Source organism: Vibrio sp. SCSIO 43009 (genome assembly GCF_023716525.1).
In the GTDB taxonomy this organism is placed as follows: domain Bacteria; phylum Pseudomonadota; class Gammaproteobacteria; order Enterobacterales; family Vibrionaceae; genus Vibrio; species Vibrio alginolyticus.
Window position 1 is genome coordinate 1,556,372 of sequence record NZ_CP071843.1, and the last position, 56,060, is coordinate 1,612,431.

The following is a 56,060-nucleotide window of genomic DNA, read 5'->3' on the forward strand; positions in this document are numbered from 1 at the left end:
GCTATGTTCGCTAAGTTTTTTAGCATACCGTCAGTATCAGAATAAATAGCAATGTATGGTGCTTTTACAAAGTGGTTTGCCACCCGCTCACCATCATTAGGAATAGCATAAATCATAAGTTTGACTCCTCATTCGGAAAAACTAATGCATGACCTTCAACTAAACTTTTTGCGACTTTCAACCTTGCACTTTTTACTGTGTTACCAAAAGTTTGTCTAGAAACGCCCATCTGCTCCGCAGCTTGCTGCTGGCTAAGCCCCTCTAAGTCGGCTAAACGTAGCGCTTCTAACTCTTCTGGTAATATGGCGACTTGCTCCAACTGATTAAATGGAATGCCATTGGGCTTAAAGCAATGGTGAGCCGCACGTCCGCATATTCGTCTTTCTATCTTTGGTCTTGCCATCATTGTCCCTCAAAAACACAGAGTCAAATTACGCCTTAAACTGGCATATGCCAATAACATTTTTAGCATATGCCAATAAACTAAGTTTGCAAAAATCAACACGACAAATACGTAATACATCAGCATTAATTAGACATCTAATAATTTAGGAATTTTGATGACAAACGAACAAAAAGATCAATTCTAATTAACCGGATAATAAAAACGTTAGTTTGCGCAGATTTTTCATACAAATACACGCTAATGTGTTCATTTTATTGAAGAAGAAAAACTATAATCCAAGCAAATCATTAGTTTGAACACTAATGATTGTTTTATTTAAAGGATGTATATCTAAGGAACGAAAAAGAGAAGTTTGACGACATTGGCCTGAGCTTAAAGGGTAATACTTTCGATACAGAACCTGTCGAACGACCATTACTTGGCCTAGATGCCCTACTCTTCTTGCCAAATTAAGTTTCTTGAAAGCGCTTAGGTATATCAGAAAAAGGAAGTACATATGTCTGACTCAAATTGGCTCAGCGAATTCCCGGAAATGGATGCCTCTGATCTCAGGGCGATTCGCAAAACACTCGACGGCGCCTACAGAGATTTCTCTCGCGAGTATGGTGAACTCATTGAGTCTCTGTTTGATCCGCTCCTGGCGTTTCTTGTCTGGTTTGAAAAGCTTCTGATTTCTACACCTTGGTTCATTATTTTAGGTGTCTGCACCACTCTCGTTTATGCCGCTAGCCGCTCTTGGAAACTGGCCGCTGCATGTTTTGGTTCGCTGATTCTGATTGGCTATTTTGGAATGTGGGAAGACACTATGCGCACGCTCAGTATCATCACTGTATGTACTATGCTTGCCATCGCAATTGGTATCCCTATCGGCATTGCTATGGCGCGCTCTAATCGCATTCAGTCGGTGGTAACACCATTACTCGACGTCATGCAGACCATGCCAGCATTTGTGTATCTCATTCCAGTTGTGATGTTATTGGGCATCGGGAAAATTCCTGGCCTTATCGCAGTAGTGATCTACGCGATTCCACCGGTTATTCGTTTAACCAATTTGGGCATTCGTCTAGTTGATAAAGAAGTATTGGAAGCCGCAACCGCATTTGGTGCCAGCACTCGGCAACGGCTTTTTGGAGTTCAGCTTCCGCTTGCAATGCCAACCATCATGGCGGGAATTAACCAAACGATCATGATGGCACTGTCAATGGTGGTCATCGCATCAATGATTGGGGTAAAAGGTTTAGGTCAGCCTGTTCTAAAGTCTATTACCAATCAATATTTCACTCTTGGTCTTCTCAATGGTTTAGCAATTGTCGCCCTAGCAATCCTTTTTGATCGTGCTTCACAAGCGTATGCGAAACGCACTCAAGCTCATTTAAGAGATTCAAAACATGACTAGTCCACTTATCGAAATCAGCGGTCTTTATAAAATCTTCGGTACCAGACCCAATAGCGTGATTGAGCGCGTTAAGTTGGGACATAGTAAAGAGCAGGTTTTAGCGGAAACGGGCCACACGGTCGGACTAAAAGACATCAACCTGCAAATTCAAAAGGGTGAAATTTTTGTCATTATGGGATTATCCGGTTCTGGAAAATCCACCATGATTCGCCACTTCAATAGATTAATCGATCCAACCATGGGGCAGATCTTGGTAGAAGGGGTGGATGTCATGCAACTTTCTAACAAAGAACTTGAACAGTTTCGCCGTCACAAGATGTCTATGGTGTTCCAACGCTTTGGCTTGCTGCCTCATCGCACTGTTATCGACAACATCGCATATGGTTTGGAAGTTCAGGGAATGAGTAAAGAGGCGCGCTTAGAAAAAGCAAATGAATGGTTAGAAACCGTTGGACTGACGGGTTATGAGCACCAGTATCCTGCTCAACTATCGGGTGGACAGCAACAGCGTGTGGGCCTTGCACGGGCACTGGCTACCGACGCCGAAATACTGTTGATGGACGAGGCTTTCTCAGCATTGGACCCTCTGATTCGGAGCGAAATGCAAGATCAGTTGGTAGAGCTGCAACAGAAGCTGCACAAAACCATTATTTTCATTACTCATGATTTAGATGAAGCGCTTCGACTTGGCGATCGCATCGCGATTCTTAAAGACGGTGAACTTGTCCAACAAGGTTCACCAGACGAAATTTTACTGCATCCTGCCGATGAGTACGTTGAAGCCTTTGTAAAAGACGTCAATAGAGCGCGAGCACTGACGGTCGAAACGCTGATGCAGCCACCTTCGTACTGTGTTCGCGCTGAAACCATTGAAGATGCGCTGAGTGAAATGAAACGTGTTAAACGTGATTATGCCTACCATGAGACCAATGCAGGCTATCAAGGCGTGATAACACAGCAAGGATTGCTAAACGCAGCGAAGTTAACTCACCTATCAGATTGGCGTGATGATATCTATGAAGAGGTGCCTATCATCTCTCCACATTTAGCCATTGAGCAAGTGCTGACTGAAGTCATGTCGTGTGAACATTCACTGCCCGTCATCGATGAGCACGGCCATTTGAAAGGCGAATTAAATCGTCAGGTTATTGCGGAGCTGTTTTCTGATCAACGAAGCACAAAACGAGGCACTTCACACTCAAGCTTCAATAACGTTTCTTAGATGATGTTGATAATACAGCTCACAACAATGTGAGCTGTTATCAATTAACTCGCTCACAATCCCCTTTTAGATATTTGTCTGTGGGCTCAAGCTTGATACCCAAAGCAACATTTACATTGTTCTGATTTTCCTGACAATTTCATGCTCATATCCGGTTTTATTGACATAGTTAGATCATTCTATTGCTTTTTGATGACGCAAATCCTCGATAAATGTCTACTATTACTCTCATACAAAATCTTGATTTAAAGAGGGATAAAATGAAAAAGACAATGTTGGCACTAACAGGCGCGGTAATCATTCTTGCAGGCTGTCAAGATGAGAAACCTGCCGAAACAAGCGCAGTTGAAGTACCTCAGGCAACGGAAACTGAAGTCACCACCAGTGCAGACGTTACGACTGAGACAATTGACACGTTACCAGTAGAAGAAGAACAGGTAATTACTGAAGAGACATTTGTAGACTCTGAACACAACGCACAAAGTGCTCTGGACTGGAACGGCACCTACAAAGGAACACTACCTTGCGCGGATTGTGCTGGTATCGATATGACCATCACACTAAATCAAGATGGCACTTACGTACTTGAAGAAAGCTACCAAGACAAAGAAGACGGTCAAACAAAATCTGAAGGTCAATTCACTTGGGACGCAAATGGCAGCATCGTAACGTTGACAAATGAAGATGCACCAAACCAATACTTTGTTGGTGAAAACGTACTTATGAAGCTAGACATGAATGGCGAAAAAGTAACGGGTGACCTAGCACCACTATACAACTTAACGAAACAGTAAGAAGTTAGTATCAATACCTGATAAATACCCCAAATCCGAGCCACCCCAGCTCGGATTTTTCGTTATTTTAACGAACGCTATTCCAACAACCTTTCTATTCTGAAGCAACATTCCGCTTCTTACCCTGATTGTTCATTACATTTCCATACGCTTTGCCGATAGATGCTTACAACATCATTTTGTACAGTGTTCAAAACAAAACAGAACAACTCGGAAAAATGATGAAAAAAACATTAATTGCACTACTTACTTTGACAGCTGCTGGCTCAGCTTTTGCTGGCGATACTTACATTCGTAACGGTAATATCTACAACAACGAAGGCGGTTGGAACGTAGAAGCTGGTGTGGCTCAAGGCAGCGATCTTTTCAAAGATCAAAAGCATAATACAGCACCAATTCTCAACGGTGGTTACCATGGTGACGACTTTAATGCCGACCTAAGTGGCATTAACTACCGCTTCTTCGGTAACACCAATGAGTTAATCAACATGAGTGCCTACCTTGTAGGTAGCGGTGTAATGCGCGACGGTGATACAGCGAAAAGCCTGAAAGGCACAGATAAACGCCGCTTCGCCGTCGATCTAGGTTTAAACGCAGACTTTACACTGGATCAAAACAACGTCATTTCTACGTACCTTCAGCACGATATCAGTGGTGCTTACAAAGGTTACTTAGCGGGCGCGACTTACTTCCACATCATGAAATTCGGTAGTGTTGATTTTGTTCCTTTTGCTAACCTAACTTATCAAAGTGAAGACTACGTAGATTACTACTTTGGTGTAAAACAACGCGAAGCAAACGCAAACCGCAAAGCATACAAAGGTGATTCAACGGTAAGCTATGGTGTGGGCTACAAACTTGTTATGCCCATCAACGGCAACTGGCAAGTAAGCCAAATGACACAATACACGCGCCTAGGCAGCGGTATCAGCGACTCATCTATCGTTGATAGTGCAAACCAATGGGTTGTTGGCGCAAGTGTGTCGTACAACTTCTAATCCGATACGCCCTTATAAAGCCATCATTTCGATGGCTTTATGCGTTGGACATTTGCATAATCTTGAACACAGACTCTAGTGTGAATGAGCAATCCATAACCTATGTAAATCGCTATAGCCTGTATTCTTCACCTGCACACCTCGCACTTGCTGTGTTCTTGTCACTTCTTCGTAGCCAACAAACAAAGGCAAATATAGGTACTGATCGCGCAGCGCTTTCTCTAGGTTTAATAAAGACTGTAGCGAGTGATCATCAGCCATCGCTCTGCGAACCTTTTCTCTATGGCTTAACATCTGGCTTTGATCAAAACTAAAACGCAGTCCAGTTGCTATCGACAGCCATTCGAAGATGCCATATTCAAATGGTGCTTCCATGACTTCCTCAATGAAGAGCAAGTCTGCTTGGTGAGACACTACCTCAGGAAAACTAATGTCATCAATAACGACGATCTCCAACTCCAATCCCGTTGCACGAATCACACTGTGCAACCATTCGGAATGACGAATTAGACTCGGTATCGTCCAGACAGGTTCAGCTAATACCACTTTACCTTTCAGTTTAGGTATCACACCACCATCTGTTACTGATAAATCTTGCTCGTGAGTCTCTAACTGAATGCTGTCAACGGCACTTGGCGCATCATAAATTCGCTTTTGCACATGGATGTAATCAGCGAGTTGATACCAAGTTTCTTTTGTGAGTTGGGATTCCGCGCGTTCGCGGTAGGTCAGATATGAAAATGCGCTAATTTTTTCCACTTCAACGTGATCGGAGCTTTGGTTAAAGCTCAACATATTTAAGGTTTTAACATCACCATGAGACAGCGTTATTTGATCTAACAATGCTCGTGCTGAAAAATACTCTTTGTGCGCTTCAAGAGTCATACTCTCCTGGTTCCAGCCGCTAATTTTAAATGGCCCAGTCCCGATGTGGTAGGAATAACTAGAACCGAAAGAGACGACATCTCGACACAGAATAGACGCATGAGGAGTTGCTAGCATGTATGGAAACAACTTGTTCGGATGCTTCAATATAATTTTTAAGCAGTTAGATGTTTCTGCAACCACACTATCAATGCATTGCCAGAGCTCGTGAACTGGTCCTTTTATCTCCCTGAGTCTTTCTATACTCCAAACCACATCCTGTATGTTAAGGGGCTCGCCATCATGGCGATATATGCCTGGCCGCAACCATAACGTCATTACCTTGCCTTCCATTTTCCATTCGTGTGCTAACGATGGCTCGATACCACCATTGGAATTTTGGGTCAGCAATACGTCATAAACGCTTTTCGCGACGTGTAATTCAGTGTGACGGTAAGTATTCGCAGGGTCGATTTTGGATACCCAAGGGTAAGAAGAAATCAAAATAGCGTTATTTGATTCATTCAATCGATTCACTTTTTCAGAAGCGATGGTTAGTGCTCTAACCGCGGTTTGACCGAACCAATCAATAAGTTTCGTTATTGAGTTCATTCTTCCTCTGCCAAGCTCCTCAACCAAAAACTCGGTCATCGCTTGTTGGAGGGAAATATTAATACTGAGACGGCTAGCGTTACTTCGGCCAATCGCAGGTTGCCAATCGACCCAATCGTAAGTGGCAAGCTTTTTCATCACAATAGAAACATTGCGCCTCGACGTGCAAATCACCGCTTCTAGCTCAGAAAGCGTAACAAGGTGATACTGGTGAGGTTCAAAGTGCTTTAACAGTAGATCCAGATACCTAAGATTGACATCGTTCACAAAGATTCCTAAGAGTTATTCCAAAGCAAAAAAATAGCACAGGACGCTTAGCAACTAAACTTCCTGTGCTATATCTAAACAAATTCAAAGCTTGGACTCAGCTCGACCAACAGAAGTCAAAAACGTTTACTAAGCCAAGAGGTAACTTGAATAAGTATTCTTAGAAACGGTAGCTCATACCTACAGAGAATACATTGATGTCTGCATCAACCGTTACTTTTTCATTGCCAAATTTCGCAATGTCTAGCTCAGGCATCATGTATTCCCATTCAACTTGTAGAGCAAAGTTTTCAGTAATAGCGAACTCTGCGCCTAAACCGTACATGCCTGTTACAGTGCTGTCAGAAATGGTGGTATGGCCTGCGCTACCGTCAATCACAGAGTTGCTAATTTTGAATTCAGCATTGAAGTAAGAAAGACCAGCTTTAGCAAAAAGGTTGAAACGATCGCCAATCGGTAGAGTCGCTTTTGGCTGAATCGATAGATACTTCATGTCACCAACAGTAACAACTTTGCCGTCTAAAGCATCGTAGCCACCAATGGCTGCTTCTAGAGAAATGTATTCGTTGAATTTGTAACCACCGAATACTTTGCCTGAAAGGCTTGAGTCATCTTCAAGTTTAAGTTTAGTGCTAGCGTTAGTACCACCACCATTGATAGAGCCATTAACATCACCAAACGATGCTTGACCTACAGATGCACCAACGTAAGGAGCTGCGTTTGCAACAGAACATGTTGCTAGAAGGGCTGTCATTAGCCATGTTTTTTTAAACATTGTATTTCACTGCCTGTTAATTATTGAGGTTGTGTTTTGCCCATCCTTAAGCATGCCATGCTGTCCATTTCACTTGGTTTCAAAACCAAGTGGATGTTAATGAATAAAAACTCAATAAAACATGAAATATTTAGACACAACTTTGCCACTTTCTTTCTTAATTTTGACAATTTAGTCATTTCACAAGCATTGCTGCTTCAACCAGTTAGTGAGCTTGATGATTTCCGCTTGCTTGGCTCGACTCTTTTTATGAATAAAATAAAAGCTGTCTCCGGTTTCCAATCCATGAGAAGGGATGTACACCAAATCGTGCGCTTTATCTCTTTCATTGAGCATAAAATCATTCGCAAATGCGATGCCTTGGTCATAACGCGCCGCCTCTATTGCCAACAACATATGACTAAAATGTTGAACATCGACATCTTTCGGCAAGGTGTAACCGCCCGCTCTGCACCACTCAGCCCAGTCTTTTCCTCTCTCACGATAAATTGAGTCTGTCGACAAAATAGGGTATCGCCAAAGCGCTTCTGGAATCGGTTGATCTTGCAACTCTTTCCAAATTTTATGGCTGCAGACCGGATACAGCGTCTCCGCGTATAACTTTACCGACATGTAGTTTCGCTTTGGCTTTTCTACCGTGATGAAACAATCGCCAACGCTGTCTGTCTGTTCAGGATCACCAACGACCATATTGAGTGTCAGATCGATTTCTGGATGTAAGCGCTTAAAATCAGACAAACGCGGAATAAGCCACTTTACGGCAAGCGAGCTATAAATCGCCAACCGTATGCTGCCTTTGTCCCCTTCTCGCACCTTTTGGCTGGCCATCGCAATTGAGCTAATTGCTGGGCTAATATCCTCTAAATAGCGGGTGCCCGTATCGGACAAAGAGAGCTTTCTGCCTTGACGGATAAATAATGATTCACCCAAATAATCTTCTAATAATCGTATCTGGTGGCTAACGGCACTTTGCGTCACATTGAGTTCTTCAGCAGCAAGCGAAAAGCTAGAGTTTCTGGCAACAGATTCAAAACAGTGAACAGCTCTGAGTGGTGGCAATTTCATTATCTAAAAATCTCATACTTAAACTAATAAATATCACTTCACTTCATCCTATGACATCACCTACTCTTTGGCAAAGAAAGAGGAGAGGAAAAAGTGAAAGTTACATCGGTCGGAGCAGCGATGCTGCTATTAATTGTTGGAAATCTCATTGCGGTGCTTTCGGACTCTTTAATTAAAAGTGTCGGAAATGAAGTGCCTATTTTTCAATTTGTCTTTTTCCGACAAATATCAGCGGTGCTTTTCCTGCTGCCAGTCTACCTGCTAACAAAAAATGCGCCTTTTCTTGAAGGGTTTAAGTGGCATGCTGTTCGCGCTCACGTATGGTTACTTGGTGCAATATTCATGGTTTTGGCGATCTCATCTTTACCGCTCGCAACTGCGAACGCGATCTTTTACGCCGCGCCATTGATCATGTTGCCACTTGCAGCAATCTTTTTTGGAGAACAGTTGTCTAAGCAATCGGTCGCTGCAGCGATAATGGGCTTTGCCGGTGTATTGGTCATCATTCGTCCAGACCAAATCGATTGGGCAGCCATTTCAGCTTTAGTTGTTGCAATTACTTTAGCAATCAATAACTTGCTCATTCGAAAACTGCCAAAAAATCAGTCTGTGATGCAAACGTTATTGATGACAAACTTGGCAGGTATTCCAGTAGCCTTCTTGCTTGTTCTGATCGAAGCAGAACCTTGGGACTGGAGTGCTTTCCCTGTTGCTGCTGGCTCAAGTTTGTTCATCATGATTTATGCAGCAACATGTGTCATCGCTTACCGCTCGATCGATAGCAACAAAATTGCTAGCGCTGAATACAGTGGCTTAATTGGTGCCGTGTTTGTGGGATTGATTTGGTTTGGAGAAGTGCCAGACATATTTATGGCAATAGGAACCATTATGATTGTTGTGCCTCTGGTTTGGCTTTCTAAACGAGAGCGTCGCAAGAAAAAGTTGCAAGAGCAACAAGAAGCGCACGTTACTTAAAGTTGTGCTCTAACCCAAAGACTAAAAAACCGAGCCGTAAGTGCTCGGTTTTTTTATGTGGCTCTAATCGGTTTTTACGTAAGCGACTACGTGAGATAAAAACTGCCTTGCAAAGCGATCATTAAACCGGATGCGATATTCATGCTCGGCTTCCGACACTAGACGCCAGCCTTCAGCAAAGTATTCTTTGATATCATCAACCGCCTCTTCTTTATTTTTGATGTGTTTCGCGTTCCACTGATAAGTGCAAGAGACAACGATCAGCCCACCCACCTTGGTGGTTTTTTTTAGAGCATTGATCACGCTAAGTGGCGACTCACATTGATCAATCACATTTAAACATACGACTAAATCAAAGCGAGATTGGAGAGTATCGAGCTCAAAAGGCTGGTTAATTAGCGTCAAATCAACATGAGCACATTTCTGTACGATATCTCTATTCTCAACCTCTAAAGTGTTTAAGGTGTTCACATCGTGAAGGTAAGTAAGCTCGACGCGTTGTTCTTCTATTAACAGTTGCTTCAAGCCATCCATTAACCTATTTGAAGGCTCCACAAGCGTCGCTTCTTTAAGGTTAGGTAAGCGTTGCACTAGCTCATAATAATTTCTTCCCAGCGCCGCCCCAACCTCAAGTAGGGAATACGGCTGAACGCTGCTTTCGATTACCACTTGCGCAATAAAATCAGCAACTTGGGAGCAGTGAGGTGATGACAAAAAAGAAAGTGGGACTTGTTTTGAGCGACTGGTTATCATCTCAATCTGTTGCTCCTCAATGAACTTGTCGAACCATTGCGCCTCGAAATAACCAGCCAAACCGTGCTCGGTCAGGTAAAAATCTTCCATGTTTTTTCCGTTCGTACTTTAAGAAAAGTGATTGTATCGAACGCGGAAATTAACGGGTATTTCTGGCCGCACATTCCAATGGGAAAACAGATGAAAACGCCGCTTATGTGAAAAAGCCCTTTCATCTCAAAGATAAAAGGGCTTGTTAATCGCTTCGGTTAAGTCGCTAACTATTGTGGTAGAACAACGTTACCATCTTGAATTGGGAACGTTTTTGTCGCTGGCTTGCTCGCCAAACGAACCGTCGTTGGTGCACCTGAAACTTCGTAAGTGACGTCGTAACCCACTACTTTATCAGATGTCGTATATTCTGTATGACACTGTTTTTTCGTCGTTGTTACTACATCACCTTTTTGCACATTTTCCTGGATCTTACGACCTGTCAGTGCACCAGCAATCGTACCAGCTGCAGTTGCAATCACTTTACCTGAGCCACCACCGATTTGGTTGCCCAGCGCTGCTCCAGCTGCTGCGCCACCAACCGTACCAATAATTTTATTGTCATCCGCAGGGGCAACTTGCTCGGTTACTACCACGTCTTTACATACTTGGTGCGGCTTTTTCACCGTTTCAGTCACCGCTTCAACCAAAGTAATGTTTGCTTGAGTTGGAGCTGGTGGCGTTTTGTCTTTACAGCCTGCTAGTACAGCAACAACTGCCGTTGCAATTGCGATAGATTTCATATTCATGATTTACATCCCAGTATGGTTTGCTTTGATGAGCGTTATGGTAAATCGCAAAAGGGAAATCACATCAGACGAAAACAAACCCTCTGTCATTAACAAGTAAAGAAACACTGTTTTATAAAAGATACGTCAAGAAACACTCAGCAACGTGTCAACAGAGCTAAAACTGTATCACTACTGATTATGATTGGGCTGAACTAGTCTATGAGATTTATTTTTAAGCCAAGCTCAAAAATAGTTCGTCATCCGTTAAATACTTATGACGGTGGCTTAGATTACGCACGTGCATAAACATAAAATCAGGGAAACCAGGCGCTATAATGTTATTTGGTTCCCAGCATACACCGCCAACAAACACATATCGCCCCTGCTTGTCATCTTCGTGAAGGGGGTTATTAAGAGGAGAAGAAAACTCTGCTCGGCAACCTTCAACCACACAAACAATTTGTCCTTTAAAAAGGCCGATCACGCGCTTAACAAGATTTGCCTTGATGCCACATTTCCATGCTTGACGAGTGGCCATCTCATAGCCATATTTTCGGATCGCTTTCTTTTGCAAATGTACTACTAGGTTCATTTTGACTCCTGATTCAAGCAACTACGTGAAGCCCAAAGCCATAAAAGCAGATAGACGTCTATACCCGAGTGAGCTCATGGTACGTGGGAATAAACTACGTGATTAGACTGAGTTTAGTGTCGGATGAGATACACCGTCCACGATGCTGTAACGTATCGATTTACACCAATCAAAGGCAGATAACACATCAACTTTTGAGTGCTTTCCTGCGCTGTATCTGGTTACTTCTGTATATTACTATAACGAAATCACCCTCCACGTTTACCTATATAAATTTGTCGTAACGATAGAGGGTGCTTATCAAGGAGAGAGGATAACGCCTACACGTCGATGAGATAATTTTGACCTTCAGTTTCTAAACGATCAATCATTTTACGACACTCATTTAAATCAAGAGGTTGTTCAAAGCGGCGCTTGAGATTCATCAAAAAGAAGATATCTTCACACATGGCTTTCTCAGGTTCGTCACTGATTTTGGCGACCGGTGAACCATTGCACGTGACCATTTTTATCACGATAGAAAGTGGCTGGTAGGCGTCACCATCTTTATTGACATAATCACCCATATCATTGGCAAGAAAAGTACCGATACCAAAACTCACCTGAATACGTCCTTGGAAATACTCGCAAATATCTAACGCTTGTTCGAAGTTAAGTCCGTCGGTAAACACCAGTGTTTTTGTTAATGGGTCTATATTCAGCGACTGGTAGTGTGCAATCATTTTTTCACCCCAGCTATAAGGGCAACCACTATCGTGACGTACACCGAAGTACGCGTTACTTAGTTCTTCATCAAAGTCTTTAAGGAAAGCATCGATACCAATCGTATCGGTTAACGCAATACCTAGTGCACCATTAAACATTTTTTGCCAACGTTGCAACGCCACTTTTTGCGAATCTCGCACATTCACCAGAGCTTGGTGTCCCATAAACCATTCATGAGCAACCGTGCCGATAGGCGTCAAGTTTAGCTCTTTTGCTAAGTGATAGTTGCTTGTTCCTGTCAAACATTCCGGCACTTCCTGGCACAAATATTCCAGCATAGTGCGCTGAGCTTGAAAGGAAAAACGTCGACGCGTCGACATGTCAGAAAATTTAAAGTTAGTAATGTTACGACGTTTTAGTTCCGACTTTAGGTGTCGAACTTTCTCTTCTAAAACAGTGGTAAATTGCGCAACAGGGATATCTGACCAACGCTGACGGCTACGAACTTCAGACACGATGCTCATGATGATCGTTTCGTACAAGATGGTGTCTCGCCACAAACCGTTAATGGTAATTCTTAACTGGCTTGAGCCATCAGCCATGGCTTTGTTATGGAAAGAGACATCGCTTTGTGGGTTGAAACGGAAATGGCGCAATGCATCAACAAAGTCAGGATTCAGGTAAGGCGCGACACGCTTAATATATTCAATTTCTTCTTGCGTAAATTGAATATCTTGCAGTTTAAGGACTTCGGCTTTTACCTCGGGCAAAAGCTCAGAGAGGTCTTCCTCACTGCGCACGATAAACTTATATGACACCATCGCATCAGGGTAAAGCGCTGTTACAGCGCTCATCATATTGACTTTGTAGACATCGAAATCCAAAGCACTTTGAATGATGCGGGAAGAAAATAGTTTGGTGGTCATTAGGTGCCCTTCTACATGCCCTTCCTGGGTATATAACTTTTTGTTACTAACTAATTTGCGTAAACAATAAACACCCATCTATAGTTTGTCAACTTTTGTTACTAACCACTCATTTTTATAAGGTTTTTTTGTCTAGAATTCGAGCAAGCATTGTGAATAAGTCAGAGTCATCCGTAAATTTATGCTCAAACCGTATTACGAACACTACCAAAAACGTTTCTAACAACTCGTTACTTACCCATTGATTGACCACTTGTTATGCGCTAGATTACTTACAAATCAATATTAGGACCCAACCATGATCGTATCTGTCGACATTATTCCATTCAGGCTATCTGGCTGTGCCGATAAGGGATTGGAAGTGTTGTTGATTAAACGTTCAAATCCAAATCGGCCATACCATGGAGTCTGGGCACTACCGGGCGGATTTGTCTTTGATAAAGACTTAACCAGTGAAGGCGGACGCCCGGCCGATGAAAACTTTGAAGCGGCGCGTCGCCGAATTTGCCGTGAGAAAATCCATACCTACCCTCGCCATTTTAGCGAAGCGTTTATCGACGGTGATCCAAAACGCGATCCAGAAGACTGGAGCTTAAACATTACGCACTACGCCTTAGTTGATCGTAACAATGTAGAGCAAATAAATAATGCAGGTGTACCGGAATGCCAACTTAAATGGTTTTCGCTACAGGCTATTCTCAATGGAGAAGAAACCCTCGCATTTGATCATCAAAAAACCATTGAAAAAGCGTGGCAAAAGCTTCGTGCATCCATTGAATACACATCGGTTCTTTTGTTTGCATTAGACAAAGAGTTTTTGGTTGCGGACATCATTTCTGCTTATCAAGAGTTTGGTATTGATATCAGCCGAATGACGATTAAGCGCCGCTTGATAGATTCAGGCGTACTAAAACCCACTAATAAAGTCGCTTCAACCAACAAAGGCAAAGGTGGAAAACCCGCAATGGTATATACGCTGACTAGCGACGAAGTAACCTTTTTTCAAAACTGTTTGCGTGGATAAACGCAGACAATCTGACAGACAAGGAGTCTGCCATGACTGTTCGAGTAAACTATCAAACTACAGCAGTGATCGACGTTGATCCAGAGAAAGGCTTTAGTGAGTTATGTCCAAATGAACTGCCCGTTGCAGGTGCGTTGGAAATCGTACCGGAGCTTCTGAGTAATCATGCCAAAGGCCGATTAAAACTGGTCAGTCGTGACTTACACCCACCGAAAGCAAAATGGGATGCAGAATCGCCATCCAATATGCTTGAGCCCGTTGGTTTACCGAATGTGGATATAAAGTGGAACCGTCACTGTGTGCTTGGCACAACAGGTTCTGAGCTGCTAGATGGTTTACCACCCGTGTTGGACTACGATTTTCAAGTTAATAAAGGCATGGATCCTGATGCGCACCCTTACGGTATTTTTTTCCATGATATTGCCGACACCAAAACGACAGGTGCGCATGAATTTCTAAAGTTCAACGGGATTGATACCTTAGTTATCGGTGGCCTTGCCTTGGACTTTTGCGTGAAAAAATCCGTCATGCAAGCGCTGGAACTTGGCTACAATGTGGTAGTTAATCTTGCTTCAACTCGAGCGGTGCTGCCTGATAATGTAGAGAATGTGCTGACAGAGCTCAGAGATAATGGCGCATTATTTGTCGAGAAAGCGGACGACATCATCGTAGAAAAGTTCGCCTAGAAACGATAGTAACCGAGAAGGATTTCACCATGCATCAACATGAAAAATTGAATTACGTTGAATTTGGTTCCACTAATGTCAGTGCGACCAAACAATTTTTTGAGCGTGCTTTTGACTGGAGCTTTACCGATTATGGTCCAGAATATTCTGCATTTTCAGGACAAGGGTTGGATGGCGGATTCTTCAAATCTGAGTTTATAAACCAAACCGCAAATGGTGGCGCACTTTTAGTATTTTATAGCTCAGACATTCAGGCCACTCAGACAAAAGTAGAGCAGCATGGTGGAAAAATTATCCGCCCTATTTTCGAATTCCCCGGCGGCTGTCGATTCCACTTCACTGAACCGAGTGGAAATGAATTCGCAGTATGGTCAGAGAGCCATTAAGTGATCACAAATCAACAACACACCATCAACGTGAGCCCAAGCTAGCCAGATCCGGAACTGGCATTACATTTCTGGTTGACCTCATCCTTGGTTTAATTCACTGTTAGCGCAACAATTAATCGATGAGGCGCTAGACCTCGACCAAGGATGTCAAATGACTGCCGTCAGTTTTTTTCGCTTACTCTGCCTCGCTGCTATTTGGGGTGGCTCGTTTCTGTTTATGCGAGTCGCCGCCAACACATTCGGGCCAGCTTACTTAATCGAATTTCGAGTTACATTTGCCGCCGTCGCTTTGTTATTGATCGCCGTATATTTGAAGAAGAAACTCACGTTAACTGCGCATACTAAACACTTCTTTATTATTGGCTTATTCAATAGCGCAGTTCCATTTTTACTCTTTGCGTACGCAGCCCAGACACTGAATGCATCAACTTTAGCAATATTGAACTCAACCGCCCCAATATGGGGAGCACTAGTTGGCTTTGTTTGGTACCGCAGCCCACTCACAGCGAAATCTGTTCTCGGTATGCTAATAGGCATTGGAGGCGTTGCAGTCTTGGTCGGCTTAGATACTTCAACCATAGGTGAAGAAGCCATGCTCCCTATTGCCGCCAGTTTGATGGCTTCTTTCAGCTATGGCATTGCTACCAACTACACTAAAAATGCGCCACAAGTACCAGCTTTTGACAATGCTCACGGCAGTATGTGGGCGGCGGTTATTTGGGTACTGCCGCTGCTACCATTCTTACCAATGCGTGCAGAACCAAGTCATTTCGAATGGAGCTCTGTTGTCACGCTCGGCGTTGTATGCACAGGGTTCGCTTATTTGCTCTATTTCCGCTTAGTTTCTGATATCGGCCCAGCGTCAGCACTGACTGTCACTTTTCTTGTTCCTGTTTTTGGTATCTTATGGGGCTACTTGGTTCTAGATGAGCCCGTCGGCTCTAACACCATCATAGGAACAATTCTAGTGCTTAGCGGCACTATGCTAGTCACCGGTTTCTCCCCAACAGCAATGCTCGCGAAGCGAAAACGAAGCGTGGCTTAATCAGCCTAATATAACTTCCACACCTCGCTTTTTGATTTGTTCAAGGTCGCTTTTCGGAGCGGCTTTGTCAGTCAGCAGCACTGATATTTCGTCAGTTTTACCAATTGATGAGGGATAAATCTGCCCAAATTTACTAGAATCCGTTAGAACAATATTGCGCCTTTTTTTCGCAATGATGGTTTCTGCAATCTCAGCACGCATCATGTCGCGGCTAGTAAAGCCAGTGTCTTGATGGAAGCCGTCAATACCCAAAAAGGCTGTGCTGAAATGAATGTTCTCAATACACAACTTAGTCAGCGGTCCGACCAAACTCTCGCCTTGGTGCTGATATACGCCACCAAGCAAGATAATGTTGGCAGAAGTGTTACGGATGAGATGAGCGATATACGCCGATGGCGTAATGATGGTCACATCACCGCGCTCAGCCAATGTCCGAGCCAACAACGCATTGGCACTGCCTCCTTCAATCAGCACTGTCTCATTCGGTGCGACCAAATCCGCAGCTTGGTTTGCGAGCGATTGTTTAATATCGAAACGTACTTCTAGGCGGGCATCAATGTCATCACTTTGCAACGCGGTAGCTGCGCCGTGAACGCGCTTTAGGTAGCCCTGTTGCTCCAGAAAGTTCAAATCCTGTCTGATGGTCACACCCGACACGCCAATGATGTCAGAAAGCTCCGTGACTTGAACGCGTTTACGGTCGTTCACTAATTGCAGAATTTCATTTTGTCTTGGGTTCACAGATTCGCTCCTTATTGATGAGCTTACAGTATACTCACCTGATGTTTCATATGAAAAGAACTTGAAAGTAAAAAGGAAAAAGCACGTGGTCTGATTAGCCAAGCTGCACCTTGCGAATATCGCTCCCATCAACAGATAATAGGGCAACGAAAATGGGATGGAAGAAGAGGGGTTAGCTCCCTACATCCCAACAACGGTAAAGACTAGGATAAAAGTGATGGAAGAAATTTACTTCGCTGGCGGCTGCCTTTGGGGCGTGCAAGAATTTATGCGCCACCTTCCGGGCGTAATCAACACAGAAGCAGGGCGAGCAAATGGCACAACGGATAACACTCAATCCGAATACGATGGCTACGCAGAGTGCGTGAAAACCCAGTTCGACCCTGAGCAAGTTTCGGTTGAAACTTTAATGGGGTATTTGTTTGAGATAATCGACCCTTACAGCGTTAACAAGCAAGGTGAAGACGTAGGTAAGAAGTACCGTACTGGTGTTTATAGCCAAAACGAACAGCATCTCACCATCGCGAAAGCGTTTATCGCAGCGCGACCGGACGCCGACAAGATCGCCGTAGAAGTACTGCCACTTACAAATTATGTGCCAAGTGATGATGAGCACCAAGACAGACTCACAAACTTTCCGAATGATTACTGCCACATCCCATTAGATTTACTACATAAATACAGGGATAACTCGTAACCATTCAGTCAGCATCGCTTTAAAAGGCAAGATGCATATCAGTTTAAATCGATGCCTTCCACTAATGACAATGTCATTTCTGCCGCCGATATTTCCTTACAACCCGACGAGTTTTGTCCGCACCACAACGGTGTGAATTCATCTCGGTTTTGCTTTTCCATAAGCGCTCTTAGTTGAGCCATTTCAATGGAGGCGTATGGGAATTTCGGCGCAAACTCACTGATGTAGCCTAGCTCCGACATCGCGCGATTCACAATGCCTCTCGCTGGTCGGCCCGAGAAAACATTGGTCACAGCGGTATGTTGCGCGCGTTCACTGGCAATGGCATATCGATGTAAAGACGATGTTTTCGCCTCATCACACAACAAATAGGCGCTGCCAACTTGAACGGCACTCGCTCCTAATCTCAACGCGGCTTCCACCCCTCTTCTATCAGCGATTCCGCCTGCAGCAATAACAGGCAAATTCACCCGTTTGGCGATTTGTGGTAATAACGCAATCAAACTTAATTGAGTAGTTAAATCATCCGATAAAAACATACCTCGGTGTCCACCAGCCTCCAAGCCTTGGGCGATAATACCGTCAACGCCTTTTGCTTCTAGCCAAAGTGCTTCGTCCACCGTGGTCGCTGACGAAAGGATCTTCCCTCCCCACCCTCTAATTCGAGCTAACAGATCATCGTCTGGCAAACCAAAGTGGAAACTGATCACTGGCGGTGCAAATGGTTCAATCGCGTCAGCAATATCATGATTGAAAGGCATCCTTGTCGGAGCGTTTGGCTGAGCCTGAACGGTTGCATCAACCTCGGAAAAATACGGTTGCAGCGTTTTTTGCCACTTTTCGTGCTTGTTGCCGTCATACTCCGGCATTTCATGGCAAAAGAAATTGAGGTTAAACGGTCGGTTAGTTGCCTGCTTGATAAGTTGAAGTTCTTTTACGATGGCGTCTTTGTTCAGCATTCCACAAGGTAACGAGCCAAGCCCGCCAACATTACTGACGGCTATGGTCATTTGGCTGTCTTGCACACCGGCCATTGGTGCTTGAATAATCGGTAACTCTGTTCCCAAAAGTGTATTAAACACCTTATTTATCATGACCTTTCCTTGAAAACTTAACCTTTACCTGTGATGGATTTGCGCCATCGTTATCCAGACTAGACTTTCACATGATTAAACACTTATAAAGTTAAAGTGATGCATTTGTGCGCTATGCACTTTTGATAGAAATGACAAAGGGAGCCTATGGCTCCCTTAATATGCTGAATAAAAAGAATCAAAGTGACTATCGTACGACATCTGATTCAAGCTCTAGCTCTGCTACAGACAGCATGGCAAACTCTTCCTCGGCGGTTGCTGCCACCAATTTGTTGCGGCTGTATAACCCATAATAAACACCACCGATAAGAAACAATCCCATTGTCATAAAAAAGGCTGAGGGATCAAAAGCATAAACACCTGTCATTGCGACCAAAGAAAGCACCAGAGAAATACTCGAAGTAATTATCCCACCAGGCGTTTTATATGGACGAGTTAATTCCGGCTGTTTAATTCGCAATAAAATATGGCTCAAGGACATTAATGCGTACGATACAGTCGCACCGACAACAGCCATCGCCAAGATTAAGTCCCCCTCACCCGTAAGTGAAACCAAGAACCCAAAAACGCCCGGAACCAAAAGCGCACGAGAAGGCACTTTTTTGTCACTGGTTAATGACAAAGTTTGCGGTAAATAACCCGCGCGGGAAAGCGCAAACACCAAGCGACTGTAACCATAAATGATTGAAAAGAAAGAAGCGATAAGGCCAGCCAATCCAAGTAAGTTCACGGCCATTGCTACCATTGAGTTGCCCGTAAGCTTTAGGGCGTCAACTAATGGCACCGCGCTATCGCCTATGACCTTTGAGCCAACCGCACCAGCCAAAAGGACGACTACCAGAGTTGCGGTTAGCAATAAAAACAGCATCGCACCAATGATGCCTTTGGGAACATCTTTTGCCGGATTTTTTGCCTCCTCTGCCGCTAAAGGCACACCTTCAACCGCAAGAAACAACCACATTGCAAATGGCAACGCAGCCCATACGCCATACCACCCAAACGGCAAGATTTCTGTTGCCTGAGCCGTCGCCGGAGCAATATCGAATAAGTTATTAACGTCAAAGTGACCAATAAGCACAGCAGCAGTAATGAGAATAGCTAGCACAGCCAAACCGCTGATGACCATCATTACTTTGAGAGCTTCGCCAACACCTGCCATATGAATAGCGATAAAGACGGCGTAGAAAAGTGCGTAAACAACAGGACCATCGATACCAACCAATTCATTCACTGCCGAGCCAATAAAAATCACTATCGCAGCAGGCGCGAGCGCATATTCAATCAAAACTGATAAGCCAGTGAAAAAGCCACCTGTCGGCCCCATCGCCTGTCTTGCGAAGCTGTAACCACCACCTGCAGCAGGAATAGCCGCAGACATTTCAGCTAAAGACAATACTAGCGTGAAATACATTACTGCCATCGCGATAGCAGCAATAAGAAAGCCTCCCCATCCTGCTTGAGCGATGCCAAAGTTCCAACCAGCAAAGTCACCAGATATAACATACGAGACACCTAAGCCAGCAAGTAAAATCCAACCTGCGGTGCCTCTTTTTAGCTGCCTTTTGGCCAAGTACTCCTGATGTTTAGACATAGTAAATCCTTCTACTTTGATGAAATTAAAAAGTTGTCGCTGTGTTTATCTTCAACGCTTGCGCCACTTGGCTCATTGATATCGGAGCGATCTTTCAGATTCACTCCTGACAGTTGTAATTTTCGAGCCTCCTTGAGCAAGTAAAATGCGCGTTCACAGGCATCGTCATAGTTGAGCCCCTGGGGACGCACATTGGAAATGCAGTTTCTTTGGGAATCTTTAGAGCCTCGTTTAGCCCCCCAAGTGAGATACATACCCATGCTATCCGGAGAAGTTAGACCGGGTCTCTCTCCAATTAAAACCAGCACGGCCTTGGCGTTAAAACATTCACCAACATCATCCCCTACCGCTACTCTTCCTTGCTTTACGATTGTGATAGGTGCGAATTTCCATTGATGTCCATCATCAGCGCTTAAAAGAGAAATCAATCGAGTAACAACAGGCACGGCATGGTTTTGAATTGCGACGGAAGAAAGTCCATCAGCAATAACAATCGCAAGATCAATGTCAGTGTTATGCTCATTTGCTATCAAGTTGAGCGTTTGCCAAGAAGATTCATCGAGCTGCCTTCCCAAATCGGGCCTTTGCAGGTACATAAGCCGGTCACTCACTTGACTGCTCACTACCACTGGAGGTTCTAAGGTATTTTCAAGAATCGAGTAAGAGTCCGACAAACCAGCAACGAGAGACTCAATATTCAAACTGCAATGCACTGCATCCATAGCTTGGGCGTGATCCAGCTGAAATGAGAGTAACTCGTTGGTTGGTACACTGTTCCCGCTGCGACCCAGAGCGATCCGAGCAGAGGTGAAGTCGCGTAACTTGCCCCAAGGGTTATGTGTGACAACTTCAGACTCATCTTGTGGGGACTGAGCAATGGTGATTACTTTACCCATGAGAATACCCCTTATTCACTTGGTTAATTGCTCCCGAAAACGAGCGAGAGATTTGCTCACTTAACCGAACGTCTTGCACGCTCTCGAAAATCTGCATCTCCATTAACCATTGTTCAAACTCTGGTGCTGGCTTCAAACCGAGTACTTTTCTTGCGTAAAGGGCATCGTGAAATGAGGTAGTTTGATAGTTGAGCATGATGTCATCAGACCCTGGAATACCCATGATGAACGAGCACTCGGCCACACCTAATAGTGTCAGCAAGTTATCCATGTCATTCTGATCGGCATAGGCATGATTGGTGTAACAGATATCGCAACCCATAGGTAAACCAAGCAACTTCCCACAGAAATGATCTTCAAGCCCAGCACGAATGATCTGTTTGCCATCAAACAGATACTCAGGGCCAATAAACCCAACGACAGTATTAACCAACAAAGGATCGAACTGTTTCGCGACAGCATAAGCGCGGGCTTCACAAGTCTGCTGATCGACCCCATGAAATGCATTAGCAGACAGCGCTGTACCTTGTCCGGTTTCAAAATACATCACATTGTTTCCTACACTACCTCGATTCAAAGACAACGCGGCTTCATGGGCCTCTTTCAAAATCGACAAGTCGATTCCGAAGGTATCATTCGTCCCTTGCGTGCCGCCTATCGACTGAAAAACGAGATCGACTGGTGCACCCATTTCAATGGCTTCGATCGTGTTCGTGACATGAGTTAACACACAAGACTGAGTCGGTATTTGATAGTGTTGAATCACCTCATCCATTAAGTTCATTAACTTAATAGCTTGAGGTACATTATCTGTTGCCGGATTGATACCGATAACCGCATCGCCATTTCCGTACATCAGACCATCAAAAATGGTCGCTGCGATACCGTTGAGAGAATCAGTGGGATGATTCGGCTGTAAGCGAGTAGACAGGCGACTCGGCAAACCTATCGTATTCCGAAAAGCCGTGACAACTTGGCATTTTTTAGCAACGAGAATCAAATCCTGGTTGCGCATAATCTTACTGACTGCGGCCACCATTTCTGGTGTTAAACCTTGACGAATTTTAGCCAATGTTTCACCATCGGCTTCTTCACTCAGCAGCCAATTTCGAAAATCTCCGACCGTCAAGTGCTCAATCGGCTTAAAGGCTTCAAGGTCATGCGTATCGATAATTAGGCGAGTGATATCGTCGCTTTCGTATGGAATAACCGCCTCGTTAAGAAACGTTTTAAGTGGTAACTCAGACAGCGCCATTTGTGCGACTACACGTTCTGCCGCTGACTGAGCACAAACCCCGGCTAACGCATCGCCTGAGCGCTCCGGTGTCGCTTTCGCCATCAAGTCAGCTAATGACTTAAAGGTATAGACTTTACTTCCTTGTTGCCGACGATAAGTTGCCGTCATTGCTCTTCCTCTTCACTATTTGGTTCGCTTTTTGCTGAACTATCAATAAGCTTTAAGAAAGTATTGCCAAATGTGTTCCGTAGCGTTATCAAAAACTGGCAACATTTATAAACCAATAATAAACAATGAGTTATGTAAATACTGCTCCAACATGACTCACAAAAAAGGAATGAGCATCACAAGGATGAGTAACCAAATGCCCCAAACTGCACCAATGCTGTGCATCCATCACACTAAGGATGCAAACCAACAAGCTGCGAGTCTGATAAACTGGCAACAGGAATATGACCAACTCAGCGATGGTCGATTTTTAGGTCAAATTCGAGAACGACGATTTCCCAATTTCCATGTGTTTCGTGAAGACAGTAACCGCTCGCTAAGACAGCAATGCAGGGTTGAAGAGGGAGGTATTTGGTTGGGTTTGAGTGCGGAAAATAAGCCGCTACACCTAAATCACAGTCAGTTTAATTCAAGCCAACTTTTGCTTAGGCAAGGTGGCGCTGATTTTGAGTTAATGACACCGGAGCAGTTTTCTATCTATGGAATAGTGCTCGACAAAAACTTCGTTCACATCATAGAAAATCAACTTGAGCTTGGGAGTATCCAAAACAACACATTACACTTAACGGGTTTGACGGAAAAACACATTCAACAACTTAAATACTACTTAGGCACGTTACTTGGTTCCGCCGAGCCAAGATGGTCTGAAACCACACATCAAGCAATCTTAAAAGATATTGTGCTGGAGTTGTTCTCACTCAGTTCACTGCACACGAGCCATCCGATATCAATCTCTCATCGTCAACACGTGATGCACCGTATAAAACAACAGCTACAGGATCTAGACTACCGTACACCGATAACCGTCAGTGAACTGTGTGACGCAGTACACGTCAGTCGTCGCACACTACAGTACACCTTTGAACATTGCTGTAATACTTCCCCAAAGCAGTTCATACATCGAATGCGCCTGAATCAAGTACGTAGAGTGCTACAAAGCCCTGAAGATAATCGAACAATTGCAGAAATCGCTTTTGACTTTGGTTTTTTCCATCTCGGGCAGTTCAGTCAAAGCTACAAGCGGCTATTTGGTGAGACGCCAACTGAAACGAGAAAATGGGAGTCCAGCAAATAAGATGACAGGCAGTATATTCTTTCAGATCCTGCGTTGGGGCCATGTTATGCAGTCGCAATGATTTGCTGAAACTTAGCATGAAGCTCTTCAAGTGCCGCTTCAACATCCGGTTCTGCACGGCTCAAGTGCGAGATTAACGTCATAAAATAGCAGTCAAAAATCAGCGGTATTTTTCCCTCAAGGACGGAGCTTCCGTTTACAGATTGAAACAAAGCTTGGTTAAACGACTGATAATAATCCAAATCCCAAATCACTTCTTTCAACAAAGCTCGGCTCAGCTCAACGTTCGCAAAATAGTAGCGATAGTATTTCTCCGTCAGCGCCAAACCAATGTCGATATCGGTTTTACCTTCCACACTGACTAGCGTTTCTTGGCTGATCTGTTGCAGTTGCGCCAGCATCCCTTCGCGCAAAATCGACAGTTTAGTCGGGAAATGGCTAAACACTGTACCATCGGCTACTCCTGCTTCTCTCGCTATCTGCCTTGTGGTCGTCATGTCATAGCCATTTTGAGCAAAAGATGCCCATGCGGCTTTTAGAATTTTATCTCTGGTTTGTTGTCGCTTCGTCATTGATGTGTCTGCTTAATGAGCCTGAAAGGATCATACCTTGCGTGGTTGAGATTGACAAATTGAGCGCGCTCATTTATAAAATTGAGCACGCTCATTTTATATAAAAACAAAAGGAATCGCTCATGTACGTATTAAACAAACTAGGCCAAGGATTGATTTTCTTCCCGACCATCTTCTGCTTTTCGTATATTTTAAGACCGATATTAATGGTCATCCTTATTCCAGGAGGACTCGCACTTTTGGCGTTAATCGGTGGCGCAGAAGTCAGAGCGGAACTCAAAGCCATGCTGCTTGAGGAGTTTTTTGGCGTTAGCCCATCGCACACCACCTCGAAAAAGGCGTGAGTGCGCTACAAACGTTGGCAAGGCTAAGTAAAAAAAGAAAACGCGCAGATATCGAGATCTCAATATCTGCGCGTAGATGTGGTGAAAATAAGACTGGCGTTAGTCAGTATTCATGTTCTGGCCAATTCGCCATAAAACGCCACTAGGGTCAAACAAACAACATTCGCGCATGCCCCAAGGTTGCTCGACTAGCTCTGTCAAACGCGAACCAAATTCTTCATGACCCACTTTGGATAAGTGCTGATGCCAGCTTTCTGCGTCTTCTACGAGCAAGTGCATCATGAAGTTATTGCCGTGTTCTGGCTCATAAAAATTCTGTAAAAGAAACGCGCAGCTACCTTGAGAGAAGTATGCTACATCACCGAAGTCCGATGCCATTTCAAAGCCAATCGCCTCATAAAAACGTTTTGATAGCGCGTAATCTTTCGCCGGAACAAATGATTTGATTTCAACAATATTGAGGTTTTCCATTTCCAATTTCCTAAGCCTTTTTCCATAAAACTGACTGACGTAATCTCGCTCTATGCCTTCTATTCGCCTTGCGTAATCTGCTGTGATGACAGTGGCACACACTCTGCCATTTGCGTTTGTAACCACGTGATAAATTTATGTTCGAGTTCTGTACGCTTTTTATCTTGACTCAATAAAACGTAATTGCAACTTGATGGAGAAAACCCAAATGGTGCGACCAAATTACCACGCTTAATATCGTCCATGACAAAAGGATACGATCCCATTGCGACGCCTAAGCCATCCACCGCTGCTTGTATGCAAAAATAAAAATGCGCGAATGATTGCTGAGTGTTGCCGTTGAAAGTTTCACAACGTGTTGATTGCTGCCAATCCGCCCAAGCATTCGGTCTGGTTTGGCTATTCAACAATCGAGCTGCTTTCAAATTGTCTTTACTGGATTGCCAATACTCAGGAGAAAATACCGGCCCCACCCACTCTTCCACAAGAATGGTTTTGTCGTAATCGTGATGCTGCGCAAAATCGTCTCGACGAATCGCCATCGAAAGCCCAGTTGATCCTAATGTTACCGGGCCACCAGCCGTCGACAAACGAACATCAGCACGGTGTTCATCATTAAACGCGGCCAACCTTGGCATCAACCAGCGCATGGTTAATGTCGGTTCACAAGACACTTCAAGATGCTGATGCTTCTCTTGAATAAGCGTATTCACGCCTGTTTCTAGCGTTTGGAATGCCGTTTCTGTGTATGTCTTGAGTAATTCGCCTTCCGCCGTCAACACGACTTTCCTGCCCTCTTTGAAGAACAAAGGTTGAGACAGATATTGCTCAAGTTGCTTGATCTGCTTACTCACGGCTCCGTGGGTAATGTTCAGTTTGTCAGCCGCTTCAGTGTAGCTTGAAGAACTCGCCGCAACGTGGAAGACATAAAAAGATTTCAGGTGACGCATCTGTGAGTTTTTCTCACCAATATGGGAATATTTTTCGATTATAGTCAGTAATAAAGACGCCTACAATTCTGCTACATCCCAGACTTCATCATTCAAACAGGAAATCGATATGGAATTTGTAACTCTTGCGTTATTAGGTGTGCTTATTGTTATTAGCCCTGGCGCAGACTTTGTTTTGGTATTAAGAAATAGCTTAAATCAAGGACGAAAAGCAGGCGTATACAGTGCGATTGGTATCAGCATGGCGATAAGCATCCACATCGCTTACTCCATGCTGGGGATCAGTTACTTAATTTCACAAAATGAATGGTTGTTTAATCTCGTGCGCTATCTTGGGGCCGCTTATCTTGTCTACCTTGGGATTAAAGGAATATTCTCCTCGCAGCCTGCGTCAAACTCAGAAACCGTTCAACAGAGCGAGTATTCAATGTGGCGATTTTTCATGCAGGGATTTCTGTGTAATTTACTCAATCCCAAGACGATGCTGTTTTTTCTGAGTATTTTTAGCCAAGTGATTTCTCCCGACTCTAGTCAGCAACACATCGCCTTGTTTTACGGGATTTATATGATTGCGCTGCATGGTATTTGGTTTTCTATCGTTGCTGTTTTATTCACGTCACCCCAGCTACAAGCTTTCTTGTTGAAGATTAAGCATCGACTCAATCAAGCATGTGGGGCGGGATTGATCATTTTCGGCGCAATGCTGGGCTTAAAGGTGTAGTGCGCTTGCGGTCCGATTACCCCAGTTCAAATTGATCATTGAACAAGTGGCAGTAATCAAATAAAAATCTACACTATCAATACTTTAAATTAGAAAAAAACAGCCAACGTGCGCTGGCTGTTTCGATACAGTTAATGGATGACCCGAGCGTCCCCTTTAAATAACTGAGACAGATCGATAGTGAATATCGTCACTGTCGGACGTTTAGGCAGAGCATTTTCGATTGAAAACTCTGGCCCAGCTGGAACGAGGGGGAAGTGAATAGCAGTCGGCCACGTTGACGAAGCTTCATTACCGCCCGGCTCAGATATTGAGAAAGAAAACGCAGGTAAACGGGTCATAACACTTACCTCAAATGACTGATTAGCGGGCTCAAGCGAGCCCGCTTAGGTTTTGCAATGTTATTGTTATTTTAACGCTTACTTAATCACTAACGGTTGATGACGTTAGATATCAAGTTCTTTGTCTTCAACGTGGTTGGTGATCATCGCTTCAGTGGTGATCATCAAGCCAGCAACAGACGCTGCGAATTGAAGCGCTGAACGTGTTACTTTCGCAGGGTCCAAGATGCCCATTTCGATCATGTTGCCGTATTCACCTGTTGCAGCGTTGTAACCGTAATCGGAATCACCCGCTTTGACAGCGTTCGCCACAACAGAAGCTTCGTCACCTGCGTTAGTTGCGATTTGACGAAGAGGCTCTTCCATTGCACGTAGCGCAACTCGGATACCCACGTTTTGGTCATCATTGTCGCCTTTTAGATCCGCCAATTCTTTCGCGATCTTAGTTAGGGCAACACCACCACCAGCAACAATACCTTCTTCAACCGCTGCGCGGGTAGCGTGTAGCGCATCGTCCACGCGGTCTTTCTTCTCTTTCATCTCAACTTCGGTTGCAGCGCCGATCTTGATCACCGCTACGCCGCCAGAAAGCTTCGCAACACGTTGTTGAAGCTTATCTTTGTCGTATTGAGAAGTGGTTGTTTCGATTTGTTTTTCAATCGAAGCCACACGATCAGCAATCGCGCTTGCTTCTGCTGCACCACCCACAATGGTTGTTGTGTCTTTGGTGATGGTAACTTTCTTCGCACTACCTAGTTGCTCTAACGTTGCTTTTTCGAGCTCTAGGCCGATTTCTTCAGAGATGACCGTACCAGCAGTTAGTACCGCAATGTCTTCCATCATCGCTTTACGGTTGTCACCAAAGCCAGGCGCTTTCACCGCGGTCGCACGCACGATGCCGCGCATTGTTCACAACCAATGTCGCTAACGCTTCACCTTCGATGTCTTCAGCAATGATCAATAGCGAGCGAGAAGATTTCGCTACTTCTTCTAGTACAGGCAATAGCTCGCGGATGCTGCTGACTTTTTTGTCCACCAATAGGATGTATGGGTTGTCTAGCTCGACGCTGCCATTTTCTTGGTTAGTGATGAAGTATGGCGACAAGTAACCGCGGTCGAATTGCATACCTTCAACCACAGACAATTCGTTGTTTAGACCTTGGCCTTCTTCAACCGTAATCACGCCATTGCGACCCACTTTTTCCATCGCTTCTGCAATGATTTCACCGATCGCGCGATCGCTGTTTGCAGAAATGCTACCCACTTGGGTAATGGATTCTTTGTCGCTGCATGGCTTAGACATTTCACGTAGTTTCTCAACCGCCGCTTCAGTGGCTTTGTCGATACCACGTTTTAGGTCCATTGGGTTCATGCCAGAGGCTACCGCTTTAAGACCTTCATTGATGAAAGATTGCGCCAGTACGGTAGCCGTCGTTGTACCGTCCCCCGCTTCATCATTCGCTTTGGACGCCACTTGTTTCACCATTTGTGCGCCCATGTTTTCGAACTTATCTTTCAGTTCGATTTCTTTCGCTACAGACACGCCATCTTTGGTGATGGTTGGCGCGCCGTAAGATTTATCAAGCACAACGTTGCGGCCTTTCGGGCCTAGTGTCACTTTTACTGCGTCCGCCAGTAAGTTCACACCTTTCAGCATTTTTTGACGTGCGTCATTAGCAAATAATACGTCTTTTGCAGCCATGGTTATCTCCTCAAAAAACTACTACAAAAATAATTACTCAACGATTGCTAACACATCAGATTCGGACAGAATTAAGTATTCTGCGCCGTCAATTTTCTCGGTTTTCACGCCGTAACCGTCATTGAAAATGATTTGGTCGCCCACTTTGACTTCCATCGCAGCGCGTTCGCCATTTTCAAGACGTTTACCTAAACCAACAGCAATGACTTTCCCGCGGTTTGATTTTTTCACCGACTGAGAAGTTAAAACGATTCCCCCTTCAGATTTATTTTCCACCTCTTGTCTTTCAACAATTAGCTTGTCATTTAAAGGACGAATTTTCATTTTTAAGTGCCTCCTACTTGGAACCAAAAATAAAAGACAAAATAAACATCAAGATGGATTTGCGAGTCGACAGCTCGCTTTCGATGAAAATAATAAGGTCGAAAAATGAGAGTTCAAGAGGTGAATTTGATAAAAATTTTTTATTAAATTAAATAAAATTTTCTATCGAATTATCGCATTCACAACCACTTAGCATCTCTTTATGATGGAAAATATGCTTAATCAAATCTAGAGTGATTACGTACTCTTAAAAAGGATAATCAAACAATGAAAAAGGCCGTATCTCTATTTCTTGCAACGTTGTGCATTGGCTTCCTCTCCCCCAACGTGTCGGCTTCTGAACGCGCTGAACAAGGGTGGCAATTGATTGACAAGGGCGCGATGATTGTCGATGTGCGCACGCCGCAAGAATTTTCTGAAGGGCATTTGGATAATGCCGTCAACTTCCCTTTATCTGAACTTGATAAACATTTTCAAGACGTCGATAAAGATCAAGCTATCGTGTTGTACTGTCGCAGTGGTAACCGCTCTGGCAAAGCGTATCAATACTTAAAATCGCAAGGCTTTACGAATCTGCACAATGCAGGTGGCTTTGAAGAACTACAAGACGCCAAATAGTCGTCTCCGTTCTAATATACAAAGTAAAAGCACAGAGCGTGTCGCAAGCGTATTGTAACGCGCTCTGTTTCTAAATACTTATCTACAACAACTCTATTTTGGCCCTGCATCAAATTGAGTCAGGTTATCCGATATCTCGAGCCACGGCGCTTTCGACGCGACAAAAATATGGAAATCAGGCTTGTGAGAAGGTGTGTCATCCAAGATACCAAGGCGAATATTGACGATCCCATTGTTCTTTTTCGAATACAGGCTCGATCCGCAGTGGCGACAAAAGCATAGCATGGTATTTTCGCTTTTCTGATAAGTTTGAATATCTTCTTTCCCTTGGATAATAAGCAGTTTATCCAACGCAATACCACCGGCAGATGAATAGTCAGAACCTGTGAACTTGCGGCATTCAGAGCAATGGCAATTTCCCATGTACTTAAATTCATCTGCCACTTCCAACTTTACCTTGCCGCACAGACATGAGCCTTTTAGTACTTCCATTTGAATTCCTTTTTGTTATGAATCTAATTGAATTAGATGGCTATCTCGACACCATGCCATTGCAATACGAAAAATTAAAGACAGGCAATACAGGTTTTCAAAAATGAAACGAAAATGTAAAACATTCCATTCAGAGGGAGGTGCGCTGACACGTGAAAAATCGAGCTATTTTAGATACAAAAACACCAAGCAATAACGCTTGGTGTTTACCTCACAGAATGTCGCCTCAGAAAAGGCGCTTTCCGCTGTGCTTAAAAAATGCAGTGTTTAGTAAAGCTGGTCGCTTCGTTTGCAGTCCAGTCACCTTTCGGCTTATCTTTCAGGTTTTCACACCATTGCTCGCTGCCGACACCATCTTGCAGAACACAATGCTTTGCAAAGTCTACCGCGTTGTCTGCTGTCCATTCTGTTTTTGGCTTATCGCGCATGTCGTTACACCAGCCTTCAGTGCCCACTTCATCACTACAAGCGGTCAAAGCAGAAGCCGCCAACATCAGCATGACTAGTTTTTTCATAAATTTAAGGTTCCAGTTGCAAACAATAGTAAAATTAAACTCAATCTCTTCAACACGTGCCCATTCAAGTGTCTGAATAAAGGCGTCACTAGCTGAAGTGACTTTTGTATCAACTATAACGAAATTATCAGTCTACGTGTTAAGACACCGAAAAATTATTGAGCGACTCTGTGTAAAGCGCGCCATTCTAAAAGCTATAGGCAGCGCGCTTTCGTTAGCTCACCAACCTCAGAAGAGCCAGTACCAAAGCACGTTAAACGCAGCTCTAATGCCATTTGTTCAAAGTGATCGACGACAGACTGCGTGCTGATCGTCGCAGCTTTTAATACCGCACCAGCTTGCCCAATGAGATTAGCACCCAAATGAATGGCTTTCGCCGCTTCAAGTCCGTTATGAACACCTCCCGAGGCGATCAACGGTAATGTAGGATGCAGTGCGCGGATTTGAGCCAAACATGTTGCTGTAGGGACACCCCAATCGCGGAAAAGCTCGGCTGCACGCTGCATTTTCGGATTGTCTTGGCAATACCCTTCAACCGCACTCCAGCTTGTGCCACCCGCGCCCGCAACGTCAATTGCATCCACACCAGCATCAATTAATCGCTGCGCAATGTGTCCGCTAATACCAAAACCGACTTCTTTGATAATGATAGGAACCTTCACGCGAGATTTAAGCATCTCAATTGCCTGGAAAACACCAACCCAATTGTGGTCGCCATTTTTCTGAAACGCTTCCTGCATTGGATTAACGTGCACAAACAAGGCATCGGCTTGAATCGCCTCAACCGCACGTTGCGCATTATCGAGTTTACCTTTATCGAGCAATTGAGCGGCTCCAAGATTGGAATACAACGGTACTTCTTTCGCCAACTCACGAATGGTTTTACCCAAGCCCGAATGCTGACTTTCTTCTAAGCTAATCCGTTGCGAGCCCACACCCATGGCAATACCTAATTCACTTGCTGCTTCAGCTAGACGACAATTGATCGTTTCTGCGTCTTTTGCTCCGCCAGTCATCGAGCTAATCAAAAACGGTAGCGCTAATTGATGACCAAGAAACTCTGTCGATAAATCGATCGCGTGAAAGTCACATTCTGGCAGCGCACAGTGTTCAAACTCGACAGACTCAAAACCCGCCGTTTTATGCTTCATGCTCATATCATGATGTAAAACAGCATCTAGGTGTAAATCTTTTCGGTTAGTTTGCGGAGCCATAATGTCACCCTAAAGTAAAACAGTCGCGCAGTATTGCGATCCTTATCAGTAACGTCAATGCGAATTTTGTGAATTTGCCGGATTACTTTTCCGAAACGAGTAATGAATCTCGACTGCCCCTGACATTATAAGAAAAGAAACTCGCTTTCCGTTTTAAACAAGCCGGCAAGTTTCTCTTCAAATTGAGATAATCAGCGTACGATACCCATGATGCAAATGGATCACATTGCTCTGTAGTTTACTTTACGCTGTCCGACAGAATTAGCGACACAACAGTGCTTGTCGTCGTTGGTTCAAACTGTTCGGGATCATCACAGAATTGAATTTTTCCTTTTTCTTCTACATGGAACAGCGGTACAACTGAACTACCTTTGTGATGCGCTAAATAATCTTGATACGTGAAGTTATCGCTCAATTTCGTGTGTTTAACCTCTGCACCACGACTTAACATACTGGCTAGCTGGGTATAGCTTACATTGCCGCCCATCAGCAATTTACCATGGTACTCCTGAGCCACGGAGTGCTTCTCGCTGCCATTGCCGTTGGTTTTCACTTTTTGTAAGCAGTGAACTTTATCTTCCCCAAACTCGTCGACGAATTGCATGCAAGCCATAATGTTGAAATGCTGATCGGGCGTTAATGCAACCACTTGTCCAACTCCTATCAAGTTCAAGTTGTCGTCCGCGTGACTAGAAATAGGGTTGCCGTAATAGTAATCCAATCCCAACATACGAACCTGACTGATGTACTCCCAGTTTGAGTCAGTCATTAATACGCGACGGTCATAACGCGCCAGCGCCTGCCCTATTTCTCTTGCTACTCGGTTAGCACCAATCAACAAGAAGCCGCGTGGTGCTGGCTCTGCGACGCCCAACGTCAGCGCTACAGGACGTGCCGTCGCACTTTGTAACACGACCGTTCCTATAATCACCATGAAGGTCATAGGGACCAGTAAAATCGCTTCATCAATGCCGTATTCGGTCAATTTGATCGCGAAAAGAGACGAAATCGAAGCAGCAACAATACCGCGCGGTGCAACCCAAGACAAAAACAGCTTATCTTTGAGACGCAAGTTGCTGCGGAAGGTTGAAAGAAAAATCGATAACGGACGCGACACTAACTGCATAAATACAAATAACAATAACGCACCGCTACCTAGCGCAGCAAAATCATCCAAACTGATTCGAGCCGCAAGGAAGATGAACAATCCGGTGATCAGTAAAATGGTTAAATGCTCTTTAAAGTGCAGAATTTGCTGAATATTGATGTCTTTAGCGTTTGCGAGCCACATACCCATTACGGTGACGGTTAGTAACCCAGCTTCAGACTCAATGTGATTAGAGACCGAAAATACACCTAGAACCACCATCAAAACCGCAAATGGCTGCAAATATTCCGGTAGCCAAGAGCGACGCATGATCGTCGCAACTGCATAGCCTGAGGCCGCACCTAGCATGACACCGACAGCAATGATCGTCCCAAACACTTCGACGCTATTTATCGCACTGTGAGATACGATAAACTCGTAAACCATCACAACAAAAAGCGCACCGAGCGGGTCAATCAAAATCCCTTCCCAGCGCAAAATGTTAGCAAGCGTACTGTTAGGTCTTACGGTTCGTAGAAGTGGCACGATGACCGTCGGCCCTGTTACTACGGTTAAGCTGCCGAACAACATGGCAAGCTCCCAAGTAAAGCCGAGGAAATAGTGTGTTGCGATACTAGTCGCTGCCCACGAAATGATCGCCCCGATGGAAACAATGCTCCATACCGAACCACTCACGCCACGAATTTCTTTAAAGTTTAAGGTCAAACTGCCTTCAAATAAAATCACTGCCACCGCTAAAGAAACCAACGGAAAGAGCAAATTACCTAATATCTCATCAGGATTTAACCACTGCATAAATGGCCCGACGATCAGCCCTGCCAACAACAAAAATAAAATCGCTGGCAAACGCAATCGCCAAGCTAACCATTGGCAACCTAAACCAATAACCCCAACCGCTGACAGCACCAGCGCTTCATTACCCACTTGCATCAATAATTACCTGTTTTTGTCTTTTTTCGCGTGAATGCGCTATACCCGAATACATTCAGCCTTACGGTCAAATAGAAACAACCGAACGTGCAAATCAAACGACTGACCTTCGATGACATCGCTACGAAACGCACATGTTTGAAGTCATTTGGCGATCGCATCAGAACTATGAATATAGTTGACCCCCAATGACTTAACGACTCATTTTTGTTCATCAGGTCTTAAAGTGGCACACAAGTGTGCGACTTTGTCGAATTCATCATTACGCATTGAGTTTCATTATGTAGAATGATTTCTAAAGAAAGCGCGGAACCTAGCACTATATGAGGCTAAGGCATAGAGCATGAACTAAGCTTTAGCGTAAGTGCTCAAAGTTAAGAATCGTGGGTCACGCGACGTACGCAAGGAGAAATGGATTGTACGTAATACTAGCACTGTTCATGGCGTGTCTCGCCATCCTCATCGGAGTGAAAGCCGCCAACCGAGCTGCACTTTTAGAAAAAGAACTAACCAAACTTCGTGAGGAAGTCACATCACTACGAGCCAGTGTCCATGGGGGCTCAAACCCACAAGTGCACCAACAATCCAGCATCGAAAAAGACACACCATCTGTAGCGACGTCACCTCACATAGAATCACAACAGAAAAATGTCTCATCCTCTGGGGAACATGATCCAGCTGCCAACCTAGACTTGGACCAGAGCGCTGCAAATCAAGGGTACGCCCAGACAAGAGAAGTGCAACTGGATGTTTTTAGTCAAGAAAATGAGTCATTCCTTCAGAGTAAAGTTCAGAGCCTGCTTAGCAACATTCAAGAAAATTGGTTGGTTTGGGTAGGCGCATTGGCCATGCTGATCGGTGGAGGTTATCTCGTACAGGTGATTGGTAGCCACATCCAGTTTTCGCCATTTATGCGAGTATCCTTTGCCTTTGTGATCTCATTACTTATGGTGCTTGTTGGCGAGTGGTTTCACCGTAAAGAACAACAGAATCCGCAACGGGCAGCACGAGCCCAAGGCTTTACGTATGTTCCTGCTGCCGTTACCGGTACGGGATTAACGGGCATTTACTGCACCGTCATTTTTGCCTTTGTGGTTTATCAAATGCTAACGCCAAGTATCTCGTTGATCATTTTGGCTTCAGCCGCATTTTTCAGTTTAGCATTATCATTGCGACAAGGGCCGTTAATGGCCGTGCTTGGCTTAATTGGTGGCTACACAGCACCACTGTGGGTTGGAGGTAGTGAACCCAACTACTTTTTGTTAGCCGGATACATCTGCGCGATTTCGTTCGCGGCGACCTTATTGATGCAAAAAGTGCGTAGGTCATGGATTACGCCAAGTATCGCGATTCCACATGTCATTTGGATGTTGCTGTTGATTGAGAGTGTACCAACAGAACTCTTGTTCTCGTGGCTCGCGATTTATCTCTCCATCACTTTGTATCTCATTTTCGCGGTTCCGAGAATGGGTTGGATGCTCAATCCTCGCTTTCGTCACTATCAAAGCAAGTGGACAAACTCGCCGACCGCTACCGCTCTCGCAACTGCTTTATTGACCTTTTCTGCCGTCACCAGAATGCCGGAGCTGAACACTCTACAAATGGCGTACTGTTATACGCTGCTTGTTGCGATCATCTGGCTACCAGCACTTCGTACAGGCTGGTCATTACGTGTATTTTTGCCATCCATACTCGTCTCGGCAACCGCGCTGATTGTTCTTACCATCGCTTTTGATGCGCTGTATATGTTAGAGCGAGAAGCTAGCATCCTATTCGCATTGGCGGTGAGTATTGCGCTGATCTGCTATCGAACATATTGCCAAACACTTAGTGACCGTTCGCAACTCAGTGGGCTGCTTCTGCTGGTACTGGCTCCCGCGATGAGCTTAATTACGTTGTTTTATGTTGACGAATTTATGCAAGGCTACCTGTGGTATTGGACTGCCTTCTGCGCATTGATGGCCACTTACTATGTTGTGCTTGGTCAGCATGCACGTTCGTTGGCATTAGAATGCTCTGCCGTTATGCATGCTTTAATCGTAGGTATCGCTTTTGTTTGGTTGAGCGATACTTGGTTAACAACAGCAATCTCAATACAAGTTGCGATAATGGCCTTACAGGCTCAAGTCGGGTTATTTCGACCTGCGAGTTGGGCGATTAAAGTGGCAATGGGAATACTGGTTATCCGACTCACGCTGCTACCTTTCATCCCCGAATGGCAACCGGTAGAAGCTGGGCATTGGGCTTGGGTTCTGGTGAGTTATCTGCCTTCTCTCTTCATCTTGTCTTATGCTCGTTCAACACTAAAACAAGTGGACCGAGAACTGACCAACTGGTTTGAAGGGGCGTTTTTACATGTATTCTTAATGGCATTGTTCACCCAAACTAACTACTGGTTAACGGGGCAATATGGTTACTTGGGGCACATCGACTTCACAAGTGCGGCAGTCTTTGCCAATCAAGCATTAGTTATGGGTTTGGTATACAGCTACCGCAGCCAATTTGCGCAACGCTTAAGTCGTATCTACGAAATCTATAGTTACTTGCTTTGGTGCGCGTTCGCTATATTGATTATTTTGCTTAATACGGCAGAATCGCCGTTGGTGACTGATAACGTCTCGGCACAAGCACTTCCCATCTTTAACATGCTGAGTATCGGCTGGCTGTTACCAGCTTGCATCCTGCTTATCGCAACCTTTAAACGCTGGAATACGTTGCAAGTTCATCGATTTGCGATTGCTAGTCTAGGCTTTTTACTTGCAGCCATTTGGTTGGGGATGTCTATCCGTCAATTCTGGCAAACCACATCGATGATGCTGTATCAGCCAACCAGCATGGCAGAGTTGTTCAGTTATTCAGTGGCTGGCTTGCTCGTAGGTGGATTGCTGACTTGGCGCGGCGTGACCCAACAGGGGCTGATGATGCAGCGTGTCGGTCTAGTGGTCCTTGCCTGTGTCGCACTGAAAGTATTCTTATGGGATGTGAGCTCTCTGGATGGGTTCTGGCGAGCAATAAGCTTCTTAGGCTTAGGTGCGTCTTTGATAGCACTTGGATGGCTATTCCAGAAATTGAATCGTTCGGTGGCAAAAGCACTCGAGCCCTAGACGAGTCAAAGAGAGATTCCCGACAGTGCGCTGTTTTCGTTATTGGGGGACGATAACAGTGTAAAGCCGGGAATCATTGGAGTGTTCGTTACTTCAGTAAAGCGACCACGGTATGACGACGCACGTTTGCTTGCGCATTCAATGCCTGAAAAGTCGAAGTAAACTCGCCAGACTTTTGCATGAATCCATCCAGTTTTGCATTCACCTCATTGACTGAAAGCTGTGCGGTTTTGGTTTGGATAGAACGCATTTGAGTATTCAGTTCACCATGAAAAGCTTTCGCTTCCTGCAAGCTCGTTTGAACTTGTTTCAGATGCTGATTTACTTTGGCAATCGTCTGCTTGATGCCATCGCGTGAGCCTAGATCAAACCCGAGCTCCGCAATACCATCTGGCTCAGACTTTAAGTTCAAAACGTTAGGCTGTCCCGCAGGGAATCGGTGCCCTTCCCCCGTTACCATCACCTTTTGCTGCATTTGTTGATAAGCGTTGTCTCTGGCTTCAAATAAAATGCTGCCATCATCGGCTAATGAGGCTCGCATTCCTAACGCAATCAAGCTGCGATCCAGCATTTTGACCGTTCGCTCACCGTCTGATTGTCCATCAAACTGAATCATCACCGCTTGACCTTGAGGAAAATCCAAACGGATTTGCTCGGCCTTGTCGCTTAAGCGATGAACATTCAAACCTGGAATAGAAAAGCGACGAATATCCGCTTTATCCAGTTTTAAGTGCAGTTCGTTATTTAGGACTTTCTGGCCATCGAAACGTGCTTGCTCAACGACTTTTTGGATGGTGGCTTTAGAGCGAACCAATGTATCCTGCAAACCAGGAACATTTTGTACGCCTTGATTAATAGCTTGCGTCAAACCACGTTTAATTTGCGTGAGCTCTTTGCCAATCACCTGCAGCGATTTGGACGCGATCTGAACCGCCGTGGCTTGCTGCTGACCCTGCGTAAGCTGAATACCAGATACAGAGTAGGCTGACGCAGTGTCAGCCTGAATTTGCGCCGGGCGCGGTTTAATTGCCGTACTTGAGTCTGCAGAACGGGTCGGCATGATAGAGGCTTGTTCTTGTCCACCTAAGCGTATGCTATGGGGTCTAACCTCTACTGTACTCATTACCATAAAAAGAACTTCCTAACCTTATAAACGGTCAAACAGCGACAAACCATCGATCTTCACATAGCTTGCTTGCGTTGCTTGCAAAGCGGCCATGTAATTACTCAATCGTACCGACGCTTCACCATAGTCCAGAGCAGAGAGGTCTCCAGATACTTTGTCAACGAACAGCTTGTTTTCACTGTGCGCGCCACCAACAAGATCTAAGTTGTTGTGTCGACCACCAATCTCAGTCATGGTCCCTAGTACGTTTGAAAAAGTATCGTCGATAGCGCTGATACTCGCCTCAACTTCAGCTCTGAAGTTGGCGGTAGGGCTCTCAAACTCTTTGATCAGCGCATCAATTTGGTTAAGCACGTTATGGCCTCCCCCAAGGTCCAATATTTCTTTTGCAGTCATATTGGAATCCATCGTGACACCTTTAGCAATTGTTACTACGCGCTTGTCACTATTACCTTCAATTACGTAGCTGCCGCTCGCTTTACTTACAGCCGCAGTATCCGTTTTAGTACCAGAGAAAAGGTAGTGCCCTTCTTCATCCTGCGCGTTAAAAGACGACTCAATAGAGTCACGGTAACTCTTAAGCTCTGTAATCATACCGCCACGACTTTCGTCAGTAAGAGAGCCGTTCGCACCCCAAAGCGCGATGTCTCGCATGCTTTTTAAGCTTTCTTTGATCGAATCTAAATGGGTTTCTTGACTCGATAGCGTCGTTTTTACGTTTTCAATGTTGTTTTTGTACTGAGCAATCGCACTGGTTTCTCGGTCTAAGTTAAGCAACTTGATCGAAGCCATTGGATCATCAGACAGCTTGGTTAAGCGCTTGCCAGTAGACATCTGTTGCAGAGCTTCGCCTAATCCCGCGCTATTGCTCTGCAAGCTGTGCAACATCATTTGACTAAATTGATTGTCACTAATTCGCATCTAAACTTTCCTCTTAGAATAACTGCAGAATAGAATCGAGCAGTTGATTTGCTGTGCTGATCACTTTCATGTTGGCATTGTGCGCATTAGCAAACATCATTAGGTTAGCCGCTTCTTCATCGCTGTTTACGGAACTAACATTATCGCGAGCTGCGTGCGCTTGCTTGTTCATGGCTAACTTCGCTTGATAATCAGCATTAGCTTGGCGTGCTTTAATTGCGGTTTGACCCACCATTGAACTAAAGGCATCGTTCAAGCTTACTGAGCCGTAACCTGATACCGCCACTGGCTTGTTGCTTAACTCGATCAATGATTGCAACGCATCTGCGTTACCAGGTGTTCCATCACTTGAGAACGCAAGCTCATCTGGAGTTAGCTTGGTAATATCCAAACTGGCTGCAGGGTTTGCTGGGTCATAGCTGAACAAAGGTTTACCTGGGTTGCCATTTAAGTCTTTGCCAGTCGCAAGCACGGCGTTGTATTCATCCGCGAGAGCTTTCGCCATGTCATTCAGAGCCAGTTGGTTTGGTTTCAACACTTCGGTTTGATAGTCATTAATCGCACCTAATTTGCCACCAAGCGAGTCACCAATCGCAAAGCTTTGATTCGAGAACGTGACGTGTAAGTCCGCCAAGTAAGGATCACTCGGGTCAGGAATGGCTTCCAGTTTGCCATGGTCCGTACCCATCACAAGCGGTTGACCAGAGGTTAGTGTGACCTGAACACTGCCGTCATGCTGCTGTGTTGTTTTGATTTCAATGGTTTGAGATAACTCACCGATTAACCTATCTCGTTCATCCATTAACTGTGATGGGTTACCACCTGTACCTTGCATCTCTACCAGTTGCTTGTTCACCTTCGCGATATTTTCCATAAGGCTATTCGCGTGGTTAAGCGCTGCATTACGTTGGTCGCTCATGTCTTTATGTTGGTTGTATAAAGACTCGGTAAGCGTATTAAAACGGCGGGCCAAAGCTTCAGATTCGTTAATGATCTGCTGGCGGTAAGGTATGGATTCCGGCTTAACGGTCGCATCGTTAAGCGCAGCGTTTAGCGAGTCCAAGCCAGCCGATATACTGAAACCATCGGCACCAAGCGTATTCTCCAGCTGACTCATGTTACTGGTGTATCCAGATGCGTATGCCGCCATACTGTTAGTCGACCACGTTTGCTTAATCAGAAATTGATCCGTAACGCGGCGAATGCTAGTGACTTCTACCCCTAAACCTGGACTTAAGCGATTGGCTTTACCATCATCGACAGACGCCATCAACGCTTGTTGACGACTGTAACCCACGGTATTCACGTTTGCCACGTTTTGCGCGGTTACGTCTAGGGCCACACGGTTCGCGCCTAAACCTGAAAGGGCAATATTAACTAGGTTCATTTACAGCTCCATTTTTCTGATCAACGGCTGAGAAAACGCGGTAGTCATACCGGCCTCACCGAATACCTGTTTAACAGAGGCGACGGCTTGAGAAGCGGTATTAAATAGGCTTGAATTCTTCTCCACCTCTTTAGAATCTACTTGTGAGATAGATTCAGAATTCGAAGCTTTACCATCGTTAGCGGATGAGATGTTGCGCGCAGCATCGAAAGCAACCTCACGCATAGACGGGCTCAGCTGCTGGATGAGCATATTGGCAATGCCTGAGCTCTGTTTCTTTGCTAGTTCCATCGCCAGCTGACCGTCATACATATCACGGAATACCCCTTGTTGCTGACTGGCGAACGGGCTGTCTTTATCAGCAAGAGCATCACTACTGCTGCGCATTTGGCGTAACACCATTTGTAGGAACATTGCCTCAAATTGACCTGCGACGACTTCAAGTGCGCCTTCTTGATCACGACTATGCTTGATGTTAGCCAATGCACTATTGTCGTGATAAAGCATCGAATTTAACTGAGTTTGTTCATTGGTACTGTCTAGCTTCATCCTTAACTCCTTATATCACGACCAATTCAGCGTTCAATGCACCTGCTTCACTCAAAGCTTGCAGGATAGACATCAAGTCTGTAGGCGTGGCACCTAAACTATTTACCGCATTAACTATGGTGTTAAGTTCCGTGCCTGGAGGCCAAATCACCATCTGAGCGAGATCTTCATTCACATCAAGGTCCGTTTGGTTAACGACTTTCGTATCGCCATTTGCAAACGCATTAGGCTGACTAACTTGTTGTGATTCAGAAATTCGCACGGTCAAGTTACCGTGACTTACTGCTGCTTCACTCACTTTGACACTCTTACCGATCACTACGGTGCCAGTGCGAGAGTTAAAGACAATACGAGCAGGTTTACGACCTTCAACGACGCTCATTTCTTCAAGCATCGACATCATGACGACACGCTGCTGTGTATCTTTTGGTGCACGCATATCAATGCGCGCTTTATTGATCGCAACTGCAACGTTAGGTCCGAAAGTGTTGTTAATTTCACGCGCAATATTTTTTGCTGTAGTGAAGCTAGGCTTGCGCAGGTTTAGGGTGATTTCATCACGTTGGTTGAAATCGGTTTTGATTTCTCTCTCTAAAGTCGCACCATTCGGAACGCGACCCGCCGTTGGTGTGTTCACTTCTACTTTGGAGCCACTTCGCCCCTCTGCAGATAAGCCCCCCACAACCACGTTGCCTTGCGCAATCGCGTACACTTCGCCATCAATACCACGTAAAGGCGTTAGCAATAACGTACCACCACGAAGGCTCTTTGCATCACCGATTGAAGACACAACCACATCCAACGTTTGTCCTGGGCCTGCCATTGGATCAACGGACGCTGTCACACTCACAGAAGCCACATTTCGTAGCTTAGGGTTCATACTGTCATCAATTTGAACCCCAAACTGACGTAGCATGTTGGTAATAGATTGAGAGGTAAATTTCACTTGGTTTCGGTCACCTTGGCCGGCTAAGCCAACCACCAAACCATAACCAACCAGTTGGTTTTCTCGAATGCCGCGAACATCGACCAAGTCCATGATCGGAATTTCCGCTTCAGCACGTGAAGTGCCTGGTAGTCCCAAGGTCAACACCAATAGGAGAGACATAAAGAAAGATTGCATTGTCTTCATTAGAAAGGTACCCATGGGCTGTTGAAGAACTGAGTTAGCCACCCGGCTGCGTTGCTGTCAGCTAGGGCTCCGCGACCTGCGTAGGTAATTCTTGCATCAGCAATTCGTTGAGAAGAAACTTGGTTACTGCGGTTAATATCATCCACACGGACGATACCGGTTAGACGAATAAACTCGTCGCCTTGATTCAGACGAAGCCATTTTTCACCGCTGATACGCAATACGCCATTAGGTAATACTTCGTGTACCGTTACCGTAATGGCACCTTGAAGCTTGTTGCCTTGTGAACTTGATGCACTGCCATCGAAGTTACGTTTGCCATCCACGCTAACCCCTAACTCATCGATAGTTTTCGTGCCTATGGTCGGCGCCACAAAGTTAATTGCTGAACTTTTACCGAACTTAGTACCCGCATTTTTACTCGATGAGGTTTCTTCTGATAATTGAACCGTTAATACATCGCCAACTCGGTAAGCACGACGATCCTGGAACAGAGTCATCGTGTATTGGTGACGATAAAGGCTACCAGATTGGGTTTCCGGCAGCGTGTAATCGAGCGTTGGTGGTGCATATTCCTCAGCATTCGGCTCAGGCGGAATAAATTCCTGACGGCCAGCACATCCCACCAGCAACACGGCGGCTACTGCCCAACTCTTAGAAAGCCATTTCATTGCTTTTTCCTTCATCATCACCAATTTCATACTTACATTGATTGCGAAACAAACTTCAGCATGTCATCTGCAGCAGAGACCACTTTCGCATTCATCTCATACGCACGTTGAGTGGTGATCATGTCGACCATCTCTTCTACTACTTGTACGTTTGACCCTTCCAGTGCACCTTGCTTGATAATGCCGGCGCCATCAGCTCCTGCAATCAGCTCATCAGCTGGACCGCTGGCTTCCGTTTCACGGAATAAGTTGCCACCCATGGCCTCTAAGCCGGCTGGATTGATGAATTTTGCAAGTGTAATTTGACCAAGCTGCTGAGGTGTTGGATCGTCTGCTGTTGTTGTAGTCACTGTGCCATCAACACCCACAGAGAAAGAGACCGCATTGTCTGGGATCTGGATTTGAGGCTCTAAAGGCAGGCCCTGACTGTTCACCATTAAGCCTTCTGAGTTTCGATGGAACTGACCATTACGTGTATACATGATCTGTCCGTCCGAGTTTTCTATTTGGAAGAAACCCTGACCCATTACAGCAAGATCCAACTCTTGCGTTGTGTTTTGGGTATTACCTTGCGTGAACACTTTTTGTGTGCCAACAACGCGAACACCGCTACCTAGCTGAATACCACTTGGTAGTTCGTTAACTTGGTCTACTTGTGCGCCTGGTTGACGCTGAATGCTGTAGAAAAGATCTTCAAATACGACTCGGTCACGCTTAAAGCCAACCGTGTTTACGTTTGCTAGGTTGTTAGAAATGGCAGTCATCTTCGTGTCTTGCGCTGCCATGCCTGTCTTACTTACCCATAATGCTGAATGCATTTTTTACTCCTTGCGGGGCGAGACTTAGCTCGCCGCCATTAATTTGTTACCAGCTTTTGCTAGAGTTTCCGCCGTTTTCATCATGCGAACTTGCATTTCAAAGTTGCGCGTCAGCGACATCACACTAACCAATTCATCAATAGCAGATACGTTACTGCCCTCAATGTGCTCAGGAGAGAGTTGCACGGTTTCATCTGCCGCGAATGGCACGCCATCTACGCTGTGCAGCAAGCTATCGCTCTCTTTTTGCAGTTGATTAATTTCCGGTTTAACCAACTTCAAAGTGCCTGCCACAATTTCTGCGCCGCCACCTGGTGGGATCACTGAGACTTGACCACGCTCGCTGATTTCAATCTTTTGATAATCCGGCACAACCAAAGGACCATTGTCACCGAGGACAGGGAACCCATTGATTGTTAGAGCGCCAAAAGTATCGACCTGAATATTGCCTGCACGGGTGTAAGCTTCGTTACCCGCTGGGGTTTCTACAGAGAGATATCCCTCCCCCATAACCGCAACGTCCAACGGACGTCCTGTTTTCACAATATCGCCAGCGTCGAAACGTGTTGAGGCAGAGTTGGTCACAACCATAGTGCGACCATCAAAACCTGGGCCTTGCATCTCTACACTACGCACACGCTCCATATCCGCTCGAAAACCCGCAGTATCAGCATTTGATAAGTTGTTTGAACGAACGTGCTGCGCTTTAAGAACTCGGCTGGCACCCGACGTTGCCGTAAATAACAAACTATCCACGCAAAACTCCCATTACACCGCGTTAAACAAAGCTTGAGTAAGCTTGTCGCTGGTAGAAATTGTCTTTGCGTTTGCTTGGTAGTTGCGTTGTGCAGTCATTAGAGCAACAAGCTCGCTGGTTAAGTCAACGTTAGAACCTTCTAATGCACCCGGAGTTAGGTCACCCATCGTACCTGAACCCGGAACACCCATAATTGGAGCACCTGAGCTAAAGCTTTGAGTCCATGATGTTCCACTCACTTTCGCTAAGCCTTGTGTGTTTGCAAAATCAGCAAGAACAACCTGACCTTGTAGCTGTGATTGGCCGTTAGTGTAAGTCGCGTAAACCATGCCGTTACCTTCAACGCGTACACCTGCAAGTTCACCTGATGTGTAACCGTTAGGACTATTAGTACTTACGCCAAAAGCTGCACCAAATTGCGTGCTGCCTTTCAGGTTAATGTCTACACTCATCGCGTTCGCGCCTGCAGCAGGGAATGAAACATTAAACGGCGCAGTTGGTGCTGAAAGCGAGCCGTCTTTACCAAACGTTACAGGCACAGTTGCTACTGGCGTCGTACCGCCATCTACTTGAACGTTCACTTCCCACGAGTTAGAAGCAGTCTTAGTAAAGTACTGAGTTACCGTGTGCGAGTTACCCAGTGAGTCGTAGACTTTTGTTGTGTAAGACGAGTTAAATGAGCTTGGATCTTTTGGATTGAATGGCGTTACGGCTTTATCAATAACAGACGCGCTTGCGTCGAAGTTCGCAACAAAATCTAAGCTGTCTGTTGCTTTAGCATTCAGTGAGGAAGTCGATACCTGAATATTACCCACAGAACCTGTCATTAGGTTGTTGTTGCTATCGACACTGTAACCTTGAAGCTTTGCACCGCTGTTAGCCGTAACAAAGTTGTTCTTATCCGTTGAGAACACACCTGAACGTGTGTACAACATTTGACCCATATTATCTTTAGTAACAAAAAAGCCACCGCCATTAATAGCTAGGTCCATCGCACGGCCAGTTCCTGTGATACTGCCGTCTTTGTCGAAGTTCTGTGAAATTGACGCGACTTCCACACCACCAGGTTGCATGCCGTTATATACAGCGGAGAATTCTGTGCGGCCACCTTTAAAACCATACGTTGATGCGTTGGCAATGTTGTGACTGATTGTGTTTAGCTCTGTGTTGGTCGCGTCCAGACCACTTAGTGCGATGTTAAAACTCATAAATAGACCTCTGATTTCCGTATTTGGTTAAGCACCAAACTGAGTGATTTGATAGAAAGGAACGTTGCCAACGCCATGGACATTGACTAATGCTGCGCCACCGGTATTAGGAATGCGCACTTGCTCAACAGTGCCTGCCATCAGCACATTTGGACTTGCTTGCCCTTCTTGCACTTCTACGGCCACTGAGTATTTGCCTGGTTTAAGACCAAGTTCTTCAGGATTAATTGAAAAGTCGACGTCACCTTTGCCGTGAGCACCTAGTGGCACTTTAGTTGATTGACCAAATTCATCTTTAACAACTAACGTGACTTGGTTTGAGCTATGAGCGAGTTCGATTTTTCCGTTTTGTACGTCTTCACCAAGCTGAAATTCATCCGCATTGACGTAAACCGTTTGCCCAACAAGGCCCGCTGTTGATAGCACTTGCATGTTGTCCAGTAACACCATGCTCTGTTGCATTGTCTTAGACATATTCTCGGTACTTTGTACCTGCGAGAACTGAGCCAATTGACCAACGTATTCCGTACCATCAAGGGGATTAAGTGGGTCTTGGTTTTGAATTTGAGCCACCATCAAAGAAATAAACTCATTCTCCAATGAAGAAGCGCTGTTCATGTCTTTAGGGTTTGGTGAGATACCGTTGCTGTCTTTTGCTTTTGTATTTACTGGAGCGTCAGACGATAAAGGGGTGTATTGTGCAATACTCATTAGCTGCCCTGCCCTAATCTAAGCAGACCTTGCTGCATACTTTTTACATTGGCTAATACTTCAACATTCGTTTCGAAGCTGCGTGTTGCGGACATCATGTCTGCCATTTCAGCAACTACATCAATATCTGGGTAAAACACATAGCCTTCATCATTAGCCAGTGGGTTGTTCGGCTCAAAACGCTTCTCTGCATCTCCAGCATTTTTAACAACGTCAACAATGCGAACTTCTGCATTGGGATAAGCTCCATTTTCTGTTGTCATTTGCGTTTTTTGGTACACAGTCGCAAATACTGGCTTAAGCGCTTTATAAGCATCTTCTGGATTTGCAGATACTGCATCTGCGTTTGCTAAGTTACTGGCTACCGTATTCAGACGCACAGTTTGTGCTGTCATCGCGGAACCAGTGATCGAGTAAATATCAGTGAATGACATAATTAACGTCCCTCAATCGCTTTCGCTAAGCCATTAAATTTCATGTTGAGAAACGTCAGGCTAGTTTGAAAGTCCATGTTGTTTTGCGTGAATTTTGCTTGTTCAACACCAAGCTCTACGGTGTTGCCATTTTTGCTATTCTGGTAAGGCACCGAGTATTGGGCCTGAACCTGGAACTTTGGCACCGGTTTGTTCACACCACCTGCCGTTACTTGGTTCATTACGGTGGTGAAACTTAGGTCTTTCGCCAAATACCCAGGGGTGTCAACATTTGCTAGGTTACTGGCGAGGACTTTGGTACGCTGAACGCGAAAATTAAGTGCCTCTGGATGTACTCCTAAAGCATTTTCAAATGTGATCGCCATGCATCTTCCTTACAGTTGGCTCGAATACGCCAACATACAAACAAGATACGTGCCATAAAAAATAGCTATATATATCAATGACTTATAAACAAGGATGGAAGCCAAACTTCCGGTTCTCGGAAAGCATTAAAAACAAGAGGAAAGTGTCCACTTCCTCAACAATAATGCTGACGTTACTCGCTTTGACATCAGAACAAGCATTCGCCAACACCAATGACAAAACCCTCAGCGTTGAAGAGATAAAATCCGTTGTAGCAACGGATTTCGAACAAGAGGTGGATCGCGTAGCGCTCTCCAATCAGTGGGGGGAGTACAAACTGGACTTCGACATGTGGGTGCCCGGTTCTGCCAATCACTTGCCAGAATGTCAATCGCCTTTAGTTATCACAGGTCGTGACAACAACACGTTGCCAGTCGGTAACCTCAAGCGCTCAGTCAGCTGCGACAATATCGCATCACCATGGCGAATTAACGTTACGATAAAGTCTTCGCTGACTCTGCCTGTTTTAGTCGCGACAACCACGGTTGGCCGAAATGAAGTCGTAACGGCTAAACACATAAAGCTTGAAACCCGAACCATCTCTCGCCAAGACGATTTTTATACTCGCCCCGAGCAAGCAGTAGGCTTAGAAACCTCTCGTCGTTTGAGGGCTGGACAAGTGGTTAATCCATCCAATTTGTCGGCCCCACCTCTAATCGAGAAAGGCAATGAAGTCATAGTCATTGCGAGCAAAAATGGATTTAGTGCCAGCACAAAAGGAGTCGCCTTAGAAGATGGAGCGAAAGGGCAACAAATTGACGTGGAAAACCCAAGTTCGGGCAAGGTCATAAGAGCAGTCGTAACTGGATTAAACCAGGTTCATACTCAATTTTGATTTTTTGACTCGGGGTAACATTTTTTAATTTTGGCTCTCGTCAGTAACACTGAACTTCGAGTACAAAAAAAATATTTAATGTTTATCACATTCTAACCGCCTACTTAATTTAGAACATGATGATGAGGACCACAGCATGAAAATCGACAAAGTCGCGGGCGGTCATGTCCCACAAACAAAATTACAGCAAGCAAGCAAACAGCCTGTCGACGTCGTCGAACAGAGCAAAGTACACGAGCCTGCATTTCAAGCGAATACCGTAGCGATAGATCGCGCTCAAGCTGAAATGGCATCACTACCTGATGTTGATATGGAAAAAGTAGAACAAGTACGCAACGCATTAGCGCGTGGTGAACTTAGCCTAGATACAAAAGTGCTATCCAAGGCAATCATGCAGTTCCATACAGGTCACGAGTAATAAAACGCTAGGAAGACATCATGGCAAGCGCAGTATCGCAGCGAATTCAACAATTTGTTCGCTCTATATCTGAGGATATTAAGCTTTATCAACAACTGCTTCCTTTGCTTCAGCAGCAAAAGGTATTGTACTTAAAGTTTGATGGAGAGGCACTGAACGACAATGTTCAGAAACAAATGCCGATACTCAATAAACTCAGCCGCTCCGCCAATGACAGAAGCCAGTGTATGCGAGCGCTGGGGTTAGCGTGTAATGACGCCAGCGTAAAACGAATTTTCAATGCTTTGCCTGCCCAAATAGGTATGCAAGCTAGAAAACAATGGGCGCTATTGGAAACGTTGGTAAGTCAGTGCCAACAATACAATCAGAGCAATGGCCACAGCTCTGCGGCGTTCCATGAGTTGGTCAGTCAACTCAAACAACCTGTGCAACACACTTATGAAGATAAATCGTTCTAAACGATGTTCGTCTTGCCTACAGATTCAGTCGCCATCTCGGCTGAGTACTGTAGGCCTTTTTATTTTTATTGCCTTTCTGTCCTACCTTCCAATCACATGCCAGGCAAAACCAAATGCTGTCGATATTCAAACGCAGTATCAAGTATTAGCACCATACAAACCACAAATTGCCAAGCGTCTCGATTCATCCAAACCGGTAATTAACCACATTTTCAAACAGCTTCAAAACCACTCATTACCAAATAGCCTAGCCTTAGTACCAATGTTAGAATCTTCTTACAACCCCAAAGCCGTTTCTCACGCTAACGCCGCCGGACTTTGGCAATTGATACCAACCACAGCGAAACGATTCGGATTAACGATAAATACAAAACAAGACGATCGCTTTGACACAGAAGCTAGCACAACGGCCGCGCTCAAGTACCTGGCGTTTTTATACAACAAATTCGATCAAAATATGGCTCTGACCTTAGCTGCATACAATGCCGGAGAAGGACGCGTTGCACGTGCTATTCAGCAAGCAGGAAGTCGAGATTTCCAACAACTCACGCTGCCTAACGAGACTCGCCAATACGTCAGCCGCTTCTATGCATTGGAAAAGTTGATAGATATCGGTCAGTTACAATCCTCATCATTTCAACCTTTACTCTTGTTTGCTCCAGACGCTCCTATGATTTCACAACCGCTGGTCGACTTTAGCCGACTGCCTCCGCTAGTTAATTTGTGATAAAAGCGACGACAGCGCTCAATGTCAGAGAAACGTAAAATTACAAGATCCTGTTCGGCGAATTTGAAAACTCGTGATCTCTATGCAAACGTGTGCAAAAAAGTTGAGGTAAGGTATCTCAAAGATAAGAAAGAGTAGTGGTTTACTAAAAAGCGCCCCAATTACGCTTGGCAATTGGGTAGATATGCGTCACATTGTGTTTGCAAAAAAACATGAAAACCAATGGTCAGACCTAATAATTATTTACACACTAAATGTAAAACAGCTATTGTTTTCATAGTTCGAAACAAATCTAACATATCAAGATGACGCTTCGCTTGCGCGTCTGGAATAAGTCCGGGTTCCGGGGGGGAGTCCGGACTTTTTTATTGCTCTAAAATCTTTGCCCACAATAGAGCCAACAGAAGCTAAGTCGTAATGATGCAAACTAGCTGTTTATAGTAATTCTTTAGAAATCAACTGAAGTAAAAACGTTTCGCGCTCAATGCTCATGCCTTTTTTCGGGCTTTCTGCCATCGTTTTTTCATTGTGTGCAATTGCTTCGTGTATGTTCATCCATACCGGGCGCATTCCATTTTTAACTTCGTAATCTTCATACGCCGTTTCGCCTAGCTCACGTTCGATTTTACATGTATAACAATACGACACCATGTGCATCACGTCAGCGTCATCCTTGTACCACGGACGAAACTCCTCAAAGATTCCGAAAGGCTTAATACCATGTATATTTTGGGCGCCCGTTTCTTCCTCTAATTCACGGACTAATCCAGCAATGACATCTTCACCATCATCAATACCACCGCCTGGTAGCGTGTAGTCATGGTAACGTTCTGTATAGAGCAACAGCACATCTTCACCATCAAGTACAATGGCTCGCGCTGCATTGCGCTGAAAAACAATTTTGTCATCCAAATGCTCTATGTCTGGATGAACGGTCGATTTTAAATGTCTCATCGAAAATACCACGGTCAATGTTTTGTGCGCATATTACCGAATTTCACACTTTAAATCATTGTTGTAGGCCAAGTACGTTCGAGCGCTTGTCAGGAAGTGATTGATATGACCTTCACAACAATACGCCAAGAACAGAAGTGTGACGTGCTAATCAGCAATAAATGAGAATATCTAAATTCTTATACGTCCCTCTTACTTTTAACATCGATAAGACAATAATCTCTTAAAGTTGCCTATAATCAATACAATACTCGCCCACCCCATGCGGAGATAAAGAATGAAAAAGACAAATTTAATGATGGCTATGGCTGCAACATTGGTACTGGCTGGTTGTTCAACTTACGAGGGAGCGACCCGATCAACTGAGTATACCTCCGTTGCAAATCCCGCAGCCGTATACTGTGTTCAGCAAGGTGGTGAGCTGGATACCGTGTCGGAAAACGGCGAACGTGTCACTTACTGTGTGCTGTCGGACAATGAACGCGTCGAGCAATGGGAATACTATCGCGAGAATCACAAAGAAAATGAGGGTGACAACTACTAATTATTTTTATCGATACGTCACCTTCCCTCTATCACTTAGGAGCCTTTGGGCTCCTTTTTTATTTGATTTATCAAAGTGTTCTTACGTTGTTTTTACATATCTCTGACTTTACCGCACATCGACCCTATATCGAACAGTGTTCTATTCTTGACATTCCCCTGACATAACTTTCCACTTGGACAATAAAATTCCAAACACAGATCACACTAATTCACATTTCTTCCACATTTTCTGGGACAGGTGAGCAAGATGAAAACACAAATAGTAAAAGAAGCCGAGTCAGCCCCAAGCAACGTTGTTACTGAAAAATCAAAGCGCATTATTTATAAATCGAGTTTAAACGCCTTGATGATTGTCGCTATAAGTATTCTCGTTAACCTTAGTCTTCGTCTTGATTATGTCGTGTTGGGATCAAGCCTTGGCGAGCTTTCCGTTACAGAAACGCTCCAGCTTGTGATGCTTGCTATTGCATCATGGTCGTTTTTCAGCTTATCGAAACAACAGCCTCAGCTAAAGCATGCGGCTATTTTGATTGCAGGATTTTTTGCAGTACTGATTATTCGCGAAACGGACTATTGGACAGACATGATTCATCATGGCTCTTGGGTTTTCCCAGCACTTGCTGTCACCGCACTGGCTTGCGCCAAAGCTTACCAAGGTGGTAAAGGTACCATGAACGAAATGGCGACCATTTTAACGGTGCCACATATGAAGCTATTAGTTGGTGCTGTAATGCTATTATTAGTCTTCTCTCGTTTGTATGGTATGGGCAGTTTTTGGCAACAAGTGATGGATGAAAATTACATCCGTGATGTTAAAAATATCTCAGAAGAAGGTATAGAACTGCTTTGCTACTGTTTGATCGCATTAAGCGCCGTCCGTACAAAACGCGAGCTTAATGAATAGACTCAGGATCAAAGCGACGGTTCAATGCAGTCAGTATCGGATGGAAGATACTTAATGCCTTTTCCGCAGCACCTACAGATTCATCCAAGGCCGTCATTTCGACGGCCTTTTTCATTTCTTCAATATCTTGCAAAGCCTCTTTATCAAGCGGGAAAGAGAGCAATTTGTGAATAGCATCTCTTGCGATCATAAGTGGCTTTTTTCGGACAATTGATAAATCTCGGAAAAATGCGCCATGCTTGACCCCTTCTAAATAAACTCGGTAGGTTGTGAGTTCATCGAGTAGCAAGAATGTCTCCGCCATAAGCCCTTTATGTGGGTATGGCACGCTAATATGTTTGCTGATATTCAGTGGAATATTGAGGGTCACCCCCATGGATTCGCAATCGGATTTAAGTACTCGTAATAAGCCTTGCTCATCCATCAAATTCTGGATATCAATGATTCGTTCGAGGTGGTAGTCATTAGACAGCAAGATAACCTCAACCGGATGCCCCGACCATAACTCGAACAACCCACGTTTGCACAAAACTTGGGAAACATAACGCATGTTTTGAAACGTGTTCAACGACTCCGTTTCTAAGAGTATATGACGTTCAGGGAACGGATTCACAGAGTCTGCGTTTAGGGTTCTAAAATACGCGTACATCGCCTCTGCTTCAGAAACACTTTGTCCTTGCGTTACTCCGCCACAAAAAACAATCGCCGTTCGCTCTATCGGTAGTGATGCAGTCCTACAAGACAAAGCTTCGACTCTTGTTATGCCCTCAGAGGTCAACCTGTTATTGACGAGGCGTTTACCTAAAACGATGACGATGTTGTCTAACTTCATTTTAAAATCTCGCGCTTAGTTGGCAGTGTTACAAAAATCTTCTTTCACTCCCGACCCACAAGCTTTAACATCTAGTTAACAACACTGTTCTAGAGACCTTTATAAAGGTTCACTGCTAAAGGAAGTCAATTATGCTGTCGATTTTCGATATATTTAAAATTGGTGTCGGGCCATCCAGCTCCCACACTAATGGTCCTATGCTTGCCGGATTCCATTTCACTCAGCTAGTTAGCGACTCTATGGCGAAAGTGCATCGGGTGCAAGTGGACCTTTATGGCTCATTGTCACTGACAGGTCGAGGGCACCATACAGACCGAGCCACGGTCCTTGGTTTGATGGGAAATAAACCTGATACCATCAGAATGAGCAGTGCCAAAAGTGCGCTACAAAATACCATAGACAATAATACGCTCATGCTCGCCGGTACACACCAGATTGAGTTTAGCTACGACCATGACATCGTCTTTCATAGCGACAACCTTCCCCTGCATGAAAATGGCATGACGATTACGGCATTAGACGCAGCTGGAGATCAAGTAGCGTTTGAAATTTATTACTCCATTGGGGGCGGATTCATCGCCACCGCCGACGAACTAGAGAACGGCACGCAACAAAATGAGGTCGCAGTACCATTTCCGTTTACATCCGCAGATGAGATGCTGGAAAAAGCCGAGACGAACGGTTTCAGCTTGGGAGGCATGATCCTCCAAAACGAACTCGCATTTCGCTCAGACGAAGAAATCAACCAAAGAGCAGAGCAAATTTGGAAAGTGATGTCGCTCTGCATGCAACGTGGCTTCGACACGGAAGGGATTTTGGAAGGTGGTCTAAATGTCACTCGTCGAGCACCAAACCTTTTGAAAAAGCTCGAAGCCAACGCTGCAGTTGAAAACGATCCGATGGAGATCATGGATTGGATCAATCTCTTCGCCTTTGCGGTTAGTGAAGAAAATGCAGCAGGAGGGCAAGTCGTCACTTCTCCAACGAATGGTGCAGCAGGGGTGATTCCGGCGGTATTGATGTACTACCATCGCTTCATCAAAGAGCTCGATGTTAAACAGCTAAAAGACTTTCTCGCAGTCGCTGGCGCTATCGGCATCTTATATAAAACTAACGCGTCAATTTCTGGTGCAGAAGTGGGGTGTCAGGGAGAAGTTGGGGTTTCTTCATCCATGGCTGCCGCTGGCTTAACAGCGCTAAGAGGGGGCAGTAACGAGCAGATTTGTATTGCTGCGGAAATTGCGATGGAGCATTCATTGGGTATGACTTGTGACCCGATTGGCGGCTTGGTTCAAGTACCTTGTATTGAAAGAAATGCCATGGGAGCAATGAAAGCGATTAATGCATCGCGTATGGCATTAAAGCGCACAAGTAAATGCTTAATTTCGTTAGATAAAGTTATCGAAACCATGTATCAGACTGGTAAAGATATGAATAAAAAATACCGTGAAACCTCTTTGGGGGGCTTAGCTGTCATTCATATGGCACCGCCATGCGAATAATGGCAAGTGGTCATTGCGCTTAGCTTCTCACCATACGCTTATCTGGTAATTGTGATCTGATGATATTACATATAGAAATGCCGCGTTCTTCGCGGCATTTTCTTAACAAGAAACTATTCGATTAATCACGTCGACCACGAAGTTCAATTTTTTGAGTTGCAGCATCCGAATGGATTGTTACACCGCCATAGGCCATTTCATTGCGACCCTTCAGCGTCAATTGAGAATCTGCACGCTCTACGTCAACCTGATTTTTCGTTGCCATCGTCATATCAATCGTGCCCGTGTATGACCCATCGCCAGCAAATGCTACGTTTGTTGAGCAAACCATCAAAACAAGTGCGATTAGTTTTTTCATACATCACCTCTATTATCGTTCTAACTTTCTTTCGGTGGAAAAACTGTAACAACAGAAACGCGCTCATACGAGGAAAGCCATTATTTACCAAATGGAAATCCATGCTAATAAACTGGTGTAACCAAGAATAACTTATCGTTACCTTCAATAAATCAGGGATAAGGCCGCAACTTAAATTGACCGAGCGTTGTCTTTTCTTAAGAAATTCAGCGATATGATTTGTCGACAAAAGCCAAGCGAGAGAATGTATGAGCGTTAATCTGGATATTCAAAACATTTTGGTATTAAAACGGATGTATGAGCTACGTAACGTCCGGTTAGTCGCAGAATCACTCGGTAAAACGTCAGGAGCAATCAGCAAAAATCTGACAAAGATGAAAACTCAGCTCAATGATCCGCTATTCGTTCAGACCAAAAATGGCTTTGAACCAACAGCTTTTGTGGAAGCGAACATTGCGCATTTTGAGCAAATAATCAACAGTATTGATTCCATCAAACCACAGCATTTTTCACCAGCTCATTTTGACGGTTCAATCACTATTTATGCCAACACATTGTTTTGGGAGTACTTTGGTGACAAGTTTTACTTGGAGTTACTAAAGCACGCCCCAAACGCAAAATTCTCATGTTTGCGCTGGGGTAGCGAAGCAAAAAAACGATTAATTGACGGTGAAAACGCCATTGCGATTCATTACTTTGATGAAGATCTGCCACAGTCAATTGTTCAGACCGAACTGGGGCGAGGAAAAGCGGTATTTTTTGTTCGACAAGATCATCCCGCTCAAAACTCCCAAGAGCTAGAAGAATACCCTTTTATACTTTTTAAAACGCCGGGATGGAACGACTACCGATACCCTGTGTTGGAAAGGCTCAAACATATGGGTTTTAGAACCACACCTAAAGTGGAAATTGAGCACCCAGCGATGATTCAAAAAGTGCTTCTGCAAACGAATCATTTTGGCATAACGATGAGTGGACATGTTCCTAAGGGTTGCCGAAGTATCGCGCTTCCTGCTGGGCTAGAGCTTGATGTTCGCTACGTGATGAGCTGTCGTCGCTCTCAACAGCAAGCTCCGGTAAATCAGTGGTTATTAGATGTAATTAAGCATGTCGCTCAGTCCTAGACTGATGACTTGCTACTGCTAATAATAGCCAAACCACACATGCGCTCTACTCACTCGCTGAAC

61 protein-coding genes and 1 pseudogene (1 of these 62 cut by a window edge) are annotated in these 56,060 nt (G+C 44.7%); 23 read left to right on the forward strand and 39 right to left on the reverse strand.

What is annotated here, in order from left to right:
- Positions 1-116: the 5' end (the start) of a NifB/NifX family molybdenum-iron cluster-binding protein gene (locus tag J4N43_RS22405; protein ID WP_053349334.1), read on the reverse strand. The gene continues 391 nt to the left of window position 1, outside the view; the window shows 116 of its 507 coding nt (coding positions 1-116); the start codon lies at positions 114-116; the stop codon falls past the left edge of the window.
- Positions 113-403: a DUF134 domain-containing protein gene (locus J4N43_RS22410; RefSeq protein WP_005373924.1), complete on the reverse strand. Its 291-nt coding sequence runs from the start codon at positions 401-403 to the stop codon at positions 113-115. Before J4N43_RS22410 ends, J4N43_RS22405 begins: the two co-directional genes overlap by 4 nt.
- 499 nt (positions 404-902) lie before the next feature.
- Between J4N43_RS22410 and J4N43_RS22415 the strand changes: the two genes are divergently transcribed.
- The 4 genes from J4N43_RS22415 (at position 903) to ompV (ending at position 4,816) form a co-directional block, all read left to right on the forward strand.
- Entirely contained in the window at positions 903-1,802 is a 900-nt protein-coding gene (locus J4N43_RS22415; RefSeq protein ID WP_053349335.1) for an ABC transporter permease, read from the forward strand.
- Positions 1,795-3,024, forward strand: a complete 1,230-nt coding sequence (locus J4N43_RS22420) for a quaternary amine ABC transporter ATP-binding protein (protein WP_053349336.1) — start codon at positions 1,795-1,797, stop codon at positions 3,022-3,024. The genes J4N43_RS22415 and J4N43_RS22420 overlap by 8 nt, the downstream gene beginning before the upstream one ends.
- Positions 3,025-3,284: 260 nt before the next feature.
- Positions 3,285-3,818, forward strand: a complete 534-nt coding sequence (locus J4N43_RS22425; RefSeq protein ID WP_053349337.1) for a copper resistance protein NlpE — start codon at positions 3,285-3,287, stop codon at positions 3,816-3,818.
- A 221-nt stretch (positions 3,819-4,039) separates the two neighbouring features.
- Positions 4,040-4,816: an outer membrane protein OmpV gene (ompV, locus tag J4N43_RS22430; protein WP_053349338.1), complete on the forward strand. Its 777-nt coding sequence runs from the start codon at positions 4,040-4,042 to the stop codon at positions 4,814-4,816.
- 75 nt (positions 4,817-4,891) lie between these two features.
- Here the strand turns inward: ompV and J4N43_RS22435 are convergent, their stop codons facing one another.
- From J4N43_RS22435 to J4N43_RS22445, 3 genes are all read right to left on the reverse strand, one after another.
- Positions 4,892-6,559 carry an ABC transporter substrate-binding protein gene (locus J4N43_RS22435; RefSeq protein ID WP_053349339.1) on the reverse strand — a complete coding sequence of 556 codons (1,668 nt, stop codon included), beginning with the start codon at positions 6,557-6,559 and terminating at the stop codon, positions 4,892-4,894.
- A gap of 160 nt (positions 6,560-6,719) precedes the next feature.
- Positions 6,720-7,334, reverse strand: a complete 615-nt coding sequence (locus tag J4N43_RS22440; RefSeq protein ID WP_005373936.1) for an outer membrane beta-barrel protein — start codon at positions 7,332-7,334, stop codon at positions 6,720-6,722.
- Positions 7,335-7,514: 180 nt separating this feature from the next.
- Positions 7,515-8,399 (reverse strand): LysR family transcriptional regulator, encoded by an 885-nt coding sequence (locus J4N43_RS22445; RefSeq protein ID WP_005387224.1) that lies wholly within the window; start codon positions 8,397-8,399, stop codon positions 7,515-7,517.
- A 93-nt stretch (positions 8,400-8,492) separates the two neighbouring features.
- Between J4N43_RS22445 and J4N43_RS22450 the strand changes: the two genes are divergently transcribed.
- Positions 8,493-9,374, forward strand: coding sequence for a DMT family transporter (locus tag J4N43_RS22450; protein ID WP_005373940.1), 882 nt, complete (start codon positions 8,493-8,495; stop codon positions 9,372-9,374).
- A 63-nt stretch (positions 9,375-9,437) separates the two neighbouring features.
- On the opposite strand, the gene J4N43_RS22455 is transcribed toward J4N43_RS22450, so the two are convergent.
- The 4 genes from J4N43_RS22455 to pncB all read right to left on the reverse strand — a co-directional run bounded on the left by J4N43_RS22455 (position 9,438) and on the right by pncB (position 13,111).
- Positions 9,438-10,217 (reverse strand): methyltransferase domain-containing protein, encoded by a 780-nt coding sequence (locus J4N43_RS22455; protein WP_158159459.1) that lies wholly within the window; start codon positions 10,215-10,217, stop codon positions 9,438-9,440.
- Positions 10,218-10,387: 170 nt separating this feature from the next.
- A complete protein-coding gene (locus J4N43_RS22460; protein ID WP_005373945.1) occupies positions 10,388-10,906 on the reverse strand; it encodes a glycine zipper 2TM domain-containing protein in 519 nt (172 codons plus the stop codon).
- A gap of 214 nt (positions 10,907-11,120) precedes the next feature.
- A complete protein-coding gene (locus J4N43_RS22465; RefSeq protein WP_005373947.1) occupies positions 11,121-11,480 on the reverse strand; it encodes a hypothetical protein in 360 nt (119 codons plus the stop codon).
- A 320-nt stretch (positions 11,481-11,800) separates the two neighbouring features.
- Complete coding sequence (gene pncB, locus J4N43_RS22470) at positions 11,801-13,111, reverse strand: nicotinate phosphoribosyltransferase (RefSeq protein WP_025998656.1); 1,311 nt, start codon at positions 13,109-13,111, stop codon at positions 11,801-11,803.
- Between the two features lie 298 nt (positions 13,112-13,409).
- Here pncB and J4N43_RS22475 point away from each other — a divergent pair, with 298 nt between their 5' ends.
- The 4 genes from J4N43_RS22475 (at position 13,410) to J4N43_RS22490 (ending at position 16,255) form a co-directional block, all read left to right on the forward strand.
- The gene (locus tag J4N43_RS22475; protein WP_005373953.1) at positions 13,410-14,135 is read left to right on the forward strand and encodes an NUDIX domain-containing protein; all 726 of its coding nucleotides are present in this window, start codon (positions 13,410-13,412) and stop codon (positions 14,133-14,135) included.
- Positions 14,136-14,167: 32 nt separating this feature from the next.
- Positions 14,168-14,821, forward strand: coding sequence for an isochorismatase family protein (locus tag J4N43_RS22480; RefSeq protein WP_054579245.1), 654 nt, complete (start codon positions 14,168-14,170; stop codon positions 14,819-14,821).
- 29 nt (positions 14,822-14,850) lie between these two features.
- On the forward strand, positions 14,851-15,207 hold the full coding sequence (locus J4N43_RS22485; RefSeq protein ID WP_042523322.1) for a VOC family protein: 357 nt from the start codon (positions 14,851-14,853) through the stop codon (positions 15,205-15,207).
- Positions 15,208-15,361: 154 nt separating this feature from the next.
- A complete protein-coding gene (locus tag J4N43_RS22490) occupies positions 15,362-16,255 on the forward strand; it encodes a DMT family transporter (RefSeq protein WP_005373960.1) in 894 nt (297 codons plus the stop codon).
- Here J4N43_RS22490 and J4N43_RS22495 read toward each other — a convergent pair whose 3' ends face one another.
- Complete coding sequence (locus J4N43_RS22495) at positions 16,256-16,996, reverse strand: DeoR/GlpR family DNA-binding transcription regulator (RefSeq protein ID WP_017635127.1); 741 nt, start codon at positions 16,994-16,996, stop codon at positions 16,256-16,258.
- Positions 16,997-17,213: 217 nt separating this feature from the next.
- On the opposite strand from J4N43_RS22495, the gene J4N43_RS22500 reads away from it, so the two are divergent.
- Positions 17,214-17,693 (forward strand): peptide-methionine (S)-S-oxide reductase, encoded by a 480-nt coding sequence (locus J4N43_RS22500; protein ID WP_017635126.1) that lies wholly within the window; start codon positions 17,214-17,216, stop codon positions 17,691-17,693.
- 38 nt (positions 17,694-17,731) lie between these two features.
- Here J4N43_RS22500 and J4N43_RS22505 read toward each other — a convergent pair whose 3' ends face one another.
- The 4 genes from J4N43_RS22505 to J4N43_RS22520 all read right to left on the reverse strand — a co-directional run bounded on the left by J4N43_RS22505 (position 17,732) and on the right by J4N43_RS22520 (position 22,679).
- Positions 17,732-18,787, reverse strand: coding sequence for an NAD(P)H-dependent flavin oxidoreductase (locus J4N43_RS22505; RefSeq protein ID WP_017635125.1), 1,056 nt, complete (start codon positions 18,785-18,787; stop codon positions 17,732-17,734).
- Between the two features lie 187 nt (positions 18,788-18,974).
- Positions 18,975-20,378 (reverse strand): ethanolamine permease, encoded by a 1,404-nt coding sequence (eat, locus tag J4N43_RS22510; protein ID WP_017635124.1) that lies wholly within the window; start codon positions 20,376-20,378, stop codon positions 18,975-18,977.
- Positions 20,379-20,389: 11 nt separating this feature from the next.
- On the reverse strand, positions 20,390-21,274 hold the full coding sequence (gene eutC, locus J4N43_RS22515; protein WP_053349342.1) for an ethanolamine ammonia-lyase subunit EutC: 885 nt from the start codon (positions 21,272-21,274) through the stop codon (positions 20,390-20,392).
- The gene (locus J4N43_RS22520) at positions 21,267-22,679 is read right to left on the reverse strand and encodes an ethanolamine ammonia-lyase subunit EutB (protein ID WP_053349343.1); all 1,413 of its coding nucleotides are present in this window, start codon (positions 22,677-22,679) and stop codon (positions 21,267-21,269) included. The genes eutC and J4N43_RS22520 overlap by 8 nt, the downstream gene beginning before the upstream one ends.
- A gap of 184 nt (positions 22,680-22,863) precedes the next feature.
- On the opposite strand from J4N43_RS22520, the gene J4N43_RS22525 reads away from it, so the two are divergent.
- Positions 22,864-23,814: a helix-turn-helix domain-containing protein gene (locus J4N43_RS22525; RefSeq protein ID WP_044129538.1), complete on the forward strand. Its 951-nt coding sequence runs from the start codon at positions 22,864-22,866 to the stop codon at positions 23,812-23,814.
- A gap of 44 nt (positions 23,815-23,858) precedes the next feature.
- Here J4N43_RS22525 and J4N43_RS22530 read toward each other — a convergent pair whose 3' ends face one another.
- Entirely contained in the window at positions 23,859-24,386 is a 528-nt protein-coding gene (locus J4N43_RS22530; RefSeq protein WP_005373975.1) for a TetR/AcrR family transcriptional regulator, read from the reverse strand.
- A gap of 122 nt (positions 24,387-24,508) precedes the next feature.
- On the opposite strand from J4N43_RS22530, the gene J4N43_RS22535 reads away from it, so the two are divergent.
- The gene (locus tag J4N43_RS22535; protein WP_017635120.1) at positions 24,509-24,730 is read left to right on the forward strand and encodes a hypothetical protein; all 222 of its coding nucleotides are present in this window, start codon (positions 24,509-24,511) and stop codon (positions 24,728-24,730) included.
- A 99-nt stretch (positions 24,731-24,829) separates the two neighbouring features.
- On the opposite strand, the gene J4N43_RS22540 is transcribed toward J4N43_RS22535, so the two are convergent.
- Together J4N43_RS22540 and J4N43_RS22545 are read right to left on the reverse strand one after the other, a co-directional pair.
- Positions 24,830-25,201: a VOC family protein gene (locus tag J4N43_RS22540; RefSeq protein ID WP_005373979.1), complete on the reverse strand. Its 372-nt coding sequence runs from the start codon at positions 25,199-25,201 to the stop codon at positions 24,830-24,832.
- A 59-nt stretch (positions 25,202-25,260) separates the two neighbouring features.
- A complete protein-coding gene (locus J4N43_RS22545) occupies positions 25,261-26,151 on the reverse strand; it encodes a LysR family transcriptional regulator (protein ID WP_062731078.1) in 891 nt (296 codons plus the stop codon).
- Between the two features lie 109 nt (positions 26,152-26,260).
- On the opposite strand from J4N43_RS22545, the gene J4N43_RS22550 reads away from it, so the two are divergent.
- Complete coding sequence (locus tag J4N43_RS22550) at positions 26,261-26,872, forward strand: LysE family translocator (RefSeq protein ID WP_005388704.1); 612 nt, start codon at positions 26,261-26,263, stop codon at positions 26,870-26,872.
- A 131-nt stretch (positions 26,873-27,003) separates the two neighbouring features.
- Here the strand turns inward: J4N43_RS22550 and J4N43_RS22555 are convergent, their stop codons facing one another.
- The 3 genes and pseudogenes from J4N43_RS22555 to J4N43_RS22565 form a co-directional block, all read right to left on the reverse strand.
- Positions 27,004-27,213 carry a hypothetical protein gene (locus J4N43_RS22555; RefSeq protein ID WP_005373984.1) on the reverse strand — a complete coding sequence of 70 codons (210 nt, stop codon included), beginning with the start codon at positions 27,211-27,213 and terminating at the stop codon, positions 27,004-27,006.
- Between the two features lie 105 nt (positions 27,214-27,318).
- Positions 27,319-28,915: pseudogene (groL, locus tag J4N43_RS22560) on the reverse strand (chaperonin GroEL).
- Between the two features lie 33 nt (positions 28,916-28,948).
- Positions 28,949-29,239 carry a co-chaperone GroES gene (locus J4N43_RS22565; RefSeq protein ID WP_005373989.1) on the reverse strand — a complete coding sequence of 97 codons (291 nt, stop codon included), beginning with the start codon at positions 29,237-29,239 and terminating at the stop codon, positions 28,949-28,951.
- Positions 29,240-29,506: 267 nt separating this feature from the next.
- On the opposite strand from J4N43_RS22565, the gene J4N43_RS22570 reads away from it, so the two are divergent.
- Positions 29,507-29,857, forward strand: a complete 351-nt coding sequence (locus tag J4N43_RS22570; protein ID WP_053349346.1) for a rhodanese-like domain-containing protein — start codon at positions 29,507-29,509, stop codon at positions 29,855-29,857.
- Positions 29,858-29,950: 93 nt separating this feature from the next.
- Here J4N43_RS22570 and J4N43_RS22575 read toward each other — a convergent pair whose 3' ends face one another.
- The 4 genes from J4N43_RS22575 to J4N43_RS22590 all read right to left on the reverse strand — a co-directional run bounded on the left by J4N43_RS22575 (position 29,951) and on the right by J4N43_RS22590 (position 34,116).
- The gene (locus J4N43_RS22575; RefSeq protein ID WP_005388696.1) at positions 29,951-30,349 is read right to left on the reverse strand and encodes a GFA family protein; all 399 of its coding nucleotides are present in this window, start codon (positions 30,347-30,349) and stop codon (positions 29,951-29,953) included.
- A gap of 251 nt (positions 30,350-30,600) precedes the next feature.
- A complete protein-coding gene (locus J4N43_RS22580; protein WP_005373992.1) occupies positions 30,601-30,864 on the reverse strand; it encodes a DUF3012 domain-containing protein in 264 nt (87 codons plus the stop codon).
- A gap of 194 nt (positions 30,865-31,058) precedes the next feature.
- Positions 31,059-32,078, reverse strand: coding sequence for a type 2 isopentenyl-diphosphate Delta-isomerase (fni, locus tag J4N43_RS22585; protein ID WP_062731079.1), 1,020 nt, complete (start codon positions 32,076-32,078; stop codon positions 31,059-31,061).
- 238 nt (positions 32,079-32,316) lie between these two features.
- On the reverse strand, positions 32,317-34,116 hold the full coding sequence (locus J4N43_RS22590; protein WP_005373994.1) for a cation:proton antiporter: 1,800 nt from the start codon (positions 34,114-34,116) through the stop codon (positions 32,317-32,319).
- Between the two features lie 440 nt (positions 34,117-34,556).
- On the opposite strand from J4N43_RS22590, the gene J4N43_RS22595 reads away from it, so the two are divergent.
- Positions 34,557-37,220 (forward strand): DUF2339 domain-containing protein, encoded by a 2,664-nt coding sequence (locus J4N43_RS22595; protein WP_422398820.1) that lies wholly within the window; start codon positions 34,557-34,559, stop codon positions 37,218-37,220.
- 88 nt (positions 37,221-37,308) lie between these two features.
- On the opposite strand, the gene J4N43_RS22600 is transcribed toward J4N43_RS22595, so the two are convergent.
- Genes J4N43_RS22600 through flgB form a run of 12 tightly spaced genes read right to left on the reverse strand, consistent with a single transcriptional unit; the run spans position 37,309 to position 47,299 of the window.
- Entirely contained in the window at positions 37,309-38,349 is a 1,041-nt protein-coding gene (locus tag J4N43_RS22600) for a flagellin (RefSeq protein ID WP_005373996.1), read from the reverse strand.
- A gap of 18 nt (positions 38,350-38,367) precedes the next feature.
- Positions 38,368-39,267: a flagellar hook-associated protein FlgL gene (gene flgL, locus J4N43_RS22605; RefSeq protein ID WP_005373998.1), complete on the reverse strand. Its 900-nt coding sequence runs from the start codon at positions 39,265-39,267 to the stop codon at positions 38,368-38,370.
- A 13-nt stretch (positions 39,268-39,280) separates the two neighbouring features.
- Positions 39,281-40,654 (reverse strand): flagellar hook-associated protein FlgK, encoded by a 1,374-nt coding sequence (flgK, locus tag J4N43_RS22610; RefSeq protein ID WP_005374000.1) that lies wholly within the window; start codon positions 40,652-40,654, stop codon positions 39,281-39,283.
- Positions 40,655-41,203, reverse strand: coding sequence for a rod-binding protein (locus tag J4N43_RS22615; RefSeq protein WP_005374002.1), 549 nt, complete (start codon positions 41,201-41,203; stop codon positions 40,655-40,657). It lies immediately after the preceding gene.
- A 10-nt stretch (positions 41,204-41,213) separates the two neighbouring features.
- Positions 41,214-42,350 (reverse strand): flagellar basal body P-ring protein FlgI, encoded by a 1,137-nt coding sequence (locus J4N43_RS22620; protein WP_086026720.1) that lies wholly within the window; start codon positions 42,348-42,350, stop codon positions 41,214-41,216.
- The gene (flgH, locus tag J4N43_RS22625) at positions 42,335-43,006 is read right to left on the reverse strand and encodes a flagellar basal body L-ring protein FlgH (protein WP_017635111.1); all 672 of its coding nucleotides are present in this window, start codon (positions 43,004-43,006) and stop codon (positions 42,335-42,337) included. Before flgH ends, J4N43_RS22620 begins: the two co-directional genes overlap by 16 nt.
- A gap of 32 nt (positions 43,007-43,038) precedes the next feature.
- Positions 43,039-43,824, reverse strand: a complete 786-nt coding sequence (gene flgG / locus J4N43_RS22630; RefSeq protein WP_005374008.1) for a flagellar basal-body rod protein FlgG — start codon at positions 43,822-43,824, stop codon at positions 43,039-43,041.
- A 24-nt stretch (positions 43,825-43,848) separates the two neighbouring features.
- Positions 43,849-44,580: a flagellar basal-body rod protein FlgF gene (gene flgF / locus J4N43_RS22635; protein ID WP_005374009.1), complete on the reverse strand. Its 732-nt coding sequence runs from the start codon at positions 44,578-44,580 to the stop codon at positions 43,849-43,851.
- A 12-nt stretch (positions 44,581-44,592) separates the two neighbouring features.
- A complete protein-coding gene (flgE, locus tag J4N43_RS22640) occupies positions 44,593-45,789 on the reverse strand; it encodes a flagellar hook protein FlgE (protein WP_005374010.1) in 1,197 nt (398 codons plus the stop codon).
- Between the two features lie 27 nt (positions 45,790-45,816).
- Positions 45,817-46,500, reverse strand: coding sequence for a flagellar hook assembly protein FlgD (gene flgD / locus J4N43_RS22645; protein WP_005384410.1), 684 nt, complete (start codon positions 46,498-46,500; stop codon positions 45,817-45,819).
- The gene (gene flgC / locus J4N43_RS22650) at positions 46,500-46,934 is read right to left on the reverse strand and encodes a flagellar basal body rod protein FlgC (RefSeq protein WP_005374012.1); all 435 of its coding nucleotides are present in this window, start codon (positions 46,932-46,934) and stop codon (positions 46,500-46,502) included. The genes flgD and flgC overlap by 1 nt, the downstream gene beginning before the upstream one ends.
- Before the next feature lie 2 nt (positions 46,935-46,936).
- A complete protein-coding gene (gene flgB, locus J4N43_RS22655) occupies positions 46,937-47,299 on the reverse strand; it encodes a flagellar basal body rod protein FlgB (protein ID WP_005374013.1) in 363 nt (120 codons plus the stop codon).
- Positions 47,300-47,376: 77 nt separating this feature from the next.
- Here flgB and flgA point away from each other — a divergent pair, with 77 nt between their 5' ends.
- The 4 genes from flgA to J4N43_RS22675 all read left to right on the forward strand — a co-directional run bounded on the left by flgA (position 47,377) and on the right by J4N43_RS22675 (position 49,777).
- The gene (gene flgA / locus J4N43_RS22660; protein WP_031777223.1) at positions 47,377-48,174 is read left to right on the forward strand and encodes a flagellar basal body P-ring formation chaperone FlgA; all 798 of its coding nucleotides are present in this window, start codon (positions 47,377-47,379) and stop codon (positions 48,172-48,174) included.
- 136 nt (positions 48,175-48,310) lie between these two features.
- Complete coding sequence (gene flgM / locus J4N43_RS22665; RefSeq protein WP_005374016.1) at positions 48,311-48,592, forward strand: flagellar biosynthesis anti-sigma factor FlgM; 282 nt, start codon at positions 48,311-48,313, stop codon at positions 48,590-48,592.
- A 20-nt stretch (positions 48,593-48,612) separates the two neighbouring features.
- A complete protein-coding gene (gene flgN, locus J4N43_RS22670; RefSeq protein WP_005374018.1) occupies positions 48,613-49,050 on the forward strand; it encodes a flagellar export chaperone FlgN in 438 nt (145 codons plus the stop codon).
- Entirely contained in the window at positions 49,031-49,777 is a 747-nt protein-coding gene (locus J4N43_RS22675) for a lytic transglycosylase domain-containing protein (protein ID WP_053349351.1), read from the forward strand. The genes flgN and J4N43_RS22675 overlap by 20 nt, the downstream gene beginning before the upstream one ends.
- 435 nt (positions 49,778-50,212) lie before the next feature.
- Here J4N43_RS22675 and J4N43_RS22680 read toward each other — a convergent pair whose 3' ends face one another.
- The gene (locus J4N43_RS22680; protein WP_005374021.1) at positions 50,213-50,731 is read right to left on the reverse strand and encodes an NUDIX hydrolase; all 519 of its coding nucleotides are present in this window, start codon (positions 50,729-50,731) and stop codon (positions 50,213-50,215) included.
- Between the two features lie 277 nt (positions 50,732-51,008).
- On the opposite strand from J4N43_RS22680, the gene J4N43_RS22685 reads away from it, so the two are divergent.
- Together J4N43_RS22685 and J4N43_RS22690 are read left to right on the forward strand one after the other, a co-directional pair.
- A complete protein-coding gene (locus J4N43_RS22685) occupies positions 51,009-51,275 on the forward strand; it encodes a putative hemolysin (RefSeq protein ID WP_005374023.1) in 267 nt (88 codons plus the stop codon).
- A gap of 249 nt (positions 51,276-51,524) precedes the next feature.
- Positions 51,525-52,181: a hypothetical protein gene (locus tag J4N43_RS22690; protein WP_005374025.1), complete on the forward strand. Its 657-nt coding sequence runs from the start codon at positions 51,525-51,527 to the stop codon at positions 52,179-52,181.
- Here the strand turns inward: J4N43_RS22690 and J4N43_RS22695 are convergent.
- Positions 52,171-53,013, reverse strand: coding sequence for a YdcF family protein (locus J4N43_RS22695; protein ID WP_062731082.1), 843 nt, complete (start codon positions 53,011-53,013; stop codon positions 52,171-52,173). The two genes, J4N43_RS22690 and J4N43_RS22695, sit on opposite strands and share 11 nt — an antisense overlap.
- Before the next feature lie 131 nt (positions 53,014-53,144).
- Between J4N43_RS22695 and J4N43_RS22700 the strand changes: the two genes are divergently transcribed.
- A complete protein-coding gene (locus J4N43_RS22700; protein WP_053349354.1) occupies positions 53,145-54,515 on the forward strand; it encodes an L-serine ammonia-lyase in 1,371 nt (456 codons plus the stop codon).
- A 121-nt stretch (positions 54,516-54,636) separates the two neighbouring features.
- Here J4N43_RS22700 and J4N43_RS22705 read toward each other — a convergent pair whose 3' ends face one another.
- Complete coding sequence (locus tag J4N43_RS22705) at positions 54,637-54,873, reverse strand: VPA0252 family protein (RefSeq protein WP_005374030.1); 237 nt, start codon at positions 54,871-54,873, stop codon at positions 54,637-54,639.
- Positions 54,874-55,121: 248 nt separating this feature from the next.
- On the opposite strand from J4N43_RS22705, the gene J4N43_RS22710 reads away from it, so the two are divergent.
- Complete coding sequence (locus J4N43_RS22710) at positions 55,122-55,997, forward strand: LysR substrate-binding domain-containing protein (RefSeq protein WP_005384388.1); 876 nt, start codon at positions 55,122-55,124, stop codon at positions 55,995-55,997.
- The last annotated feature ends 63 nt before the right edge of the window (positions 55,998-56,060 follow it).

Bases quoted from the DNA above. Each gene is read 5' to 3' on its own strand.
- J4N43_RS22410 (WP_005373924.1), bottom strand. From the start codon at position 403: ATGGCAAGACCAAAGATAGAAAGACGAATATGCGGACGTGCGGCTCAC.
- J4N43_RS22415 (WP_053349335.1), top strand. From the start codon at position 903: ATGTCTGACTCAAATTGGCTCAGCGAATTCCCGGAAATGGATGCCTCT.
- J4N43_RS22420 (WP_053349336.1), top strand. From the start codon at position 1,795: ATGACTAGTCCACTTATCGAAATCAGCGGTCTTTATAAAATCTTCGGT.
- J4N43_RS22425 (WP_053349337.1), top strand. From the start codon at position 3,285: ATGAAAAAGACAATGTTGGCACTAACAGGCGCGGTAATCATTCTTGCA.
- ompV (WP_053349338.1), top strand. From the start codon at position 4,040: ATGAAAAAAACATTAATTGCACTACTTACTTTGACAGCTGCTGGCTCA.
- J4N43_RS22440 (WP_005373936.1), bottom strand. From the start codon at position 7,334: ATGTTTAAAAAAACATGGCTAATGACAGCCCTTCTAGCAACATGTTCT.
- J4N43_RS22445 (WP_005387224.1), bottom strand. From the start codon at position 8,399: ATGAAATTGCCACCACTCAGAGCTGTTCACTGTTTTGAATCTGTTGCC.
- J4N43_RS22455 (WP_158159459.1), bottom strand. From the start codon at position 10,217: ATGGAAGATTTTTACCTGACCGAGCACGGTTTGGCTGGTTATTTCGAG.
- J4N43_RS22460 (WP_005373945.1), bottom strand. From the start codon at position 10,906: ATGAATATGAAATCTATCGCAATTGCAACGGCAGTTGTTGCTGTACTA.
- J4N43_RS22465 (WP_005373947.1), bottom strand. From the start codon at position 11,480: ATGAACCTAGTAGTACATTTGCAAAAGAAAGCGATCCGAAAATATGGC.
- pncB (WP_025998656.1), bottom strand. From the start codon at position 13,111: ATGACCACCAAACTATTTTCTTCCCGCATCATTCAAAGTGCTTTGGAT.
- J4N43_RS22475 (WP_005373953.1), top strand. From the start codon at position 13,410: ATGATCGTATCTGTCGACATTATTCCATTCAGGCTATCTGGCTGTGCC.
- J4N43_RS22480 (WP_054579245.1), top strand. From the start codon at position 14,168: ATGACTGTTCGAGTAAACTATCAAACTACAGCAGTGATCGACGTTGAT.
- J4N43_RS22485 (WP_042523322.1), top strand. From the start codon at position 14,851: ATGCATCAACATGAAAAATTGAATTACGTTGAATTTGGTTCCACTAAT.
- J4N43_RS22490 (WP_005373960.1), top strand. From the start codon at position 15,362: ATGACTGCCGTCAGTTTTTTTCGCTTACTCTGCCTCGCTGCTATTTGG.
- J4N43_RS22500 (WP_017635126.1), top strand. From the start codon at position 17,214: ATGGAAGAAATTTACTTCGCTGGCGGCTGCCTTTGGGGCGTGCAAGAA.
- J4N43_RS22505 (WP_017635125.1), bottom strand. From the start codon at position 18,787: ATGATAAATAAGGTGTTTAATACACTTTTGGGAACAGAGTTACCGATT.
- eat (WP_017635124.1), bottom strand. From the start codon at position 20,378: ATGTCTAAACATCAGGAGTACTTGGCCAAAAGGCAGCTAAAAAGAGGC.
- eutC (WP_053349342.1), bottom strand. From the start codon at position 21,274: ATGGGTAAAGTAATCACCATTGCTCAGTCCCCACAAGATGAGTCTGAA.
- J4N43_RS22520 (WP_053349343.1), bottom strand. From the start codon at position 22,679: ATGACGGCAACTTATCGTCGGCAACAAGGAAGTAAAGTCTATACCTTT.
- J4N43_RS22525 (WP_044129538.1), top strand. From the start codon at position 22,864: ATGAGTAACCAAATGCCCCAAACTGCACCAATGCTGTGCATCCATCAC.
- J4N43_RS22530 (WP_005373975.1), bottom strand. From the start codon at position 24,386: ATGACGAAGCGACAACAAACCAGAGATAAAATTCTAAAAGCCGCATGG.
- J4N43_RS22535 (WP_017635120.1), top strand. From the start codon at position 24,509: ATGTACGTATTAAACAAACTAGGCCAAGGATTGATTTTCTTCCCGACC.
- J4N43_RS22540 (WP_005373979.1), bottom strand. From the start codon at position 25,201: ATGGAAAACCTCAATATTGTTGAAATCAAATCATTTGTTCCGGCGAAA.
- J4N43_RS22545 (WP_062731078.1), bottom strand. From the start codon at position 26,151: ATGCGTCACCTGAAATCTTTTTATGTCTTCCACGTTGCGGCGAGTTCT.
- J4N43_RS22550 (WP_005388704.1), top strand. From the start codon at position 26,261: ATGGAATTTGTAACTCTTGCGTTATTAGGTGTGCTTATTGTTATTAGC.
- J4N43_RS22555 (WP_005373984.1), bottom strand. From the start codon at position 27,213: ATGACCCGTTTACCTGCGTTTTCTTTCTCAATATCTGAGCCGGGCGGT.
- J4N43_RS22565 (WP_005373989.1), bottom strand. From the start codon at position 29,239: ATGAAAATTCGTCCTTTAAATGACAAGCTAATTGTTGAAAGACAAGAG.
- J4N43_RS22570 (WP_053349346.1), top strand. From the start codon at position 29,507: ATGAAAAAGGCCGTATCTCTATTTCTTGCAACGTTGTGCATTGGCTTC.
- J4N43_RS22575 (WP_005388696.1), bottom strand. From the start codon at position 30,349: ATGGAAGTACTAAAAGGCTCATGTCTGTGCGGCAAGGTAAAGTTGGAA.
- J4N43_RS22580 (WP_005373992.1), bottom strand. From the start codon at position 30,864: ATGAAAAAACTAGTCATGCTGATGTTGGCGGCTTCTGCTTTGACCGCT.
- fni (WP_062731079.1), bottom strand. From the start codon at position 32,078: ATGGCTCCGCAAACTAACCGAAAAGATTTACACCTAGATGCTGTTTTA.
- J4N43_RS22590 (WP_005373994.1), bottom strand. From the start codon at position 34,116: ATGCAAGTGGGTAATGAAGCGCTGGTGCTGTCAGCGGTTGGGGTTATT.
- J4N43_RS22595 (WP_422398820.1), top strand. From the start codon at position 34,557: ATGGCGTGTCTCGCCATCCTCATCGGAGTGAAAGCCGCCAACCGAGCT.
- J4N43_RS22600 (WP_005373996.1), bottom strand. From the start codon at position 38,349: ATGGTAATGAGTACAGTAGAGGTTAGACCCCATAGCATACGCTTAGGT.
- flgL (WP_005373998.1), bottom strand. From the start codon at position 39,267: ATGCGAATTAGTGACAATCAATTTAGTCAAATGATGTTGCACAGCTTG.
- flgK (WP_005374000.1), bottom strand. From the start codon at position 40,654: ATGAACCTAGTTAATATTGCCCTTTCAGGTTTAGGCGCGAACCGTGTG.
- J4N43_RS22615 (WP_005374002.1), bottom strand. From the start codon at position 41,203: ATGAAGCTAGACAGTACCAATGAACAAACTCAGTTAAATTCGATGCTT.
- J4N43_RS22620 (WP_086026720.1), bottom strand. From the start codon at position 42,350: ATGGGTACCTTTCTAATGAAGACAATGCAATCTTTCTTTATGTCTCTC.
- flgH (WP_017635111.1), bottom strand. From the start codon at position 43,006: ATGAAATGGCTTTCTAAGAGTTGGGCAGTAGCCGCCGTGTTGCTGGTG.
- flgG (WP_005374008.1), bottom strand. From the start codon at position 43,824: ATGCATTCAGCATTATGGGTAAGTAAGACAGGCATGGCAGCGCAAGAC.
- flgE (WP_005374010.1), bottom strand. From the start codon at position 45,789: ATGAGTTTTAACATCGCACTAAGTGGTCTGGACGCGACCAACACAGAG.
- flgD (WP_005384410.1), bottom strand. From the start codon at position 46,500: ATGAGTATTGCACAATACACCCCTTTATCGTCTGACGCTCCAGTAAAT.
- flgC (WP_005374012.1), bottom strand. From the start codon at position 46,934: ATGTCATTCACTGATATTTACTCGATCACTGGTTCCGCGATGACAGCA.
- flgB (WP_005374013.1), bottom strand. From the start codon at position 47,299: ATGGCGATCACATTTGAAAATGCTTTAGGAGTACATCCAGAGGCACTT.
- flgA (WP_031777223.1), top strand. From the start codon at position 47,377: ATGACTTATAAACAAGGATGGAAGCCAAACTTCCGGTTCTCGGAAAGC.
- flgM (WP_005374016.1), top strand. From the start codon at position 48,311: ATGAAAATCGACAAAGTCGCGGGCGGTCATGTCCCACAAACAAAATTA.
- flgN (WP_005374018.1), top strand. From the start codon at position 48,613: ATGGCAAGCGCAGTATCGCAGCGAATTCAACAATTTGTTCGCTCTATA.
- J4N43_RS22675 (WP_053349351.1), top strand. From the start codon at position 49,031: ATGAAGATAAATCGTTCTAAACGATGTTCGTCTTGCCTACAGATTCAG.
- J4N43_RS22680 (WP_005374021.1), bottom strand. From the start codon at position 50,731: ATGAGACATTTAAAATCGACCGTTCATCCAGACATAGAGCATTTGGAT.
- J4N43_RS22685 (WP_005374023.1), top strand. From the start codon at position 51,009: ATGAAAAAGACAAATTTAATGATGGCTATGGCTGCAACATTGGTACTG.
- J4N43_RS22690 (WP_005374025.1), top strand. From the start codon at position 51,525: ATGAAAACACAAATAGTAAAAGAAGCCGAGTCAGCCCCAAGCAACGTT.
- J4N43_RS22695 (WP_062731082.1), bottom strand. From the start codon at position 53,013: ATGAAGTTAGACAACATCGTCATCGTTTTAGGTAAACGCCTCGTCAAT.
- J4N43_RS22700 (WP_053349354.1), top strand. From the start codon at position 53,145: ATGCTGTCGATTTTCGATATATTTAAAATTGGTGTCGGGCCATCCAGC.
- J4N43_RS22705 (WP_005374030.1), bottom strand. From the start codon at position 54,873: ATGAAAAAACTAATCGCACTTGTTTTGATGGTTTGCTCAACAAACGTA.
- J4N43_RS22710 (WP_005384388.1), top strand. From the start codon at position 55,122: ATGAGCGTTAATCTGGATATTCAAAACATTTTGGTATTAAAACGGATG.